Origin of the sequence: Achromobacter sp. ACM03, from assembly GCF_014851665.1 — a bacterium.
GTDB lineage: Bacteria > Pseudomonadota > Gammaproteobacteria > Burkholderiales > Burkholderiaceae_B > Achromobacter > Achromobacter aegrifaciens.
Genome location: NZ_JACVAD010000001.1, coordinates 228,783 through 285,373 on the forward strand (window position 1 = coordinate 228,783; position 56,591 = coordinate 285,373).

Below are 56,591 nucleotides of genomic sequence, written 5' to 3' on the forward strand. Positions count from 1 at the left end.
CGTCCCTGGTGCTGTCTACGGCCATCGCCGCGTATCTGATGCGCCATACCCGTTCGGCCATGCTGGAAGCCTTGTCGGCCGATTATGTGCGTACCGCCCGCGCCAAGGGCGTATCTCCGCGCAGCGTGGTGCTGCGCCATGCCTTGCGCAATGCGCTGATGCCTATTGTCACGCTGGTGACGCTGCTGTTCGGGGAACTGTTGGCGGGCGCCGTGCTGACCGAGCAGGTCTTCACGATCCCGGGCTTCGGCAAGCTGGTGGTCGACGCGGTCTTCACGCGCGACTACGCGGTGGTGCAGGGCGTGGTGCTCTGCGTGGCGGTGGGTTTCATCATCATGAACCTGCTGGCCGACATCCTGTACATCCTGGTCAATCCCCGCCTGAGGCACTCATGAGCGCAATTCCTGCAACGGCCGCAGCCGTCACGCCGCCCCGCAGCCGCAACCGCGCCTGGGGCAAATTCAAGCGCAACCACATCGCCATGCTGGGCCTGGGGATCGTGCTGTTCTTTGTCGTGATCGCCATCCTGGCGCCGCTGATCGCCAGCCACGATCCCTTCCAGACCAGCTTCACCACCATCCGCAAGGCGCCTTCGGCGTCCTACTGGCTGGGCACGGATGAATTGGGCCGCGATATCTTCAGCCGCATGGTCTATGGCGCCCGCGCCTCGCTGATGGCGGGCCTAGTGTCGGTCCTGATCGCGCTGGCGGTGGGCGTGCCCTTCGGTCTTGCCGCCGGCTATTTCGGCGGCTGGACCGACAGCATCATTTCCCGCGCCACCGAGGCGCTGCTGGCCATTCCCTTCCTGATCCTGGCCATCGCGCTGGCCGCCTTTCTCGGCCCCAGCCTGACCAACGCCATGATCGCAATCGGCGTCTCGGCCGCGCCCAAGTTCATCCGCCTCACGCGCGGACAGGTGCTCGCAGTCAAGAACGAGGATTACGTGCAGAGCGCGCGCGCCCTGGGCGCGTCCGACCTGCGCATCATCGGCCGGCACGTGTTCCCCAACGTGATGCCGCCGCTGATCGTGCAGGCCACCATCACCATCGCCACGGCCATCATCGCCGAGGCCAGCCTGTCGTTCCTGGGCCTGGGCCTGCAGCCGCCGAACCCGTCCTGGGGCTCGATGCTGAACACCGCCAAGAACTTCATGACCCAGGCGCCCTGGATGTCCATCTTCCCCGGATCGGCCATTTTCCTGGTGGTGCTGGGCTTCAATCTGCTGGGCGACGGCCTGCGCGACGCGCTCGATCCGCGTCAGGAAAAGTAATCACCATGGCAACAACAATGGACCCCAAGCGCGTCGTCCAGGTCAACGACCTGACCGTGCGCTTCAAGACCCCCGAGCGCACCGTGGAAGCGGTGCGCAAAGTCTCCTTCCACGTCGACCGCGGCGAAACCCTGGCCATCGTGGGCGAATCCGGCTCGGGCAAGTCGGTGACCTCGCTGGCGCTGATGCGCCTGGTCGAGTATGGCGGTGGCCGGATCGTCAATGGCGGCATGTTGCTGCGCCGGCGCAGCGGCGAAGTGCTGGATCTGCTCAACGCGCCCGACAGCACGCTGCAGCGCGTGCGCGGCGCGGACGTGGCGATGATCTTCCAGGAACCCATGACGTCCCTGAACCCCAGTTTCACGGCCGGCAACCAGATTGCCGAAGCCCTGCAGCTGCACCAGGGACTGGACGCCGCCGCGGCCCGCGCCGAGACGCTGCGCATGCTGGAGCGGGTGCGCATCCCCGAAGCCCGCGCCATCCTGGACCGCTATCCGCACCAGTTGTCGGGCGGCATGCGCCAGCGCGTCATGATCGCCATGGCCCTGTCGTGCAAGCCCCAGTTGCTGATCGCCGACGAGCCGACCACGGCCCTGGACGTGACCATCCAGGCCCAGATCCTGCAGCTGATCCGCCAGTTGCAGGAAGAAATGGACATGGGCGTGATCTTCATCACGCACGACATGGGCGTGGTGGCGGAAGTCGCCGACCGCGTGCTGGTCATGTACCGCGGCGACAAGGTCGAAGAGGGCAGCTCGGACGAGGTCTTCGCCCGCCCGCAGCACGCCTATACGCGCGCGCTGCTGTCGGCGGTGCCGCGGCTGGGCGCCATGCAGGGCACGGATGAACCCGCGCCGTTCCCGCTGCTGCGCGTGGACGACCCCACGGCGCGACCGCAAGCCGCCGCCGCGCCCGTCGCGGCCGCGTCCACCGTGCGCCGCGAGAACGGCCCGGTGCTGAAGGTGCGCGACCTGACCACCAGCTTCGACATCACCGGCGGCATCCTGGGACGGGTGCAGAAGCGCGTGCACGCCGTGGAGAAGGTCAGCTTCGACCTGTATCCGGGCGAGACGCTGTCGCTGGTGGGCGAGTCCGGCTGCGGCAAGACCACCACCGGCCGTTCGCTGCTGCAGCTAGTCAAGAGCAAGGCCGGCAGCATCGAATTCGACGGCAAGAACATCGGCGCGCTGCGCGGCAGTGCTATGCAGACCCTGCGTCAGCACATCCAGTTCATCTTCCAGGATCCGTTCGCCTCGCTGGATCCGCGCATGACGGTGGGCTATTCCATCATGGAACCGCTGCTGATCCACGGCGTGGCGCGCGGCAAGGCGGCCCAGGACCGGGTGCGCTGGCTGATGGACAAGTGCGGCCTGCTGCCGGAAATGATCGACCGCTATCCGCACGAGTTCTCGGGCGGCCAGCGCCAGCGCATCTGCATCGCGCGCGCGCTGGCGCTGAACCCCAAGGTGGTGATCGCCGACGAATCCGTGTCGGCGCTGGACGTGTCGATCCAGGCGCAGATCGTCAACTTGTTGCTGGACCTGCAGCGCGAGCTGGGCGTGTCGTTCCTGTTCATCTCGCACGACATGGCGGTGGTCGAGCGCGTCAGCCACCGGGTGGCGGTGATGTACCTGGGCCAGATCGTCGAGATCGGCCCGCGCCGGGCCATCTTCGAGAACCCGCAGCATCCCTACACCAAGAAGTTGATGGCGGCGGTGCCCATCGCCGACCCGCAGCGTCGCCACCGCGAGCGCTCGCTGCTGGTCGACGAGATCCCCAGCCCGATGCGCAAGCTGGGAGATGATCCGCTGGTCGAGCCGCTGGTCGCCGTGGGCGAGGGCCATTTCGTGGCCCGCCATTCGATCGGGGTCTATTGAGGCAGGTGGCCGCCCGCTGGCAGCCGGTGGCCGCTTGCATCCCCCCGCTGCGCGCGGGGGGCCGAAACTAGCGCTTTTCCAGCGCCAGCTTCAGCCCGAAGGCGATGAAGACCGCGCCCGTCATGCGGTCCAGGCCGCGCATCACGGCCGGCCGCGACAGCCAGCGCGCCAGCGGGCGCGTCGCTGCCACCAGCACGCCAAACCACAGTATCCCCAGCATCGCGTGGATGCCTGCCAGCAGCAGGCTGAAGCGCAGCACGTCCGCGCCCGCGGGAATGAACTGCGGCAGGAAGGTGATGTAGAAGATCCCGATCTTGGGATTGAGGGCATTGGTCAGGCAGCCGCGCATGAACCAGCCGCCAGCGCTGGCTGCCGCGGCGGGGGCGGGCGGCGCGGAATCGGGTGCGGCCTGCTTGCCTGGCCGGGCGCCCCACAGCAGTTTCACGCCCAGATAAAACAGATACAGGGCCGCGCAGATGCGCAGCGTGTCGTAGGCCAGGGTCGATACCAGCAGCAGCGATCCCAGGCCGAATGCCGCCACCACGCCCCACGCCAGGCATCCGGCGGCGACACCCAGGCCAGCCATGAGCGCGCGGCGGCCGCCCTCGACGGCGGCGGTGCGCAGCACCAGGGCGGTATCCATGCCGGGCGTGACGGTCAGGATGGCGGCGGCCAGGGTAAAGGCGAGCAGGGCGGCGGTGGCGGTCATGGGCGGGGTCCGGTGGCGGGCGCGGCGAAGCGGAGCCGTTCAGTGTAGCGCCGCCGGGCCGGCGCCTGCAGCCGTCTGTGGACGTGCCGCAGCGCCGCAGGCGTTATCATGGCGGCCTTCAGCAATTCGCTACATTCACCGGATTTACGCCATGGCCCTGCGCGCCACCATCTACAAGGCCGAGCTCAACGTCGCCGACACCGACCGCCACTACTACGGCAGCCACGCGCTGACGGTCGCCCGCCATCCCTCGGAAACCGACGAGCGCATGATGGTGCGGCTGGTCGCCTACGCCCTGCACGCGCAGGAAGAGCTGGCCTTCACCAAAGGCCTGAGCGACACCGACGAACCCGACCTGTGGGTCAAGGACCTGACCGGCGCGGTCAAGCTCTGGATCGAAGTCGGTCAGCCCGAAGAACGCCGCATCCTGCGCGCCTGTGGCCGCGCCGACGAAGTCATCGTCTATTGCTACGGTGGTTCCGCCAGCAAGATCTGGTGGGACGGCGTGAAGAACAAGCTGGAACGCACGCGCAACCTCAAGATCGTGAACCTGCCCTCGGAACAGACCCGTGCGCTGGCCCAGCTGGCCGAGCGCACCATGCGCCTGAATGCCAATATTTCGGACGGCGTGGTGTATTTTTCGGCCGACAAGGGCGAGGTCAGCGTCGAACCGGAAGCCTGGCGCTAGGCTCCCGGCCGCCTCAGTCGCAGGCGTCGGCGGCCTGATTCGCGGGATCGGCGCAGGCGCGCCAGCGGGCCTCGTCCATCGCAGGCAGCAGCAGCACCCGGCTCATCAAGTCCGAGTACCAGAAGATCCTGCCAGGCTTGTCGCGCATGGCCTGCCAGACGCGCGCCTGCGCGTCCGCCGCAAGCAGCGCGCGGCCTTGCGCATCGGTCACGCCCTGGGCCAGGATGGTCTGCGTGTCCGGATTCCAGGACTGCATGTCCGTGTCGTCCAGCGGCACGTCGTCGGCGATGCTGACGATGCGCCAGTCATTGCCTGGCACCTCGGTGGACAGCTGGTTCAACTCTTCCCGGTGCACCGGATAAGGGCGGGAGTCAGGGGAGGCGTGCGCGACATGGGCGTAGGACCTGGCGCCATCCCCGGGGGAATGGCGGCGCACATAACGTTGTTCCGGCTTGCCCTGGGCATCATAGGTCTGGACCTGGAACGCGCCGCCTTGCGCGGCGATATCGATGGCGCGCAGCAGGCGGCCCGCGGCGTCGCGCGCATAGAACCGGCCGGCGGCCGGTTGTTGCTTGTCTTCGCAAGCCTCATTGGTGAAGGCGGTCAGCGCGCCCCGGGCATCGCGTTTCAGGCAGGCCTGGCCGCTTGCCTCGTAGGTGGCGGGCCGGCGGACCGCGGTCTGTTCGTACTCGACCACCCGCGTCAGGGCGCCGGCGCCGTCGTACTCCAGGGTGTAACCGCCCGACAGAAAGGGTGGGCCGTCGCCGCGCCGGGGAAGTTCATAGGATTCCGCGCGGCACAGCCGGCCATCGCCGTCGAAATACAGCCTGGCGGGCGCCCGAGACACGTTGTCCAGCCGGTAAGCGGACCAGTCGACCTTGTCCATCCAGGTCCGGGGCAGCGGATCGCCGGTTTCGTCGACCCATACCGGTTGGTTGCGGGCGGCAATGCGTTCGCCCTGTCGGCCCAGCAGGACACGGTCGCCGCCCAGGCCGACCGAGACGGGAACCGCCTTCAGCGGCACGGGCGCGGTGAAATCGACGGCGGCCGGGCCGCAGGCCGCGAGGGCTGGGCCGGCGTGCGCGATGGCCGCCAGCAGCAGGACCAGTCGCCTAGGCATATTGCAGCGTATCCATGAACCTCACCAGCTCCCAGAATTCCTTGGACACGCCGCCCAGCCGCAGCTTGCCGTCATGTTCTTCGAACAGCAGGAAGGGGTAGGCGTCGCGCTCCAGGGTGCCGGGCGCGGGCAGGCGGTAGGGTTTGAAGTGCTCGGGGTCGTTGAAAAAGGATTCCAGACGGCCGCCGCCATCCACGTGCATGTAACGCACGCGCAATACTTGTTTCTGATACTTGGCCTGCGTTTCCGGGTAGTCTCCGCCGTCGCCCGCCACCACGGCGTCGGCCAGGGCGGCCAGGAAGACACGTTGCAAGCCTGCGTAGTGGATCTCGCCGCTGGTGGAGTCGCCCGGCGCCTGCGCCAGCGTCCTGACCAGCTGGGTGCCGCGGGAACCCGGCACGATGGTCTTCGCGAACAGGCTGTCGATGTCGGCCTTTGCCGAATCGGGCGATTGCCGCAGACGCTGGAGGTCGGCGCGGAAGTCTTCCAGCCATTGCCGGTAACGGGCGTTCTCCGCCTGGCGATCGAACGCCTGGGCGTGGGCCAGGCCGCCGTGAAGGGTGATCAGCAAGGCCAGCAGCAGTAGCCAGGCGCGTTGCAGCACGCGGGTAGGGTGTTCCATAGGCCGGTGATCATATCGTTCAAAATGATGCTATTTTGGTGCAGAGCGTGACAAAATGTCAGACATGGCCACCGGCATGGCCATGTTTATGAATCTCGTGTTGAGTCAGGTCCAGACATGCCAGCAACAGGTGACGTTCCTCCTGCAAGCGCGCCGGCCGGCGGCGCGGAAAATGTGCAAGCCGGGCTCGACGGCCCCCTGGACCGGCTCGTCCGCTTGGCCAGGCGGCAGTTCGGCGTGGACATGGCGCTGGTCGCCTGCAGCGACGCCGATGGCGTCTGGCAGGCCCAGGCGGGCGCCTTGCCCGCAACCGCGGCCGGTACGCTCCCTTTCTCCGTGGATTGCCCGCTGCGCGCCAGCGATGGCCGCCGGCTGGGCACGTTCCGGCTGCTGCATGCCCAGCCGCGGGATTTCGGCGACGAAGACCTGGATGCCTTGCACGATTTCGCCGAGCTGGCCGTCGCGGCCGTCGAGAAGCGCGAGGCCCTGGCGGCGGAGCGGGCGGCGGAAGACGGCTGGCGTACCGAGGCGCGCAACCTCTCCATGGCCATCGCAGGCAGCGGCACGGGGATCTGGGATCGCAACGTCGTAACCGGCGAAATCACCTATTCGCCGGGCTGGAAGGCCCTGCTGGGCTACGCTGAATCCGAAGTCACCAACCGCATCGAAGACTCCTACAAGCGCCTGCACCCAGACGATGCCGACTATGTGCGCGCCGCCATGCAGGCGCATTTCGAGGGCAAGACCGAGAGCTACGAGGTCGAGCACCGCATCCTCTGCAAGGACGGCAGCTACAAGTGGATCTGCAGCCGCGGCAAGGTCGTCAGCCGCGACGCGCAGGGGCGGGCCTTGCGCATGATGGGCACCACCACTGACATCAGCGCCATGCGCGCGATGTCGGAGCGCCTGCGGCGCACGGCGGACCTGCTGGTCAACCTGACCGACGCCGTGCCGGGCATGGTATTCCAGTGCGGCCAGCGGCCCGGAGGCGGGTCGCGCTTCCTGTACGTCAGCGCGGGCATCTGGGACATGTTCGAACTCACGCCTTACGAGGTGCGCACCAGCCCCGCGGCGATCGAGCAGCGCGTCCATCCCGAGGACCTGGCGACCTACCACGCCTCGCTGCAGGCCGCGGCCGCGGCGCAGACGCCCTGGCACCTGGAGTTCCGGGTGTGCCTGCCGCAGCAGGGCCTGCGCTGGCGCCAGGGCGACGCCAGTCCGCGCAAGGCGGCCGACGGCACCGTGGTCTGGCACGGCTTCGTGACCGACATCACCGACCGCAAGCGCGCTGATTTCGAACTGCGTGAACTCGCCGCGACCGACGCCCTGACCACGCTGCCGAACCGCCGCCACTTCATGTCGCGCATCGCCGCGGAACTGGCCCGGATCAAGCGCCAGGGCAGCGATTGCGCCGCCGTGCTGATGTGTGACCTGGACCATTTCAAGCGCATCAACGACACCTGGGGCCACGCCATTGGCGACGGCGTGCTGCAGCACTTCGCCAACACGCTGCGGGCCCAGCTGCGGGCGATCGACCTGGTGGGGCGCATCGGCGGCGAGGAATTCGCCGTGGTGCTGCCGGATACCGACATCGAGCGCGCGCACGCCTTCGCCACGCGGGTGCAGCAGCGCATCGCGGCGGCGCCGTTTTCGCTGGGCGACGACCGTCATATTCCGCTGACGGTCAGCATCGGCATCTCGACCATGCACACCATGGACGCGGACGCCGAACTGGCGCTCAGCCGCAGCGACCGCGCCCTGTATTACGCCAAGCAGCGCGGGCGTAACCGGATCGAATCCGCGCCCTCAGTGTTTTCCCGATAGAACAACCCTCAAAGCCATTTGTTCCATTGACGGTACATTAGGACACTCCTAGAGTTCCCGTCATGGGAACCTCATTACCTCTGCCGAAGTACCACCAGATCTACCTCGTCCTGCGCGAACAGGTGCAGGAAGGGCGCTTCGATCAGGACGGCGTGCCAGGCGAGCACGCGCTGGCCGACCAGTTCGACGTGGCCCGCATCACCATCCGCAAGGCCATGGAGATGCTGGTGGCCGACGGGCTGGTGTCGCGCCGGCCCGGCCTGGGCACCTGGCCGCTGCGCGCGCCGGCGACTCCGGCCAGCGCGCCCAAGGCCAATCCGCCGCAGAAGGCCCATCTGACCGGCCTGCTGGAAAACATCGTCAACATGGGCCTGCGCACCTCGGTGCAGGTGCTGGACAGCGCCCTGGTGTCGGCGCCGCCCGTGGTGGCCGAAGCGTTGGACCTCGCGCCCGGCGCGCCCGTGCACAAGAGCCTGCGGGTGCGCAGCACCGAAGCCGGGCCGCTGTCCCACATCACGACCTACGTGCCGCAGGCCGTGGCCGATTTCACGCGCGAAGACCTGGAGCGCGAACCCCTGCTGATGTTGCTGGAAGCGGCCGGCGTGGAGTTCGGCGGCGCTACCCAGACCATTTCGGCGCGGCTGGCCGATGCGCAGGTGGCGCGCCATCTGGACGTGGCCGTGGGCTCCGCGCTGCTGGCCGTGACGCGCATCGTGCGCGACGTGAACGAGCGGCCCGTGCAGCTGCTGCAAGGCCTGTATCGCCCCGATCGCTATCAGTACCAGTTGCAGCTGTCACGCGTCGGCAGCATCGACGCCAAGGTATGGGTCAGCGAAGAGCTGTCCGCCCAATTCCATTGAACTCTCGGAGATCGCCCATGAATTCGCGCCGCACTTTCCTCTATCAATCCGCCGCCGCAGCTGCCCTGGTGTCGGCGCCATGGGTGGTACGCGCCCAGGGCGCCAAACCCGTCAAGGTCGGCATCCTGCATCCGGTGACGGGGGCGCTGGCCTATTCGGGCCAGCAATGCCGCCTGGGCGCGCTGCTGGCGATCGAGGACATCAACAAGGCCGGCGGCATCAAGTCGCTGGGCGGCGCGCCGCTGGAAGCCATGCTGGGCGACGCGCAGTCGCGCCCCGAGGCGGGGTCGGCCGAGGTCGAGAAAATGAACGAGGCGGGCGTGTCGGCCATTGTCGGGGCCTATGCGTCGGCGATCTGCCTGGCCACCACGCAGACCGCCGCCAAGTACAACCTGCCGCACGTGGTGGACGTGGGCGTGGCCGACCAGATCGTCGAGCGCGGCCTGAAGAACACTTTCCGTTTCGGCCCGGGCTATCGCGCCTGTAGCGAACGCGCCATCACCGACCTGGCCGCGCTCAACGACGCGGCAGGCAAGCCCGCCAAGACCGTGATGATCGTGCACGAGGATTCGCTGTTCGGCACCGGCACCGCGGCGCTGCTGTCCAAGGCGCTGCCGCAGCATGGCTTCGAGGTCAAGGACGTGGTCAAGCACCCGAACCCCACCCGCGACTTCAACAACATCGTGCTGCGCATGAAGTCCCTCAATCCGGACATCGTGATCCCGGCCAACTACTACAACGAATATGCCTTGCTGCTGCGCGCCATGAAGCAGCAGAAGGTGCAGCCCAAGGCGATCTACTCGGTGCTGGGCGGCGCGGCCTCCAGCTACAAGTTCCTGAAGGAATTCCCCGACATCGCCAATGGCATCCTCGACTGCAACCACTGGTTCAACCCCAAGGATGCGCGCGTGGCCCCGTTGAAGGCGCGCGTCGAAGAGAAGGGCGCCTACTTCAGCTACGAGGTCTTCATGACCTACACCTCGGTGCTGCTGCTGGCCGACGCGCTGGAACGCGCCAAGTCGGCCGACCGCGCCGCCATCATCGACGCGCTGGCTTCCAGCACCTTCTCGGACCACATCATGCCCTACGGCCCGACCAAGTTCGTGAACGGCCAGAACACCGGCGCGCAGCCCCTGCTGACGCAGGTCATCGGCGGCGACATCAAGGTCGTCATCCCGGCCGACTACCGCCAGGCCGACGCCATCTTTCCGCTGAAGGCCTGAGCGTGCTCGATCCCGCCATCCTCTTTTCGTCGGTGCTCAACGGCCTGACCACGGGCGCGGTGTACGCGCTGATCGCCTTGGGCCTGACCTTGATCTACGGCGTGCTGCACATCATCAACTTCGCCCATGGCGCGGCGCTGATGGTGGCGCTGTACGCGGTGTATCTGCTGAAGGACCGCCTGGGCATCGACCCGTACGCCGCCTTGCCGCTGGTGGTGGCGGGCATGTTCGCGCTGGGCTACGCCTTGCAGCGTTACGTGATCAACCGCGCCAGCCACGGCAAGGACGAGAACATCCTGCTGGTGACGCTGGGCCTGGCCATCGTGCTGGAGAACCTGGCGCTGGTGTGGTTCAAGTCGGATACGCGCACCATCGACACGGCCTACACGCTGTCCACCGTGGAGATCGGGCCGGCCATGATCGCCTTGCCCAAGGTCATCGCCTTCTGTGGCGCGCTGGCGGTGGCGGCGGTGCTGTTCTGGATCATCCGCAGCACCGACCTGGGCCGGGCGATCCGCGCGGTGGCCAAGGAAAAGCAAGGCGCCAAGCTCATGGGCATAGACGTGGAAAAGGTCTATGCATTGTCGTTCGGCATCGGCATGGCCTGCCTGGGCGCGGCGGCTTGCTTCCTGCTGCCGGCCTACTACGTCAATCCGCAGGTCGGCGGCGGCTTCGTGCTGGTGGCCTTCACCATCGTGGTGCTCGGCGGCATGGGCAGCTTCGTGGGCGCGCTGGTCGGCGGCCTGCTGATCGGGGTGGTGGAGTCCATCGGGGGCCTGTTCCTGGGCGACTCGCTGGGCCAGATGGGCATATTCGCGATCTTCATCGCGGTGCTGCTGTTTCGCCCGCAGGGGCTGTTCGGGGCGAGGGGCTGAGCATGGGCAAGGATCTTTTGACTATCGCGCTGTTCGGCGCGGCGCTGGCGGCCGCCGCCACGCTGACCGAATCGGGCGTGGCGCTGACGTTCGTCATGATGTCGCTGTACGCGGCCCTGTTGTCGCAGGCCTGGAACATCCTGGGCGGCTATGGCGGCCAGCTGTCGTTCGGCCATGCGCTGTTCTTCGGCGTGGGCGCCTATGCCCAGGCGCTGGGGCAGCTGAACCTGGGCATCAATCCCTGGCTGGCGCTGCCGATGGCCATCGCGCTGGGCGCGCTGGTCGGGCTGGCGGTGGGCGGGCTGACGTTTCGCTATGGCCTGAAGGGCTCTTACTTCGCGCTGGTGACGCTGGCGTTTGCGGAAGTGTTCCGCATCCTGGCGTTGTCGGTGTCGTTCACCGGGGGCGGCGTGGGCCTGATGGTGCCGTTGCAGGAGGGCGTGGCGAACATGCAGTTCGGTTCGCGCCGCGGCTACATCTACCTGCTGCTGGGCTTCGTGCTGCTGGCGCTGGTGGTCACGGCATGGTTGCGCCATTCGCGCTTCGGCGCCTACCTGCAAGCCGTGCGCGACAACGAGGACGCGGCGCGCGCCATCGGCGTGAATCCGCTGCGGGTCAAGCTCGGCGGCATCGCGCTGTCTGCGGCCTTCATGAGCGCCGCGGGCGCCTTCTACGTGCAGGTGTTCCAGTACATCGATCCGGGCATCGCCTTCGGCTCGGCCGTGTCGGTGGAGGCCCTGGTCGGCGCCATCGTCGGCGGCCTGGGCACCTTGTGGGGGCCGGTGCTGGGAGCGGTCACGCTGCATGCGCTGAGCGACCTGACGCGCAACCTGTTTGGCGAACTGCCGGGCATCAGCATGGTCATCTACGGCGTGGTGCTCATCGTGATCGTGATGTTCCTGCCCCGCGGCATCACCGGCAGCGGCCAGGCTTTGGGCCGGCTGTTCAGTGCCAAGGAGCGCGCCCGTGTCTGAGATCCTGCTGCAAGCGCGCAATCTTTCCATCACTTTCGGCGGCCTGAAGGCGGTCCAGGATGTGAGCCTGGATGTGCGCCAGGGTTCGCTGACGGCCCTGGTCGGTCCCAACGGCGCGGGCAAGACCACGCTGTTCGGCCTGCTGTCGGGCTTTCTCAAACCCGGTTCCGGCTCGGTGCATTTCGCGGGCGCCGACATCACCGGCCGTCCGCCGCACGAATCGGCGCGGCTCGGGCTGACCCGCACCTTCCAGATCGTGCAGCCCTTCGGCGCGCAGACGGTGCGCCAGAACATCGCCGTGGGCGCGCACTTGCGCCTGGGCAATCGCCGCGAGGCGCTGCAAGCGGCCGAAGAGGTTGCGGCGCGGGTCAATCTGGGGGCCTTGCTGGACCGGCCGGCGGCGGATCTGACGGTGGCCGGCCGCAAGCGCCTGGAGCTGGCGCGTGCGCTGGCCACGCGGCCGCGCCTGCTGCTGCTGGACGAAGTGTTGGCGGGGCTCAACCCCAGCGAGATCGACGAGATGATACCGGTGGTGAAGAAGCTGGCCGAAGACGGCGTGACCGTGCTGATGATCGAACACGTGATGCGCGCGGTGATGAGCCTGGCCGAACATGTATGGGTGCTGGCGCAGGGCCGCCTTATCGCCTCGGGCACGCCGGGCGAGGTCACGCGCGATCCGGCGGTGGTCGAGGCCTATCTGGGCCAGGGCGCGGCGGCCAGGCTGGCCGCGCAGGGAGCGCCGGCATGAGCGCGCTGCTGGAAGTCCAGGGATTGCGCGCCGGTTACGGCCGCATGGAAGTACTGCGCGGCGTCGACCTGCGGGTCGACCAGGGCGAGATCGTGGTGCTGCTGGGCAGCAACGGCGCGGGCAAGTCCACGCTGAACAACACGGTCTGCGGTCTGTGCCGGCCCTGGGGCGGCACGGTCCGCTTCGAGGGCCAGGACCTGACCGGCCGCCATTACCGCGACGTGGTCAAGGCCGGGCTGATCCAGGTGCCGGAAGGCCGGCGCGTGTTCCCCAACCTGAGCGTGCGCGAAAACCTTGAACTCGGGTCATTCACCCGGGCGCGCGAGCGCCGCGCCGCCAATCTGGAGAAGGTGCTGCACATCTTCCCGCGCCTGCGCGAACGCCTGGCGCAACTGGCTGGCACCATGTCCGGCGGTGAACAGCAGATGCTGGCCATCGGCCGCGGCCTGATGGCCGAGCCGCGCCTTCTGATCCTGGACGAGCCGTCGCTGGGCCTGTCGCCGCTGATGGTCGAAGAGCTGTTCGGCCTGATCGCGCGTCTCCATGGCGAGGGACTGGCGATCCTGCTGGTGGAGCAGAACGTGGGGCAGTCCCTGGAGACGGGACAGCGCGCCTATGTGCTGGAAAACGGGGCGGTGCGCTATAGCGGCGCCTGTCCGGAACTGATGGCCAGCGACGACGTGCGCCGGGCCTATCTCGGGATGTAGCCATGGCCGAGCCTCAAACGCTGGCGCAGAAGCTGATCGCGGCGGCCTGTGGCCGTGCTTCCGTTGCCGAGGGCGAAATCGTCACCTGTGCGGTCGACCTGGCCATGTTCCATGATTCCAGCGGTCCGCGCCGCCTGCAGCCCATGTTGCAGGAACTGGGCGCCACGCTGTGGGATCCATCCAGGATCGTGCTGGTCATAGACCACTACGTGCCCGAATCCGATGACGAGTCGCGCCGCATCGTGCGCATCGCGCGCGATTGGGCGGCCGAACAGCGCTTGCCCAACGTCTATGACTCGCTCGGCATCTGCCACGTGGTGGTGCCGCAGCATGGGCATATCCGCCCCGGCATGTTCTGCGTGGGCGGGGACTCGCATTCGCCTACCGGCGGGGCATTCGGCGCCTACATGTTCGGCATTGGCAGCACCGAGATGCTGGGCGTGGCCGTCACCGGGCAGATCTGGGTGAAGGTGCCGCAGACCCTGATGATGCGCTGGAGCGGCCGGCTGGCGCCGGGCGTGACCGCCAAGGACATGATGCTGCACATGATAGGCCGCTACGGCATGAACGGCGGCCGCTACCAGGCGGTGGAATTCTGCGGCGAAGCGGTGCGCGCCTTGTCGATGCAGGAACGCATGACCCTGTCCAACATGAGCGCGGAGCTGGGCTCGCAGGTCGGCCTGATTGCGCCGGATGCCACCACCGTTGCCTACCTGCGCGAGGCAGGCGTCACGGACGAGATCGATCTGGCGCGCTGGCGCAGCGACGAAGGGGCGCAGGCCGAATGGCACGATTTCGATGCCGCGGCGCTGGCGCCGCAGGTCGCCGCGCCGCACAGCCCGGCCAATGCGCGCGACGTGGACCAGTATGGCGACGTGCCGCTGCAAGTGGCCTATATCGGCGCCTGCACCGGCGCCAAGCTGGAGGACCTGCGCGCCGCGGCCAGCGTGTTGCGCGGCCACCGGCTGGCCGCCGGCATGCGCCTGATGGTGGCGCCGGCCAGCCGGCAGGACCAGCGCCAGGCCGAGGCGGAAGGGGTGATGCAGGCGCTGCGCGATGCCGGCGCGGACGTGCTGGCCACATCCTGCGGAGCCTGCGCGGGCTACGGCGGGTCCATCCCCGACGGCGCCAGCGTCATCGCCACCACGGCGCGCAATTTCAAGGGGCGGATGGGCTCGGAGACGGCCCAGGTCTATCTGGCTTCACCCTATACGGTGGCGGCATCGGCGATAGCCGGCCGCATCGCCGATCCGCGGGAGTTCATGGCATGACCGAGCAGTCCGTGACGCACCGCGTCTGGCGCGTGGGCGCAGATATCGACACCGACGCGCTGGCGCCGGGCGCGTATATGAAATTCGGCATCGACGAGATCGCGCGCCACTGCCTGCAGCGCGTTCGGCCCGAGTTCGCCGCCGGCGCGCGGCCGGGCGACGTGCTGGTGGCCGGTCCCAACTTCGGCATCGGCTCCTCGCGCGAACAGGCTGCCGCGGCGCTGGTGCGCCTGGGCATCGCCGCGGTGGTCGCGCCGTCCTTCAACGGCCTGTATTTCCGCAACGCCTTCAACGTGGGCCTGCTGCTGTTGACCTGCCCACAGGCCGAAACCCTGCAAGAGGGCGAGCGCATCGCCCTGGATCCCGCCGCCGGCCGCATCCGCCGCGCCGCGGGAGAACCTGCGGAACTGCATTGCGACACCGTGCCCGCCTTCCTGCTGGAAATGGTGCAGGCCGGCGGACTGCTGAATTTGCTGAAACAGCGCAAGACTCATTAGGAACCACATCATGCTTGACCCCGTCACACTCGCGGTCCTGAAAGGCCGCCTGGAACAGATCGCCGACGAGATGGACGCCACGCTGTACCGCAGCGCGTTCAACCCCATCATCGCCGAGGCCCACGACGCCTGCCACGGCATGTACGACGCTGCCACCGGCGCCACGCTGGTGCAGGGCAAGTCCGGCCTGCCGGTATTCGTGGGCGCGATGGCATTCGCCGTCAAGGCCGCGGCCAAGGCGGCCGCCGAGCGGGGCGGCATGGTCGACGGCGACGTCTGGCTGTTCAACGATCCCTACGAAGGCGGCACCCACGCCAACGACTTCAAGCTGGTGCGTCCGGTGTTCCGCGGCGGCAAGCTGTTCTGCTTCCTGGCCTCGGCGGCCCACTGGCATGACGTCGGCGGCGCGGTGCCGGGCAACTACAACCCCGCCGCCACTGAATGCTGGCAGGAAGCCGTGCAGATTCCGCCGGTGCGCATCGTGCGCGCGGGCGTGCTCGACCTGGACGTGCTGGCCATCCTGAAGGCCAATACGCGCCTGCCGGACAGCCTGTGGGGCGACCTGAACGGTCAGTTGGCGGCGCTGGAACTGGGCGCGGGCCGGCTGGATGGCCTGCTCGACGAATACGGCGACGCCACCGTGCTGGAATCGCTGGACACGCTGCGCGAACGGGCGCGCCGCCTGATGCGCGACCATATCTCGCGCCTGCCCGACGGCGAGTACGCCTTCGAAGACATGCTGGACAACGACGGCGTGCGCGACCAGCCGTTGCGCATCGCGCTCAATCTCATAGTCCAGGGCGAGCGTCTGACGCTGGATTTCACCGGTACCTCGCCGGCCTGCGCCGGGCCGGTGAACATCTCCCGCGCCACGGCGATCGCGGCCTGCTACGTGGCCCTGAAGCACCTGTTCCCGGACGTGCCGGCCAACGCCGGAGTGCTGGACGCGGTGGACGTGGTGCTGCCGGACGGCCTGGTGATCTCGGCGGACCGCCCGCGTCCGGTCGGCGGCTATACCGAAACCATCCTGCGCATGATCGACGTGATCTTCTGCGCCATGGCCCAGGCCGAGCCGGCGCGCGCGCTGGCGCAGGCCTACGGCACCATCAATGCCTTGTCGATCGCCGGCTACCGCAGCGACCCCGCCCGGCGCGGCCAGCGCTGGGTGATGTTCAGCTTCTTCGGCGGCGGCCACGGCGGCCATTCGGACGGCGACGGGCTCAGCCACGGCAATGCGCCCATCTCTACGGCCACCATTCCGCCGCTGGAGATCCTGGAGGCGGCCTATCCCGTGCGTTTCACGCAATGGGCGCTGCGGCCCGATTCGGCGGGCGACGGCCAGCACCGCGGCGGGCTGGGCGCCATCTATGAAATCGAACTGCTGGAAGACAGCGCCGAAGCCTTCATCTTCGGCGAGCGCGGCAAGAGCGCGCCCAAGGGCATCGCAGGCGGCAGGGAAGCGGCGCTGAACGTTTTCCGCTATCAGCAGGACGGTGGCTGGCAGACCCCGCCCATGCGTTCGAAGATGCTGGGCATCCAGCTCCAGCGCGGCGACCGGGTTCGGCTGGAAACGCCCGGGGGAGGCGGCTATGGCGAGCCTGCCGCGCGTACGCAGGCGGCGCGCGAGCATGACCGCAAGATGGGCTATGTAAGTGGAAATCTGAAGGAGCAGTCGGCATGAGCGCGGCACAAGGCTTGGTCGTAGGCGTGGACGTGGGCGGCACGTTCACCGATATATTCGTGCTGGACGAGGCGGGCGGTAGCGCCCGCGTGGTGAAGGTGCCTTCCACCCGCGGCGAGGAAGCGCGCGGCTTCATGAACGGCATTGCCCGCGTGGCCGATGGCGCGGACGCCATCGCCACCATCGTGCACGGCACCACGGTAGGCACCAACGCGCTGCTGGAGCGCAAGGTGGCGCGCACCGGCATCATCACCACGGCAGGTTTTCGCGACGTGCTGGAAATGCGCCGTCGCGACCGACCCCAGACCTGGGGCCTGCGCGGCAACTATGAGCCGGTGGTTCCGCGCGACCTGCGCCTGGAAGTCGAGGAGCGCGTGCTGGCCGACGGCACCATCGACACGCCGGTAAACCTGGCCCAGGTCGAGGCCGCGGCCCGCCAACTGCTGGAGCAAGGCTGCGAGGCGGTCTGCCTCTTCTTCGTCAATGCCTATGCCAATCCGGCCAATGAGGCGCAGGCCGCGGCCTGCGTGCGTGCGCTCTGGCCCAACGGCAACGTCACCGCCGCGACCGAGGTGCTGCCCGAGATCCGCGAATTCGAGCGCTGTTCCACGGCCGTGCTCAACGCCTCGCTGCAGCCGGTGGTCGGCGGCTATCTGACCCGGCTGGAAGCGGATCTGAAGGACAACGGCTTCGGCGGCGAACTGTTGGTGGTGCAGAGCAACGGCGGCGTGATGTCGCGCCAGACCGCTTGCGACGTGCCGGTGCGCACCGCGCTGTCGGGCCCGGCCGCGGGTGTCATCGCCTGCGCTGCGATCGCGCGCGCCGCAGGCTTTCCCAACGTGGTCAGCGGCGACATGGGCGGCACTTCCTTCGACGTGTCGCTGGTGGCGGACGGCGAGGCCTCGCTGTCGGCGCAGACCGCCATCGACTTCGGCATGGTGGTGCGCGCGCCCATGATCCAGATCGAAACCATAGGCGCGGGCGGCGGCTCGATTGCCAGCGTGGACGCGGGCGGCCTGCTGCAGGTGGGTCCCGAATCCGCCGGCAGCGTGCCGGGGCCGGCCTGCTATGGCCGGGGCAACACCCGTCCCACCGTGACCGACGCCAACGTGCTGCTGGGCCGCATCGCGGCCGAGCGCCCGCTGGGCGGTGGCCTGCTTGCCACCATGGACGTGGCGCTGGCGCGCGCCGCCATCGAGGAACACGTGGCCAAGCCGCTTGGCCTGGACGTGCATGCCGCGGCCGAGGCCATCCTGACCGTGGCCAATGCCAAGATGGCGGGCGCGATCCGCGTGGTGTCCATCGAGCGCGGCCACGACCCGCGCAAGTTCGCCTACATGCCGTTTGGCGGCGGCGGCGCGCTGCACGTCTGCGCCATGATGAACGAAGTGGACGCGGCACGCGGCATCGTGCCGCGCTACCCCGGCGTGACCTCGGCCCTGGGCTGCGTCATGGCCGACATGCGGCATGACGGCGTGCAGACCCTGAACGTGGCGCTCGCCGCCCTGGACGCCGACGACCTGCTGGCCCGCATCGACGGCCTGGCCTTGGCCTGCCAGGAGCGGCTCGATTCCGCCGGCGTGGGCTTTCAGGGCATACGCGAGAGCATCGAACTGGACATGCTGTACGTGGGTCAGAGCCATACGGTGCGAGTGGAAGTCGGCCGGGATGAACTGAACCGCGCCGGCATCGGCGCCGCCTTCGAGCGCGCTTACCGCGCTGCCTTCGGCCGCAGCCTGGACGGCATCGCGGTGCGCATCCTGAACCTGCGCTATGCGCGCATCGGCCAGCGCCCCAAGTTCGATCTGGCGCTGCTGGCGCCGACCAGCACCGCGATGCCGGACGCGCTGGGCACGCAGCCCGTCTTCCATGGCGGGCAATGGCATGACGCCGTGCGCTATGCGCGGCTGGACCTGCCGGTGGGCGCAGAGGTGGCGGGACCCGCCATCCTGGAGCAGCCCGACACCACGATCTGGATCGAGCCCGGCTTTGCCGGCCAGGTCGATTCCCTGGGCAATCTGCTGATCGCCCGCCAGGCTTCCTAGGAGCAGAGCCCATGTCAGCCTTCGATCCCCGCAGCACAGCGCTGGTCGTCATCGATCTGCAGAACGATTTCCTCGCGCCCGGCGGCGCCTACGACCGCGGCGGCGCTGTCAGTCCGCAGGCGCGGGCCTTGCCCGCCCGGGTCGCGCCCGTGGCCCGCAAGCTCAAGGAGCGAGGCGGCTTTGTGGCGGCCAGCCAGTTCACGCTATGGCCGGACGCGCACGGCGAACCCATGATCTCGCCGCATCTGCGGCAGTTGCGCCCGTTCCTGCGCAAGGGCGATTTCGTCGCCGGCTCCAAGGGGCAGGCCAACGTCGCCGAACTGGACGGACTGGTGGACGTGTCGGTCTGGAAGGTGGCGTATTCCGCCTTCTTCAATACCCAGCTGGACTGGGTGCTGCGGCGCGCGGGCATCTCCAACGTGGTGATCGCCGGCATCGTCACCAATGGCGGCGTGGCCAGCACCGCGCGCGACGCCCACATGCGGGATTATCACGTGGCGGTGCTGGCCGATGGCTGCGCCGCGCCCACGCCGGCCATGCATGATGCCGCGCTGGCGGATTTGCGCACCGTGGCCGATGTGCTGTCCTGCCAGGAATTCCTGGACAGGCTGGCCTCGTGAGCGCGCCGCAAGTCCTGCGGGGTGCAGCGCCTGGCGCGGACGCGATGCACGTGCCGGTGGCCATCATCGGCGCGGGCGCTTGCGGCCTGACCGCCGCGCTGCGCCTGGCCGATGCCGGCATCGAGACCGTGCTGATCGAGCGCGACGCCGCGCCCAGCGGCTCCACCGCCTTGTCGTCCGGCTTCATCCCGGCAGCGGGATCGGCGGCGCAGCGGGCCGCCGGCATCGAGGACGACGCGCAGCGCTTTGCCGCGGATATCCAGGCCAAGACCGGCGGCACGGCCGCGCCGCAGCTGGTCGATGCCTACACGGGCGCGGCAGCCGCCGCGATCGACAACCTTGCGCGCCACGGCCTGGATTTCCAGGTGCTGGACGGCTTCCTGTACCCGGGCCACAGCGCCCGCCGCATGCACACTTTGCCCGAGCGCACGGGCGCGGCCCTGGTGGCCGCGCTGGAGCGCGCCGCCACCGCAGCCGGAGCCTATCTGCTGACCCGCGCCCTGGCGCGGCAGATCTGGACGGACGAAGCCGGCCGCATCACGGCGGTGGGCTGCGAGCGGCCGGACGGCTCCATCGACGTGATCGGTTGCGACGTGCTGATCCTGGCCTGCAACGGCTTTGGCGGCAACGCGGCGATGGTGGGCAAACATCTGCCGGCCATGCGCGAGGCCGTCTACGGCGGCCACGTCGGCAACGACGGCAGCGCGATCGAATGGGGAGTCCAGCTGGGCGCGCGCCTGGCCGACCTGGGCGGCTACCAGGGGCATGGCTCCTGGGCCACGCCGCAGGGCGCACTGATCTCCTGGGCGGTGATGATGGACGGCGGCGTGCAGATCAATGGCGCGGGGCGGCGCTTTCATGACGAGACGCACGGCTATTCCGAGGCCGCGGTGCATGTGCTGGAGCAACCGGGCGGCGTGGCCTGGAACGTATTCGACGACCGCACGCTGGCGCTGGCGCGCGGCTTTCCGGACTTCGTCCAGGCAGAGGCGGGTCAGGCGCTGAAGACCTGCGCCGACGTTGCTGCGCTGGCGGGGGTGATCGGCTGCGACGAAGCGACGCTGCGCGCGACGCTCGCAAGCGTGGCCCCCGACGCCGCCGATCCGTACGGCCGGCGCTTCGAGCGGACGCTGCAGGCGCCATATCACGCCGTCAAGGTGACAGGCGCGCTGTTCCATACGCAAGGTGGCCTGGACATCGACGCGGATTGCCGCGTGCTGGACCAGATGGGCCATGCCTTGCCCAATCTGCTGGCCGCAGGCGGCGCGGCGCGCGGCGTGTCGGGCAACGACGTGTCCGGCTACCTGTCCGGCAATGGCCTGCTCAGCGCAGTGGCGGGCGGCCATATCGCCGCGGCGACCGCCGCATCCCTGCTGGGCCGCGAGCTTTCCTAGGATTTTCCAGACCATGCAAATACAGAATCTGCAAGCACAGCTGGCCGACGGCGCCGTGCTGGCTCCCGGCGTCTACGATGCCTTGTCCGCGCTGATCGCCGAACAGGCGGGCTTCGGCGCGCTATACCTGTCGGGCGCGTCCATCGCATACACGCGGCTGGGCCGCTCGGATATCGGCCTTACCACGTACAGCGAGGTCGAGGACACGCTGGCCCGCATCACCGAGCGGGTGGCCACGCCCGTTATCGTCGACGCCGACACCGGCTTCGGCAATGCCCTGAATACGCAGCGCACCGTGCGCGGCCTGGAGCGCGCCGGCGCCGCCATGATCCAGCTGGAAGACCAGACCTTTCCCAAGCGCTGCGGCCATCTGGACGGCAAGGCCGTGATTCCGGCCGCCGAGATGCGCGGCAAGCTGCGGGCCGCGGTGGATGCCCGCGCGCATGCGTCCACCTTGATCCTGGCACGTACCGACGCACTGGCAGTGGAGGGACTGGAAGCGGCTCTGGACCGTGCGGAATCGTATCTGGAAGCGGGCGCGGACGCGCTGTTCATCGAGGCGTTGCGCACGCCGGAGCAGATGCAGGCGGCGTGCAGCCGCTTTGCGCACCGCGCGCCGCTGCTGGCCAACATGGTCGAAGGCGGCAAGACCCCGGTGCAAAGCGCCGATGCCCTGACCGCGTTGGGATTCCGCATCGTCATCTTCCCGGGCGGCACGGCGCGCGCGGTGGCGCACACGCTGCAGGGCTACTACGCCAGCCTGCGCCAGCATGGCACGACCGCGCCGTGGCGTGAGGGCATGCTGGATTTCGACGGCTTGAACGCTGTGATCGGCACGCCCGAACTGCTGGAGCGCGGGCGCCGCTACGAAGGCTGAGGCCGGGGTGTCAGCGCGGCGTGCGCTGATGCGGCACCAGCGGCGGCACCGGCTGATCGGCGACCAGCTCCCAGAACGCCGGCAGGAAGCACTCGGCCACCAGCAGCGGCTGGCCCTGGCGCCAGAACACCGAGCGGCGCGCCCAGATGCGTCCGCCATCGCGGTCGCGCTGGCCGGCCGGCAACACGCCCAGCGCGGTGGCATGGAACGGTACCGGCGAGGCCAGCCGGCGGCAGGCAAACGGCGAACGCTCGACCGTGCTGTCGTGGTAAAGCATGTCCGCCAATGGCCGGGTCAGGAGGCGGCGCATGCCTTGCCAGGCGCCGTGAGAGGCGCGCAGCGGCGTCAGGCTGCGGGCAGGCACGCTGTCCACGCCATTGACCGACATCAGCACCTCGCGAATCCACACCGGCGTGCCGGGCGCGAGGCCCATCGCCCGCGCTTCGTCCGGCGGCGCGCCATCCGCGTATTCGGCCAGCACGCGCAGGCGCACCTGGCCAACCTGGCGCAAACCGGCGGTCAGCGCGCCGGGGCGGAACAGCCAGTGGCGCGGGGCAGGAGGCAGGATGGGAGGCGCGCTGGCCAGCCAGCCTGCGGCAAGGGGAGGGTGGTGTGCTGCGGGTTTGCTCATGGCTGCGTATTATGCCAAGCCGGGCGGGACGACCCAATGCGTCGCAATGACGCAGTGCCGGACTCCCGCCGGAATATCGTCCGGGAAAGCACTTATTGTCCCAGGAACCCGCGTCTCCCTATCATTCGCACACGGTCAACATTGACCTGAATGGCTTGCAGTACCCCGCAGCAATGATTGCTGCCTGAACATACAGTCTTGGCTATAGAAGCCCCCGACTTGCACGCAATGCGTGGTCGGGGGCTTTTTCGTTTTCAATTTCTGAATATGGAGCTCGCATGCAAGCGTCGGAACCGCAACGTTCTCCCGCCGCCGTGACCTGGGTGGCCAGCGTGCAGATGGAGCCCGCGATCGGCGAAACCGCCGCCAACATCGCGCGTTCCATCGAACTGGTGGAGCAGGCCGCGGCCCAGGGCGCGCGGCTGGTGGTGCTGCCTGAACTGGCCAACACGGGATATATGTTCGAGAGCCGCGAGGAGGCCTACGCCCTGGCTGAACCAGTGCCGGAAGGCCCCAGCTCGCAGGCGTGGATCGCGTCGGCGCAGCGCCTGGGCATCTATCTGGTGGCGGGCATCGCGGAGCGCGCCGGAGGGCGTCTCTACAACTCCGCACTGGTCGCGGGTCCGGATGGCTATCTGGGGACCTATCGCAAGCTGCATCTGTGGGGCGACGAGAACCTGTATTTCGAGGCGGGCGACCTGGGATTGCCGGTGTTCGACACCGAGCTGGGCCGCATCGGCGTGGCCATCTGCTACGACGGCTGGTTTCCCGAGGTCTACCGGCTGCTGGCGGTGCGCGGCGCGGACATCGTGGCGGTGCCGACCAATTGGGTGCCGATGCCGGGGCAGACCCGCGACGGACCGGTCATGGCCCATGCGCTGACCATGAGCGGCGCCCACAGCAACGGCTTGACAGTGGTGTGCGCGGACCGCGTCGGCACCGAACGCGGCCAGCCCTTCGTGGGCCGCAGCCTGATCGTGGGGTCCCAGGGCTGGACGGCGGCGGGACCCGCCAGCATCGACCAGGAGGAGGTGCTGCTGGCGCCCATAGACCTGAAGGCGTCGCGCCGTGCGCGCCAGTTGAACGATTTCAACCATGTGCTGCGCGACAGGCGCCGCGACATCTATGACGAGCAGTTGGGCGCCGCCGCAGGCCCGCGGCAACGCTGAATGACGGTCCACGGCCGTACCCCCCCAAGGAGAAAACCCATGAAGAGCCTATTGAATAGCTGCCGGATCCGACTGTCGTTTGTCGCACTGCTGGCTGGCGCCGCCAGCGCGCACGCGGCCGAACCGCTGCGCATCGGCGTGCCCGTCGGCCTGTCCGGCGCCAACAGCGTGGTCGCGCCGGGCGTGGTGCAGGCCTCGCAACTGGCGGCCGACGAGATCAATGCGGCCGGCGGCATCCTCGGCCGCCAGATCGTGCTGGAGATCGCCGACGATGCCTCGGGCGCGGTCGGGGCGCAGAAGGCCTACGACACCCTGGTGTTCCAGAAGAAGGTCGATGCCATCATCGCCATGGAAACCAGCGCGGCGCGCAACGCCGCGCTGCCCATCGTGTCGCGCGGCAAGGTGCCCTATATCTACACGTCATTCTATGAAGGGCGGTCGTGCAACCGCTGGCTGCACGTGAACGGCTGGGTGCCGGAACAGCAGGTCGCGCCGGTGGTGGACCACTTCATGCAGGACCGCAAGGCCAAGACCTTCTTCCTGGTGGGCAGCGACTACGCCTTCGGCCGCGGCATGCTCAAGTTCACGCGGGAATACATCGAAAAGCAGGGCGGACGCGTGGTGGGAGAAGAGTACCTGCCGATCGACGGTTCCGACTGGACGCCGGTGGTCTCCAAGATACGCTCGGCCAACCCGGACGCGCTGATCAGCTCGACGGCGGGCGGCGGGCCCAACGTCAGCCTGGCCAAGCAGGTCAAGGCTGCTGGCCTGGCCATGCCCTACGGCAATCTGGCGATCGACGAAGGCACGGCCAGGACCATGGGCGACACGGCAGTGGGCATGTACATGTCGGCCTCGTACCTGACCAGCATCGACACGCCGCAGAACCGCAAATTCCTGGACGCCCTGAAGGCGAAGTTCGGCAACGACGCCAAGACCGCCAACGAATTCTCCGCGCCGCAGTATGAAGCCTTCTACCTGTACAAGGCGGCCGTCGAAAAGGCTGGCGGCACCGATGCGCCCAAGGTGGTGCAGGCGTTGAGCGCGGTCACGTTCGATGGCCCGCGCGGCCCGGTGACCATGGACCGCCAGCGCCACGCGGCGCTGACCATGCGCCTGGGGCTGGTGCAGCAGGACGGTTCCATCAAGATCCTGCAAACCTTCGACAAGGTCGACCCGGGCGCGCAGTGTCCGGACCTGAAGTGACGGCCATGCCATGACAAGCGCCGCCGGTCCTGCCGGCGGCGCCGGAGAGCGATATGGGTTTGCTGCTGGACATCCTGAGCACGGCCGCCATGCTGTTCATCGTGACGGCCGGGCTGATGATCATCTTCGGCGTGATGAAGATCGTCAACTTCGCGCACGGCGCGATTCTTACGCTGGGCAGCTACGCCAGCCTGGTGGTGACGCAACTGGGGCTGAATCCCTGGCTGGCGCTGCCGTTCGCGTTGGCGGTCGGCGTGCTGGTGGGCATGGGCGTGGAACGGCTGATCGTGCAGCCGCTGTACAAGCGGCCGCTGGACGCCATCCTGGCCACCTGGGGACTGGGCATCGTGATCGGCCAGCTCATCACCATGGCCTTCGGGCGCGAAGTGAAGTTCGCCGATTCGCCCATCCACGGCGCCGTGTCCTTTCTTGGGACGGAGTATTCGGCATACCGCCTGTTCCTGGTGCCGGCGGCATTGCTGATGTATGCCGCGATGACCCTGCTGCTCAGCGGCACGCGCTTTGGCGTGCGGACCCGGGCGGTCATCATGAACGAGGATCTGGCGCGCGGCCTGGGCATCAACGCCGAGCGCATCCGCTTCACCACATTCGGCCTGGGCGCGGGGCTGGGCGCGCTGGCCGGCGCGCTGATCACGCCCCTGTCCAGCGTCGACCCGAACATGGGGCTGCCGTGGCTGGTCAGCGCCTTCATGCTGGTCATGGTGTCGGGCCATTCGATCACCGCGCTGCTGCTGACCTGCCTGCTCTATGGCGCCTGCCAGGTGCTGGTGAGCGTCTACGTCAGCCCGATCCTGGGCGGCGTCACCATCGCCGTCCTGGCCGCGCTGACGCTGCGTCTGCGTCCTCAAGGATTCGCCCATGACTGACCGCGCATTGATCCCTCAAACGCTGGCTGGCGCCGCTGACGACGCCTCGGCGCAAAAGACCGCGCGCAGCCGCAGCCTGCTGGGCCTGGCCGGGCTTTGCCTGGTCCTGACCGCGGCGGGTCCCTGGCTGTTCGACACCTATTTGCTGAACGTGCTGATCAAGGCGCTGTTCTTCGCCGTGGCGGCGGTCACCGTGGACGTGCTGTGGGGCTACACCGGCTACCTGACTTTCGGCCAGTCCGCCTTTTTCGGGGTGGGCGCGTACGCCGCGGGCCTGGCCTTCACGCACTACGGATTCTCGCCCGCGATCGCCGCGCTGGCTGCCTTGGCCGCGGTGGGCGCCGCGGCGCTGCTGGCGCTGGTGACGGGCTGGCTGTCGTTCTACCGTGGGGCCTCGCCATTCTTCGCCACGGTGATTTCGCTGGTGCTGCCCATCGTGCTGATGCAGCTGGTGCTGTCCGGCGGCACCTACACCGGCTCTTCATCCGGCCTGACGGGCTACGAAACCTTCGACCTGTCGCTGGAGGCCTGGTACGTGATCGCGGCAGGCGGCCTGTCGGCGGTGGCGCTGCTGGCCTGGGTGGTGGTGCGCAGCGACGGCGGCCGCGTCCTGGTGGCGCTGCGCGACAACGAGGCGCGGTGCAGCTACCTCGGGTTGAACACCGCCCATTGGCGCATCGCGTTGCTGGTGGCCTGCGGCGCGGTGGCAGGCCTGGCGGGCTTCGGCTATGGCGCGTTCAGCGGCGTGGTGGCGCCGGAGCTGACGGGCTTCGTCTTCGGCACGGAACTGATCATCTGGGTCGCGCTGGGTGGGCGCGGCACCATCTGGGGGCCGGTGCTGGGAGCCATCCTCATCAACGTCGCGGGCTCCTATCTCAGCGGCAACATGCCGTTCGTCTGGCAACTGCTGCTGGGCGTGACCTTTGTGCTGGTGATCCTGCTGCTGCCGCGCGGGCTGCTTCCCCTGCTGACCGCGCCCTGGCGCGCAAGGGCAGGGCGCGCGGCCATGCCCGCGCTGGGCGAGCGCGTCGTCCCTGCGCGGCAGGCCGGCGGCGCGGCCCAGGCCTTGAGCCTGGCGGGCGTGTCCAAGCACTTCGGGAGCCTGAAGGTGCTGGAAGGCATAGACCTGCAAGCCCGCGGCGGCGAACTGCTGGGGCTGATCGGCCCCAACGGCGCCGGCAAGACTACGCTGATGCGCTGTATCGCGGACGGCGCCGAACGTTCCCAGGGCAGGCTGGAACTCTATGGCCACGAAGTGCTGCGGCGCGATGGTCCTGAACAATGCGTGCGCCACGGACTGGGCCGCAAGTTCCAGAACGCCAACGTGTTCGACACGCTGACGGTGGCCGAAAGCCTGCGCATCGCGACCACGCTGCGCGAACGGCCGTCTTGGTGGCGCCGATCTTCCACGCTGGATCTGCCGCCCTATGCGCTTGAAACGTTGCGCGTGACCGGCCTGGACCAGTGCCTGGACCGTGTGGCGCGCGACCTGTCGCACGGACAGCAGCAGGCGCTGGAACTGGCGATGGTGCTGGCGCTGGAACCGGGCATCGTGCTGCTGGACGAGCCGACGGCCGGGCTGAGCAAGGCCGAACGCCTGCAGATCGGCCACGTGCTGTCGTCCCTGGCGCACCGTTATGGCCTGTGCTGCCTGCTGGTGGAACATGACCTGGATTTCGTCAAGGAGATCGCAACGCGCATCGTGGTCCTGCACCAGGGCCGAATCGTCATGGACGGAGGATTTCGCGAGGTCGTGGAATCCGAACTGGTGCGCACCATTTACGCCGGCAGCGCGCCGGCCGCGCAAGGAGCAGGGCAATGACGAGCATCGCAGCGCCGGCGTTGCGCATGGAAGCGGTATCCAGCGGCTACAAGAGGGCCATGGTGCTGCATGACGTGTCGCTCACGGTCGAGCGCGGCGCCTGCGTCGCGCTGCTGGGCAAGAATGGCATGGGCAAGAGCACCTTGCTCAAGACCGTCATGGGCTATCTGCCCAAGCAGCGCGGGCGGGTCAGCGTGGGCGGAGTCGACGCCACCCGGCTGCGGCCGCACGAAGTGGCGCGTTGCGGCGTGGCCTACGCCGCCCAGGAACAGCCGCTGTTTCCTGACCTGAGCATCCGCGACAACCTGCGCCTGGGGCTGCCGCGCGACCAACTCTTCGACGAACGCTTCGCCGAGATCGCGGAGCTGTTTCCGGTGTTCACGAGCCGCCTGCGCCAGCACGCCGGCACCCTGTCGGGCGGAGAGCAGAAAATGCTGCTGGTGGCGCGCGGCCTGATGCAGCGGCCCGCGCTGCTGCTGTTGGACGAGATTACGGAAGGGCTGCAGCCCTCGGTGATCGAGCGCCTGGGCCGCGCGCTGAACTGGGAACGCGAGCGGCATGGCACGACGATGTTCATCGTGGAGCAGAACGTGGCGTTCGCGCTGGACGTGGCCGATCGCTACCTGGTGCTCAAGCAGGGCAGCATCGTCGATGAAGGCGAGGCTGGCGCGCCAGAGGCGGCGGGCAATATCATTGCTCATCTGAAAGTATGAAGGCCACGCGGCCCGGATTCGCCATGACGCACACGCGCACTACCCGTTCAAGGATTCCCTCATGAGTACGCCCCAGGACAAGCACGCAGAGCGGCCGGGCTGGCGCATCGGCGTGCTTTATTCGCGCAGCGGCGTCACCGGAACCACGGAATCGCAGCACTTCTTCGGCACGGTACTGGCGGTGGAAGAGATCAACGAACTGGGCGGCGTTCTGGGGCGGCCGCTGGCGCCGGTGGTGTACGACCCGCGCAGCGACGCCGAAGAGTACCGTCGGCTGGCGGCCAGGCTGCTGCTGGACGACGAGGTCAGCGTCATCTTTGGCGGCTGCACCTCGCACTGCCGCAAGGCCATGCTGCCGGTGGTGGAGCGCAGCAATTCCCTGCTGTGGTACGGCTCGGTCTACGAAGGCTTCGAGTATTCGCCCAACGTCATCTACACCGGCGCGGCGCCGAACCAGGGCAGCATGCAGCTGGCTGCATACCTGATCCAGAACTGCGGTTCGCGCATCTTCCTGGTGGGCGCGGACTATATCTACCCGCGCGAGACCAACCGCATCATGCGCGAGACGGTCGAGGAGCATGGCGGCGAGATCCTGGATGAAACCTATCTGCCGCTGGGCTGCGACGACAGCGAGATCAACGACGTGGTGGCGGACATCCGCCGCATCCAGCCCGACGTGGTGTTTTCCACCTTGATCGGCTCCGATGCGCAGCGCTTCTACCAGCGCTACCACGAGGCCTGCCAGGCCGAGGGCGCAGCCACCGCGCACATCCCCATCGCCAGCCTGACCATGGCGGAGTCGGAGGTGGCGGAGATCGGACCGCGGCGCTGCGTGGGCCACATCACCGCTGCGACCTATTTCAATACCGTGGATACGCCCGCCAACGCGCATTTCCTGGAACGCTGGCGCGCCCGCTTCGGCGACCATCCCGCCAGCGTCTATGCCGAGACCTGCTATAGCCAGATGCACCTGTTCGCACGTGCCTTGCAGCGCGTGGGCAGCATGGACACCCGCAAGCTGGTGCAGGCGGTGCATCAGGTGCAGTTCGACGCGCCGGACGGGCAGATGTCCGTGCTGGCGGAAAACAACCATAGCGTGCTGACGCCGCGCATAGGCGTGTGCCGCGAGGACGGGCGCTTCGACATCGTCTGGGAAAGCGACGAACCCGTGAAGCCGGACCCGTACCTCACCGCGTTCGGCCTGGACGAGTTCTGGTTGAAATAGCCATGGACCATAGCCTACGCCGCCTCTACGAGGACCTGCGCAGCGTGGCCGTCGCCGTGGTGTATCCGCCCGGCGAGGATCGCGACCTGCTGGTCGAACAGCTCAAGCGCATCGGTTGCCGCATCCATCTGCACTGGCCGTTTCCGGATGGCCCGCCCGCAGGGGTGGACGTCATCTTCTTCCAGGTATCGCAATGCGGCCGCAACAGCGCCGCCTGGACGGCCAGCGAGGTCGAGGCCACCCTGATCGCCTTGTCCGAGTACGAAACCCCGACCACGTTGAAGCAATTGCTAAAGACCAATGCGCACGGCGTGCTGACGCGGCCGTTCCGCTCGGCGGGCGTGCTCAGCACGCTGGTGCTGGCGCGTTCGGCCAAGCAGTTCCAGAGCCGCCAGCAGTCCAAGATCAACAAGCTGGAAAGCACGATCAAGGCGCGGCGCGTCATCGAGAAGGCCATCCGCGTGCTGATGGACCACCAGCGCCTGGACGAGCGCGCCGCCTATGAGCACATGCGGACCCGGGCGACGGGCCTGCGCGTAAGCGTCGCGGAAGTGGCCGCGATGATCGTCGAGGCCAGCGAGGCCATGGAAAAGCTTGGCCTGGGGGCCTTGCGCCCGGGGCCGTCCCAGAACAACTGAACACACGGAATGCGCATGCCGAGGAGCCGGACAATGAAGGTCATGATCGCCCGCCTGAACCACGAGACCAACACGTTCTCGCCGGTGCCCACGCCGCTGTCCGCGTTCGGCAATGACGGTCCCGCATTCGGCGCCCAGGCTTATGCCGAGAACAAGGGCAAGCGCACGGCCATGTCGGCCTTCATCGACATTGCCGAGGCCAACGGCGCGACCGTGGTCACGCCGGTTTCCGCGACTGCCTACCCCAGCGGCCCGGTGTCGGCGGATGCCTACAGCCGACTGTGCGACGCGATCGTGGCCGGCGCGCAGGGCTGTGGCGCCATCCTGCTCGATCTGCATGGCGCGATGGTGGCCGAGACCACCGACGATGGCGAGGGCGACTTGTTGGAGCGCCTGCGGCGGCGCACGCCGGACGTGCCCATCGCCGTGGCGCTGGATCTGCACGGCAATGTCACGCCCAAGATGATGGCCAACGCCGACGTGGTCGTCAGCTTCAAGACCTACCCGCATGTGGACATGTACGAGACCGGGGAGCACGCGGGCCGTATCCTGTATGACTGGCTCAACGGCGGTCCGCGCCCGGTCATGGCTTGGCGCCGCCTGCCGCTGATGACGCACACCCTGCGCAGCGCCACGGCCCAGGGCGCCATGCTCCGCGCGGTGCAGGCGGCGCGGGGCGCGGAAAAGGGCGGCATCCTGGGCGTCTCCGTGCTGGCGGGCTTCGCCCTGGCTGACATCCCCAACCCATGCCTGAGCGTGGTCGTGGTGGGCTCCGGGCCGCAGGAGCAGGCGGAACGGGTCGCAAGCGAAATGGCGCAGGCCATCTGGGCCGAGCGCGACGGTTACTTCTACGACAGCGAACCCCTGGGCGAGTCGCTGGCCCGCGCGGCGCAACTGGCCCGTGGCGCGGACAAGCCCGTGCTCCTGCTGGATCATGGCGACAACTGCATGTCCGGCGGCACCTGCGACACCATGGAGGTGCTGACAGCCGCGGTCGACGCCGGCCTGACGGGCATCATTGCGGGCCTGTACTGTGACCCCGAGGCCGTCGCCGCGCTGGCCGCGGCGGGCGAGGGCGCGCAGGTGGAGCTGGCGGTGGGCAACAAACGGCCGATTCCGGCCATCGGCCGCCCGGCGGCGCCCGTGTTGCTGCGCGGGGTGGTCCGCGCCGTGACCGGCGGCGAATATGTCATTACCGGTCCGACGTACACGGGGCAGACGGCATGCATGGGCCGCAGCGCGGTGCTGGACATAGGCGCTGCGCAATTGGTGATCACCGAGAGAACGCACGAGCCCTGGGACCTGGGCGTGTTCGAGAGCATGGGGCTGGACCCGCGCCGGGCACGCTTCGTGCTGGTGAAGTCGCGCATGTATTGCCGCCCTGTGTTCGAACCTATCTCCCAGGCGCTGGTGGAATGCGCCAGCGCGGGCGTCACGAGCTCGGACTTCGCGCTGTTTCCCTATCAGCGGCGCAGCCGGCCGCTCCATCCGCTGGATCCGATGGCGCCGTCGGACTACGACCCCGCGGCATGAAGAGTGTGGCGCATGGCGTCCGCATACAATACCGGCCATGGAAAAAGTACGTATCTCCAAGCTCATGTCCGAGCGTGGGCTGTGTTCGCGCCGCGAGGCCGACACCTATATCGAGCGCGGCTGGGTCCGCGTGGACGGCGCCGTGGTGTCCGAACTGGGCGCGCGGGCCTACCCTGACCAGGTCATCACCCTGGAACGCGCCGCGCAGGCGCGCCAGACCTCGCGCGTCACCATCCTGATCAACAAACCCGTGGGCTACGTCTCGGGCCAGGCGGAAAAGGGCTACACGCCCGCCGTGGCCCTGATCGACTCCCGCTCCCGCTTTGCGGGCGACCGCGCGCCGCAGCGTTTCGAGCGTTCGCACCTGGACGGGCTGGCCGTTGCCGGCCGCCTGGACATCGATTCCCAAGGCCTGCTGGTGCTGACCCAGGACGGCCGCATCGCCAAGCACCTGATCGGCGAAGATTCCAGCGTGGACAAGGAATACCTGGTGCGGGTGCAGGGCAACCTGTCCGACAACGGGCTGGCGCTGCTGAACCATGGTCTGTCCCTGGACGGCAAGGCGCTCAAGCCGGCGCAGGTGCGTTGGCAGAACAGCGACCAGCTGCGTTTCGTGCTGCGGGAAGGCAAAAAACGGCAGATCCGGCGCATGTGCGAACTGGTCGGCCTGAAGGTAATCGGCCTGAAACGCGTGCGCATCGGACGCGTGTCGCTAGGCGACCTGCCGCTGGGCCAATGGCGCTACCTGCGTGAAGACGAGCGCTTCTGATTGGTCGAATTGACCGACAGGTGTTGTCGGCCAGTCCTAAATTTTTCAGTCTGTTTCCGGCTTCCGTTTATTTCATGAAAGCGGGAGTATTCTTCGCTTGCCCGACGTCGCCCAGGCGCTCCATCAGGAATTCGATGAAGATCCGGGTCTTGGCGGGCAGCAGCCGTGTCTCCGTCACCGCGTAGACCGGGAACGGACCCAGTTGCCAGTCGGGCAGCACTCGCTGCAAGTGGCCGGACTGCTGTTCGGCCAACTGGTCGCCCAACAGCACCACGATGCCCGCGCCCAGCAGGGCCAGGCGCCGGGCCATGGCGACGCCGTTGACGGAAAAGCGGTTGCCGGGCGTGAATTCGATGTGCTGCTGGCCGTCGGTCAGGGGCCAGCGGGTCACCTGCCCGGCGCCCTTGGCGCGGAACTCTATGCACTCGTGGCGGGTCAAGTCGCTGGGATGCCGCGGTTCGCCGTGCTTCTCCAGGTATTCGCGCGAGGCGTACAACTGGGCCGGCAGCATGCCCAAGAGCCTCGCAATCTGTGACGAATCGGGCAGTTCGCCGATTTCGATCGAAACATCGCAGGTCTGGAACACGCGCTGCGCGTGGTCCGGGTTGGCCAGGTCCAGGAAAAACGTGACGTCGGGGTAGCGGCGGGAAAACTCCATGAACGATTCAGCCAGGAAGTCCGTGCCGAAATCCGCGGGCATGTTCACCCGCAGCGGCCCGGCCGGCGTATCGACCAGCTTCTGCAGTTCCTCATGGGCGATCTGCGCCTCGGCCACGATGCGCTGGCAGCGGTCGAAGTACAGCCGGCCCGCGTCGGTCAGTTCGACCTTGCGGGTGGTGCGGCTGAGCAGCCGCAAGCCGACGGAGCGCTCCAGCTCGGCCACCTGGCGGGACAGTGTCGATTTCGGCACGCCGAGCATCGCCGCCGCGCGGCTGAAGCTGCGTGTTTTGGCGACTTCGACGAATAGTTCCATGCCTTGCAAGCGTTTCATGGCGGAATTTTGTCATATTCAACGGTAAAGCCATTGTCCCATAAATGGAATGATGTTTTCTCAACATGCCTCTTTGTTTCTGGGGCGGGATAACGCAGAATGCGAGTTCTGCAATGCAGCAATGCGACAAAGCCCAGCCTGCGTGTTCGAGGCAAATCCACCCAATCGATGCGCACGGAACGCTCATTACGCGATCCGGGGCGGGCTTTTTTTTTGTTGAAATCGGGAATGCAATCTATGGATAAGAAAAGCGCTATGTGGCGCAGCGCGGCAGTCGTCACGCTGACGGCATCGGCCCTCACGCTGGCCGCTTGCGGCAAGAAGCAAGACGCTCCCCAGGCGGGCAAGCCCCAGGTAACGGTCGTGACGCTTGCCACGCAGCCGGTTTCGCTGACCACCGAACTGCCTGGCCGCACCTCGCCGTTCCGCGTGGCCGAAGTGCGTCCCCAGGTCAATGGCATCGTCCAGAAGCGCCTCTTTACCGAAGGCGGCGAGGTCAAGGCGGGCCAGCAGCTCTACCAGATCGATCCCGCCCTCTACCAGGCCAGCCTGGACAGCCAGAAGGCCGCCTTGGCGCGCGCCCAGGCGCAGCAGAAGACGGCCGCGTTGCTGGCCGAACGTTACAAGCCGCTGGTCGCCACTCGCGCCGTCAGCCAGCAGACCTACGACAACGCCGTCGCCTCGCGCGATCAGGCCGCCGCCGACGTGCTGTCGGCCAAGGCGGCGCTGGACACGGCCCGCATCAACCTGGTCTACACCAAGGTGCTGTCGCCTATCGACGGCATCATCGGCCGTTCGGCGGTGACCGAAGGCGCGCTGGTCACGGCCAACCAGACCACGGCCCTGGCCGCGGTGCAGCAGATCGATCCCATCTACGTCGACGTGACCCAATCCAGCGTCCAGCTGCTGCGCCTGCAGAACGCGCTGGCCAGCGGCCTGCTGAAAAAGGCCGATGGCGAGCAGGCCGCGCTGGTGACGCTGACCCTGGAAGACGGCTCGCAGTACAGCCAGCCGGGCAAGCTGCAGTTCTCCGAAGTCACGGTGGACCAGGGCACCGGTTCGGTCACCTTGCGCGCGGTGTTCCCCAATCCGGAACGCCGCCTGCTGCCGGGCATGTTCGTGCGCGCCCGCCTGGCCGACGGCGTCGCCGCCGACGGCCTGCTGGTGCCGCAGCGCGGCGTGACGCGCAACCAGCGCGGCATCCCGACGGCGCTGGTGGTCAACGCCAAGAACCAGGTCGAATTGCGCGAACTGAAGACCGACCGCGCTATCGGCGACAAGTGGCTGGTCACCGACGGCCTGGCCGCCGGCGACAAGGTCATCGTGGAAGGTCTGCAGATGGTGCGTCCGGGGGCTGAAGTCGTCGCCACCGAAGCCAGCGCCGCGCAACCGGCGCAGCAGCCGCAAGCAGCCGCCGCGGCGGCCAAGCAGTAGTAGTCAGGAGCCTTGCATGGCAAAGTTTTTTATCGATAGACCGGTCTTCGCATGGGTGATCGCGATCGTGCTGATGATGGCCGGCGCGCTGTCCATCCTGAAACTGCCGGTTTCCCAATACCCCAACATCGCGCCGCCAGCCATCGGCATCGCGGTGACCTACCCGGGCGCGTCCGCGCAGACCGTGCAGGACACCGTGGTGCAGGTGATCGAGCAGCAGATGAACGGCCTGGACGGCCTGCAGTACATCTCCTCGGAAAGCAACTCCGACGGCAGCATGTCCATCACCCTGACCTTCACGCAGGGCACCAACCCTGATACCGCGCAGGTCCAGGTGCAGAACAAGCTGTCGCTGGCGCAGCCGCTCCTGCCGCAGGAAGTGCAGCAGCAGGGCATCCGCGTCACCAAGGCCACCAAGAACTTCCTGATCGTGGCGGGCTTCGTGTCCACCGACGGCTCGATGACCAAGGACGACCTGGCCGACTACGTCGCCTCGTATGTCCAGGATCCCATCAGCCGCACGCAGGGCGTGGGCGACTTCCAGCTGTTCGGCTCGCAGTACGCGATGCGCATCTGGCTGGATCCCGCCAAGCTCGTCAACTACGGCTTGACCACGGTCGACGTCGTGGCGGCGATCAAGGAACAGAACGTGCAGGTGTCGTCCGGCCAGCTGGGCGGCCTGCCGTCCGTGCGCGGCCAGCAACTGAACGCGACCATCATCGGGCCTTCGCGCCTGGAAAAGGCGGAAGACTTCGGCCGCATCCTGCTCAAGGTCAACGCCGACGGTTCGCAAGTGCGCCTGGGCGACGTGTCCAGCATCGAGCTGGGCGGCCAGACCTACGCCATCGACAGCTTCTACAACGGCAAGCCGGCCTCGGGCCTGGCGGTCAAGCTGGCGCCGGGCGCCAACGCGCTGGATACGGCCCAGGCGGTGCGCGACACCATCAACAACCTGAAGCCTTACTTCCCGCCGGGCATGGACGTCGTCTATCCGTACGACACCACGCCGTTCGTCAGCCTGTCGATCCATGAGGTGTTCAAGACGCTGATCGAGGCCATCATCCTGGTCTTCCTGGTGATGTACCTGTTCCTGCAGAACTTCCGCGCCACCATCATCCCGACGCTGGCAGTGCCGGTGGTGCTGCTGGGCACGTTCGGCGTGCTGGCGGCGTTCGGCTACTCCATCAACACGCTGACCATGTTCGGCATGGTGCTGGCCATCGGCCTCTTGGTGGACGATGCCATCGTGGTGGTGGAAAACGTCGAGCGCGTGATGGCCGAAGAGGGCTTGTCGCCCAAGCAGGCCACCCGCAAGTCCATGTCGCAGATCACCGGCGCCCTGATCGGCATCGCCATGGTGCTGGCGGCCGTGTTCATTCCCATGGCCTTCTTCGGCGGGTCCACGGGCGTGATCTACCGCCAGTTCTCCATCACCATCGTGTCCTCCATGGTGCTGTCGGTGATCGTGGCCATCGTGTTCACGCCGGCCTTGTGCGCAACCTTGCTCAAGCCCATCCCCAAGGGCCATCATGGCTCGAAGAAGGGCTTTTTCGGCTGGTTCAACCGCACGTTCGAGCGCAGCAGCAACGGCTACGCCAATACCGTCGCGCGCGGCTTGAACCGCAGCAAGCGTCTGATGGTGATCTACCTGGCGCTGGTCCTCGCCATGGGCTGGATGTTCACGCGCATTCCGACCGCGTTCCTGCCGGATGAGGACCAGGGCATTCTGTTCGCCCAGATCCAGACGCCTGCTGGCGCCACGGCGGAAGCCACCAAGGCCGTCATCGACGACGCCACCAAGTACTTGCTGAACGAGGAAAAGGACGCCGTCACCTCGGTGTTCGCGGTCAATGGCTTCAACTTCGGCGGCCGCGGCCAGAACGCGTCCATCCTGTTCATCAAGCTGCGCGACTGGGAAGAACGCGGCGACGCCCGCCTGAAGGCCGGCGCCGTGGCGGCACGGGCCAACGCGCACTTCCGCAAGACCGAGCGCCGCGGGCAGTTGTTCGTGGTGCCGCCGCCGTCCGTGATGGAACTGGGCAACGTCACCGGTTTCGACTTCCAGTTGATGGACCGCGCAGGCGTGGGCCACGAGAAGCTGCTTGCCGCGCGCAACCAGTTGCTGGGCGAAGCCGCCAAGAGTCCGGTCCTGCAGGGCGTGCGCCCCAACGGCATCGAAGACGCGCCGCAGTACCAGCTGGACATCGACCGCGAGAAGGCGCGCGCCCTGGGCGTGGCGGTCTCGGACATCAACAGCACGCTGGCCACGGCCTGGGGTTCGTCGTACGTCAACGACTTCATCGACCGCGGCCGCGTGAAGAAGGTGTTCGCGCAGGGCGAGGCGTCGTCGCGCATGCTGCCGGAAGACCTGGACAAATGGTACGTGCGCAACAAGGCGGGCGACATGGTGCCGTTCTCGGCGTTCGCCAAGGCCACCTGGAGCTACGGTCCGCAAAAGCTGAACCGCTACAACGGCGTGCCGTCGTACAACATCCAGGGCCAGGCGGCGCCGGGCTACAGCTCGGGCGCGGCGATGGAAGAAATGGAACGCCTGGCGGGCAAGCTGCCGGTGGGCGTGGGCTTTGAATGGACCGGCCTGTCGTTCGAAGAACGCCTGTCCGGCGCCCAGGCGCCCGCGCTATACGCGATTTCGTTGATCGTGGTGTTCCTGTGCCTGGCGGCGCTGTACGAAAGCTGGACCATCCCGTCGGCGGTGATGCTGGTGGTGCCGTTGGGCATCATCGGGGCCTTGCTCGCCACCATGCTGCGGGGCCTGTCCAACGACGTGTACTTCCAGGTGGGCTTGCTCACAACCATCGGCCTGGCGGCCAAGAACGCGATCCTGATCGTGGAGTTCGCCAAAGAGCACTACGAGCAGGGCGCCAGCCTGACGGAATCGGCCATCCACGCCGCGCGGCAGCGCCTGCGTCCCATCCTGATGACGTCGCTGGCGTTCATCCTGGGCGTGACGCCGCTGGCGATCTCGTCGGGGGCGGGTTCGGGCAGCCAGAACGCCATCGGCACGGGCGTGATCGGCGGCATGCTGACCGGCACCTTCCTGGCCATCTTCTTTGTTCCGGCCTTCTTCGTGATCATGCTGCGCGTCTTCAAGGTCAAGCGCATGAGCGAAAACGTCGACGAGCACGACACCAGCGCCAATGGCACGCAGGGCGTCTCGACGGAGGGCCAACCGCAATGACATTCCCGATGAGAACCTTGCTGTCTGTTTCCCTGGCGGCGGCCCTGGCGGGCTGCTCGCTGGCCCCCACCTACGAACGGCCGGACGCGCCGGTCGACGCGGCCTATCCCACGGGTCCGTCCTACCAGGCGGCCCAGCCGGCCGACGCGGGCGGCCTGATGACGGCCGACATCGGCTGGCGCGATTTCTTCGGCTCGGACCCGCTGCTGCAACAGCTGATCGAGCAGTCGCTGGCCAACAACCGCGACCTGCGCGTGGCGGCCCTGAACGTCGAGGCGGCGCGCGCCCAGTACCGCATCCAGCGCGCCGACCTGATGCCCAGCATCGGCATCGCCGGCCAGGAAACGGCCCAGCGTTCGCCGGCCGATCTGTCGCCCAGCGGCCGCGCCACCACCAGCCACAGCTACCAGGTCGGCGCCGCCATGTCGGCCTGGGAGCTGGATCTGTTCGGCCGCATCCGCAGCCTGAGCGACAAAGCGCTGGAATCCTATCTGGCGCTGGACGAAACCCGCACGGCGACCCAGCTGACGCTGATCGCCGAAGTGGCCAACGCCTACCTGACCCTGCGCGCCGACCAGGAACTCGTCGGCCTGACGCGCGACACGCTCAAGAGCCAGCAGGATTCCTTCAAGCTCACGCAGCAGAGCTACGACCAGGGCTTGTCCACGGCGCTGGACCTGAGCCAGGCGGAAGTGTCGCTGCGCACCGCCGAGCGCAACCTGTCGCAATACACGCGCCAGGCCGCGCAGGACCGCAATGCGCTGGTCCTGCTGGTGGGCCAGCCGCTGTCGTCCGAGCTGACGGCGGCGCTGGAGAACGCGGTCAAGCTAGACGATGCCATGCTGCCGACCACCTTGCCCGCCGGCCTGCCGTCGGACCTGCTGGCCCGCCGCCCGGACATCCGCGCGGCCGAGCACCAATTGAAGGGCGCCAACGCCAATATCGGCGCGGCGCGCGCCGCCTTCTTCCCGACCATCAGCCTGACGGGCTCGGCCGGTACCGCCAGCGCCAGCCTGGGCGGGCTGTTCGAAGGCGGCTCGGGCGCCTGGAGCTTCGTGCCCCAGATCACCGTGCCGATCTTCGCGGGCGGCTCGCTGCTTGCCGGCCTGGATCTGGCCAAGGTGCAGAAGAACATCCAGGTCGCGCAGTACGAGAAGTCGATCCAGACGGGTTTCCGCGAAGTGGCGGACGCCCTGGCCGGGCGCGGGACCCTGGACGAACAGATCCAGGCGCAGCGGCTCCTGGTGGCCGCCAACCAGCGCGCCTACGACGCCTCGGATCAGCGTTTCCGCCAAGGCATCGACGACTACCTGAGCGTGCTGGATTCGCAGCGCTCCCTGTACAGCGCGCAGCAGGCCCTGGTGGACACGCGCCGAGCCAGGCTGTCCAACCTGGTCACGCTGTACAAGGTGCTGGGCGGCGGCTGGACCGAACGCACGGTGACCGCGCAGGCCCAGCAGCAATAAGGGCAGGCCGAAAAAAAACGGGCCGATCGAAAGATCGGCCCGTTTTCATTTCAGGTCCAGCAGAACGTCAGGCGCGTTTCTTGGCGATCAGGCCCACCACGAACAGCACGACGATCGCGCCGACGACCGATCCGATCCACCCGGCGGGTTCGCCCGGCGCGTACCAGCCCAGCGATTGGCCCAGGAATCCGGCGACGACCGAACCGACGATACCCAGGATGGTGGTCATGATGATCCCCATGTTCTGGTCTCCGGGCATGATGGCGCGGGCGATCAGGCCCACGACGAACCCGACGATGATCATGATGATTATGCTCATGCGCGTACTCCTTGCTGGAAGTAAAAGGGGGCAGTGTGGCTAGATGATACTCACGCCCCGCGCGTAGCGGCTGTAACAACTGGTGTATGGGGCGCACGGGCAACATTGCGCCCCGCCGGCGCTCAGGAAGTCAGGTCGATCAACTGGCGCACGTCCTTGGTCATGGCCTCGATGCTGTCCGTGTCCGATGCCAGCAAGCGGGCCTTGCCGTCCTTGTCGAATATATACACGCCGCGGCTGTGCGTGACCTCGTACATATTGGCGTCGTCGCCCGGGCGCGGCTTCTCTATCTGGTAGGCCACGCGATAGCGGCGCGCCAGGTCGGCAATCTGCTTTTCATCGCCGGTCACGCCGATGGCGTTGTTGTTGAAGGCATTGACGTAGGCCTGCAGGATGTCCGGCGTGTCGCGGTGCGGGTCCACGCTGACGAACAGGATCCGTACATCGCGGGCCTTGTCGCCCAGGTTCTGCAGCACGGCCGTCAACTGCGCCATGGTGGTCGGGCAGATGTCGGGGCAACTGGCATAGCCGAAGAACAGCAGCACCGTCTTGCCTTTCAGGTCGTCGCTGCTGACCATCTTGCCGCCTGCGCCGGGCAGCGAGAACTTCAGGTCGGGCAGGTGTCCCTTCACGTTGTACAGGGTCCAATCGACGTTCCTGTCGCCGCAGGCAGCGAGAAACACGCACAGGGTCAGCAGCAGGCTGCGCAGGGCGCGGCCGGAAATGAGGTGTCGCATGAGTCCAAGGGCCGGTAGAGGGTAAACCTTTTGATTCTACCCGCAAGGCGCGGGCAGGGCAGGGTGCGGGGGCGGGCGGACCTGGGGCCGGCTTGTCCTGGCGCAAGCCGCGGGGCCGGGACCGGCCGTCCGACTTGTAAAGCTTTGTCTGGTTATTGTTTGGAAGTGGCGAATTCGCCAGACCGGATGCCATGGCTGCCGCTACATTCAGGACCGTGTCAGATTTCAGAATCCAGAGGCGCCACATATGGACATGCCGGTCAGGAATTCCCTGGGCTACCCCTACTATCCCTACTACCCCGTCGTGCTCGACATCCTGCGCAGCCGCCTGGCGGATTCGGTGCTGGACGCGCCCTGCGGCACGGGCTGGCTGGGCGACATGCTGCCCGCCGCCAGCGGCCGGCAGGTCGATATCGACGGCGTGGGCCTGTGGGAGTTTCCGCAGGCCGGCGGCTACCGCCGCGTGACGGAGCACGACCTGGAAACGCCGTTGACGGTTGCCGAACCCTATGACGCCGTGGTCTGCTGCGAGGCGATCCATCTGCTGACCAACCCCGGCGTGCTGATGCAGAGCCTTTACCGCGCGCTGCGCCCGGGCGGCACCCTGATCGTCACCACGCCCAACACCTGGTATTTCCGTTCGCGCCTGCAGTTCCTGCTGCGCGGCTTCCATTCGGGGTTCCGGCCCATGGTGGGACGGCAGCGCGGCGAGGATTACGTCACGTACTTCCCCTGGAGCTTTCCGCAGCTGCACCTGCTGTTCCAGCACTACGGTTTCAGGGACATCAGCTTGCACGATGTGGACGAGATCAAGCCCAAGCGCATGGTGGAGCATGTACTGGCCGTGCCGTCGCGCCTGTATTACGGCCGCCGGCTCAAACAGGCGCAGGACGAGGAAAGCCGCCGCTATTGGAAGCAGGCCGGCTCCGACCAGTCCGTGCATGGACGCTGGCTGGTGATGTCGGCGCGCCGGCCAGTCGACGACGCCGCCGCAACATAGCAAACGGCCCGCCAGGGCGGGCCGTCGGGTAGCGACCGGGAAGCGGACGCTCAGGCAGGCGTCATGCCGCTATGGCGCAGCAGGGCGTCGATGCGAGGCGCACGTCCGCGGAAGGCGGCGAAGGACTCGGCCGCCGGGCGCGAACCGCCTACTGCTAGCACTTCGCGCCGGAAGCGTGCGCCCGTTTCGGGATCCAGCGTGCCCAGCGCGTTGCCGGCCTGGCGTGTAGCCGCCTCTTCGAAGGCTTCGTAGGCGTCGGCCGACAGCACCTCTGCCCACTTGTAGCTGTAATAGCCCGCGCCGTAGCCGCCCGCGAACAGGTGCGAGAAGGCATGCGGCAGGCGGTGCCAGGCCGGCGGGAACAGCACGGCCACTTCCTGGCGCACTTCCTGCAGCAGTGCCAGCACTTCGGCAATCGACGCGCCCTGGGCGCGGTCATGCATCAGCATGTCGAACAGCGCGAACTCGATCTGGCGCACGGTCTGCATGCCGCTCTGGTAGTTGCGGGCGGCGACCAGGCGGTCGTAGAGCGCGCGCGGCAGGGGCTCGCCCGTGTCCACATGGGCGGACAGCTTCTGCACCACCGCCCATTCCCAGCAGAAGTTCTCCATGAACTGCGAGGGCAGCTCGATGGCGTCCCATTCCACGCTGGCGAAGGCCGCCGCGCCGGGCTCGTCCACTTCGGACAGCAGGGCATGCAGCGCATGGCCGGTTTCATGGAACAGCGTGATGACGTCGTCGTGCGTCAGGACGGCGGGCTTGTCGCCGTTGGGGCGCGAGAAATTGCAGGTCAGGTAGGCGATGGGCGTCTGCACCTTGCCAGCCACGACGCGGCGCGTGCGTTCGCTGTCGACCCAGGCGCCGCTTTGCTTGCCGGCGCGGGCGTACAGGTCCAGATACAGATAACCGATGAGTTCGCCCTTGGGGCTTTCCACGCGCACGCCGCGCACGTCGCCATGCCAGGACGAGACGGGCGTTTCAGCCAGGCGCACATCGAACAGGGTCTCGATGACCTCGAACAGGCCCGACAGCACGCGCGGCTCGGTGAAATACTGCTTCACCTCGTCTTCGGAGTAGGCGTAGCGCGATTCGCGCAGGCGCTCGGAAGCGTAGGCCACGTCCCAGGGCTGCAGGTCGTCCAGGCCCAGTTCGCCGGTGGCGTAGGCTTTCAGTTCAGCCAGGTCGCGCTGGGCGTAGGGCTTGGCGCGCGCGGCCAGATCGCGCAGGAACACGGTGACTTCCTGCGCGTCGCGGGCCATGCGGGTCTGCAGGCGCAGCGCGGCGAAGGTGCCCAGGCCGAGCAGGCCGGCTTCCTCGGCGCGCAAGGACAGCAGCTCTTCGATGAGCGGCGAATTGTCGAATTTGCCGTCGCCGTGTTCCGACGCCACGGTGCCGTAGCCGCGGTACAGCGCCTCGCGCAGCGTACGGTCCTGGGAGTACTGCATCACCGGCAGGTAGCACGGCATCTTCAGCGTCAGCTTCCAGCCCGGCTTGCCGTCTTCCTCGGCCGCGGCGCGGGCCGCGGCCTGTACGTCGGCCGGAATGCCGGCCAGGCGGGCTTCGTCCTCGACCAGCAGCGCCCAGGCGTCGATCGAGTCCAGCACGTTTTCAGAGAACTTCTGCGAGGCCTGGGCCTCGCGGTCGGAAATGGCGGCGTAGCGTTCGCGGTCTGCGCCTTGCAGCTCCACGCCGCTCAGGCGGAAGTCGCGCAGGGCCATTTCCACGATGCGGCGGCGCACTGGCGTCCAGGACGCGAAATCGGGGGCGGCGGCCAGGCGCTGGTACTGCTTGTACAGGCCTTCGTGCAGGCCGACCCAGGTGGAGAATTCGGTCACGAGGGGCAGGGCGGCGTTGTAGGCTTCGCGCAGTTCCGGGGTGTTGACCACGGCGTTCAGGTGGCCGGCGACCGACCAGGCGCGCCACAGGCGCTCCGAGGCCGTGTCCAGCGGCTCAACCACGGCTTCCCAGGTGGGCGCCAGCGCGGGATCGGCGGCGCGGTCCACGGCCTGGCGGGCGATGCCCAGCAGTTCCTCGACCGCGGGCACGATGTGTCCGGGCTTGACGGCCGCGTAGTCGACGAGGTCGGAGACAGGGGCGAGCAGGGGGTTCTGGGTCATGGTGTTACAGGCTGGGAAGAGGTGAGCAGCGCCACGAGGGGCGCCGGCAAGGGCATGAGAATCAGGTGAGGGCGATCTGCCCGAACGCAAGGGCAGATCGCAATCCCCGTCCCGCGGCCTGGCCGGCCGCGGGTACGCCGGCCGTCAGGCTGCGGCGCGTTCGGCCGCTTCGATGGTGTTGACCAGCAGCATGGCGATGGTCATGGGGCCCACGCCGCCCGGAACGGGCGTGATGGCGCCGGCCACTTCCTTGGCCGAGGCGAAGTCCACGTCGCCGCACAGCTTGCCGTCGGCGCCGCGGTTGATGCCCACGTCGATGACGACCGCGCCGGGCTTGATCATCGAACCGTCGATCATGCCGGGCTTGCCGGTGGCGACCACCAGCACGTCGGCGCGGCGGGTCTGGGCCGCCAGGTCGCGCGTCTTGGAATTGCAGATGGTGATGGTGGCGCCGGCCTGCAGCAGCAGCATCGCCATGGGCTTGCCGACGATGTTGCTGGCGCCCACGATCACGGCCTCGGCGCCGCGCAGCGTCACGCCTTCCGATTCCAGCATCTTCATCACGCCATAGGGCGTGCAGGGGCGGAACAGCGGCTGGCCGGTCATGAGCAGGCCGGCGTTGCTGATATGGAAGCCGTCCACGTCCTTCTCGGCCGCGATGGCCTCGATGACCTTGTGCGAGTCCATGTGCTTGGGCAGCGGCAACTGCACCAGGATGCCGTGGATGGTCGGGTCCTGGTTCAGGATGGCGATGCGGGCCAGCAGTTCGGCCTCGGTCATGTCCGCGGGGTACTGCTCCTTGACGGAATGCAGGCCGGCCTTTTCGCAGGCGGCTACCTTGTTGCGGACGTACACCTGGGAAGCGGGGTCTTCACCCACCAGCACCACGGCCAGGCCGGGGCGCGTGCCCTTGGCGGCCAGGGCCGCAACGCGTTGGGCAGCTTCTTCGCGAATGCGCGCCGACAGGGCCGCGCCGTCGATAATCCTTGCCGTCATGCCGTCGCCTCGGGTTTGGCCAAGGCCACTTTCATCAAATCAGCTACGGTGGTCACTTCAAGTTTTTCCATGATGTTGGCGCGGTGCGCCTCTACGGTCTTGATGCTGATGCCCAGGTCGTCGGCAATCTGCTTGTTCAAGCGGCCGGCGACGATGCGCTCCAGCACCTGCTGCTCGCGCGCGGTCAGGCGCGCCAGCATGGCTTCGTGGTCTTTCTGGGCCTGGTGCTTGCTCACGCGCTGCGTGGCCTGCTCCAGCATGCGCGCCACGATCTCGCGCAAATCGGATTCATTGAACGGCTTTTCCAGGAAGTCGACCGCGCCTTTCTTCATGGTGGACACGGCCATCGGTACGTCGCCGTGGCCGGTGATGAACACGATGGGCAGCGGCGCATTGCGGGCGATCAGCTGCTCCTGCAGTTCCAGGCCGCTCATGCCGGGCATGCGCACGTCGGCGATCAGCACGCCGATCTGGCTGGCGTCGTAGTCTTCCAGGAAGGACTCGCCGCTGGCGTAGGCGCGAACGCGATAGCCATTGGCCTCCAATAGCCAGCGCAGCGAATCGCGGACCGCTTCGTCGTCGTCAACAATGAAAACCGTGCTCGACAGGTGGGGCGTGTTCATGCGTGCAACTCCTCGGACTGATCGTTCTGGGCCTGCGACTGGGGTGCAGCGCAGGGCAGGGTAAAGCGGAAAATGGTGCCACCGGCGGGATTGGGATCCGCCCACAAGCGGCCGTGGTGCGATTCAATAATGGTACGGCAGATGTTCAGCCCCATGCCCAGGCCCTGGGTCTTGGTGCTGAAGAAGGGTTCGAACAGGCGTTCGGGTTCGGCCAGGCCGTGGCCGCGATCGACTACCGCGACCTCGATGTGCTGTTCATGCAGGATCACGGCGACCTTGAGTTCGTCGGATTCGCTTTTTTCCATGGCCTCCAGCCCGTTCTTCAGCAGGTTCAACAGCACCTGCTCGATCAGGATGGGGTCGGCCAGCACGTCCGGCGCGTTGGACGGCACGAAGCGGTCGATGCGGATACGGCGCTTGCGGGCGTCGATCTCGGCGAAACCGATGGCATTGTCCACGATCCGGCTGATGGCCACGCGCTGGCGGCGGGGCTCGCTGCGCTTCACGAATTCGCGGATGCGGCTGATGATCTTGCCGGCGCGCTCGGCTTGCGAGGCGGCCTTTTCCAGGGCCGGCAGCAGCATGTTGGGGCTGGTGTGGCCGGCCTTGACCAGGGCGACGGCGCCCATGCTGTAGTTGGCGATGGCGGTCAGCGGCTGGTTCAGTTCATGCGCCAGCGAAGACGCCATTTCGCCCATGGTGGTCAGGCGGCTGGTGAGCTGGATCTTTTCCTGCTGCACGCGCGAGGCTTCCTCGTGCACGCGGCGCTCGGTGATGTCGCGCGCCACCTGCATGCGCACGCGGCGGCCGTCGGTCCAGGCCAGCATGCGGTGGTGCACTTCGAACCAGCGCTGCACCGAGGGCGCGAAGACTTCCACGGATTCGTCGGTGAAGCGGCCGCGGCGGCCGGCCAGCAGCTCGTCGTGGCCGCCGGTCTGGGCGCCGAACACGCGGCGGTAGGTGCGGTTGGCGAACAGCAGTTCCAGGCCGTCGTGGGTGTCGGCGGTGACCGAGATGGCGTCGTCCAGGCCTTCCAGCACCGTCATGAAGCGCTCGTGCGCCGCGGTCAGGGCCTCGCGGATGCGCTTGGGCTCGGTGATGTCGGTCATGGAGGTCATCCAGCCGATCTGGTTGCCGTTGGGGTCCAGCAGTGGGGACACGTACATGCGCGCCGTGAAGCGCGAGCCGTCGCGGCGCTGCGCCTCGACCTCCAGGCCGCTGCTGGGCGTCTTGCCGGACATCAGCACGTCCAGGGTGTGCTGGTGCTGTTCATGGCGGCCCGGCACCCAATAAGGGAAGGGCGGGCTGCGGCCGATCAGGTCGGCCTCGTTCCAGCCGATCATGCGGCAGAAGGCCGGATTCACATAGGCGATGCGGCCTTCCATGTCCAGCACGCGCATGCCGGTGGACATGGAGTTCTCCATGGCGCGGCGGAATCCGGTTTCGGCGATCAGGGCGGCTTCGGCCGCCGAACGGAAACGGGTATAGCGCCACAGCATCAGCAGGCTGATGACGATCACACAGGACAGGGCCAGCACTACCCAGATCAGGCGCTGCTGGCGCATTTCCTGGTCGATGGTGACAAACATGACACTGTCGTCATGGATGCGCTGCAGCCAGAAAAACACCGCCATCACACAGATATAGAGGATCAGCACCATTGCTGGCGTGACCCAGTACACCCCGCGTCGGCGAGTGCGGGCGTGATCGTGGAACGGCGTAGGAATATTGGACTTGGGCGCGCTGGACATGGAATTCGGGCCGGATAGACCGCGCATTTTAGTGCGTGTTGGCAGGGATTTGCCGGGAATCGACTCGTCCTTTTGGAGTACCTAAGTAAAAGTATGACGCCAAAGCGTTCAGCTGGCTTTAAATTTTCCGCATTATGAAATGCCGTACCGCAACATGAAATTTTTCTTGCGACCGGTTAATCTTCTTTCTTAGAATGCCGGCTGATAGGGAACCGACCCAGTAGCAGGTCTCTAGAACAACCCGACCCCATGCCTTGCATGGTAGCCCGGATGATCCCGGCTACCATGCAATGTCCGCGAGTAGATAAGTAAGCGGGTGCGGTCACGAACATTCCAACAGGAGACACACGATGTCCTCTTACGCCCAGGCTGGCGCCGTACAGGCTGCCAACGACGAAGACACCCTTGAAACCCAGGAGTGGCTCGAAGCCCTGGCGGCTGTCCTTGATCGTGAAGGACCGCAGCGCGCCCACTATCTGCTCGAACGCCTGATCGACGAAGCCCGCCGTTCCGGCGCGCATATCCCGTTCTCGCCCAACACCGCCTACGTCAACACGATTCCCCCCGGCCTGGAGCCGGCGCACCCGGGCAACCTGGAGCTGGAATCGCGCATCCGTTCGTACGTGCGCTGGAACGCCATGGCCATGGTGGTCAAGGCCAACAAGCACAATCCGCCGGACGGCGGCGACCTGGGCGGCCACATCGCCTCCTTCGCCTCGCTAGCCACCATGATCGGCTGCGGCCAGAACCATTTCTGGCACGCCGAAGACGAAAACCACGGCGGCGACCTGGTCTACTTCCAGGGCCACACCTCCCCCGGCATGTACGGCCGCGCCTACCTCGAAGGCCGCCTGACCGAAGACCAGCTGAACCACTTCCGCCAGGAAGTGGACGGCAAGGGCCTGTCCTCGTACCCGCATCCCAAGCTGATGCCGGACTTCTGGCAGTTCCCGACGGTGTCGATGGGCCTGGGCCCGCTGATGGCCATCTACCAGGCCCGCTTCCTGAAGTACCTGCACGCCCGCGGCATCGCCGACACCAGCAAGCGCAAGGTCTGGGTGTTCTGCGGCGACGGCGAAATGGACGAACCCGAATCCCTGGGCGCCATCGCCTTGGCTGCCCGCGAAAAGCTGGACAACCTGATCTTCGTCATCAACTGCAACCTGCAGCGCCTGGACGGTCCGGTGCGCGGCAACGGCAAGATCATCCAGGAACTCGAAGGCGACTTCCGCGGTTCGGGCTGGAACGTGATCAAGCTGATCTGGGGTGGCTACTGGGATCCGCTGCTGGCGCACGACAAGGAAGGCATCCTGCGCAAGATCATGGAAGACACCGTCGACGGCGAGTACCAGGCGTACAAGGCCAACGACGGCAAGTTCGTGCGCGAACACTTCTTCGGCAAGCATCCGAAGCTGCTGGAAGCCGTGTCGCGCATGAGCGACGAAGACATCTGGCGCCTGAACCGCGGCGGCCATGACCCGCACAAGGTGTACGCCGCGTTCAACGCCGCCGCCACCCACGAGGGCCAGCCCACCGTCATCCTGGCCAAGACCATCAAGGGCTACGGCATGGGCCACGTCGGCCAGGCCAAGAACCCGACCCACCAGCAGAAGAAGCTGGAGCTGGACTCGATCCGCGAATTCCGCGACCGTTTCGGCATCCCGATCCCGGACGACCAACTGGCCGACCTGCCTTACTTCAAGCCGGCCGAAGACTCGCCCGAAATGAAGTACCTGCACGAGCGCCGCGCCGCGCTGGGCGGTTACCTGCCGCGCCGCCGCGCCAAGGCCGACGAGCAACTCAAGGCCCCGGCGCTGGAAGCCTTCAAGGCCGTGCTGGAACCCACCGCCGAAGGCCGTGAAATCTCCACCACCCAAGCCTTCGTGCGCATCCTGAACCAGGTGCTGCGCGACAAGGAACTGGGTCCGCGCGTCGTGCCGATCCTGGCCGACGAATCGCGCACCTTCGGCATGGAAGGCCTGTTCCGCCAGATCGGCATCTACGCGCCGGAAGGCCAGAAGTACACCCCGGTCGACAAGGACCAGGTCATGTACTACAAGGAAGCGGCCGACGGCCAGCTCCTGCAGGAAGGCATCAACGAAGCGGGCGCGATGAGCTCGTGGATTGCGGCGGCCACGTCGTACTCCTCGAACAACCGCATCATGATCCCGTTCTTCATCTACTACTCGATGTTCGGGTTCCAGCGCATCGGCGACCTGGCCTGGGCAGCCGGCGACATGCAGGCGCGCGGCTTCCTCCTGGGCGGCACCGCCGGGCGCACCACGCTCAACGGCGAAGGCCTGCAGCACGAAGACGGCCACAGCCACATCCTGGCGTCCACCATCCCGAACTGCGTCTCGTACGACCCGACCTTCGGCCACGAATTGGCCGTGATCATCCAGCATGGCTTGAAGCGCATGGTGGAAGACCAGGAAAACGTCTACTACTACCTGACGGTGATGAACGAAAACTACCCGCAGCCCGGTCTGACCCAGGGCGACGAGGAAGGCATCATCAAGGGCATGTACAAGCTCAAGTCGCACGGCAAGGGCAAGAACCGCGTGCAGCTGATGGGCTCGGGCACCATCCTGCGCGAAGTCATGGCCGCGCAAGAACTGCTGGAAGCCGACTGGGGCGTGGCTTCGGACCTCTGGAGCGTCACCAGCTTCACGGAACTGCGCCGCAACGGCCTGGACGCCGAACGCCACAACATGCTGCACCCCGACGAAAAGAAGCCGCAGGTGGCTTACGTCACGGAACAGCTGGCCAAGACGGAAGGCCCGATCATCGCGTCGACCGACTACATGAAGCTCTTCGCCGACCAGATCCGCCCGTTCGTGCCCAAGGGCCGCGAATACAAGGTGCTGGGCACCGACGGTTTCGGCCGCTCGGATTTCCGCTCGAAGCTGCGCGAGCACTTCGAAGTGGACCGCCACTTCGTCGTGGTCGCCGCGCTGCGCGCGCTGGCCGACGAAGGCAAGGTGCCGGTTGCCAAGGTGGCTGAAGCCATCAAGAAGTACGGCATCAATCCGAACAAAGCCAACCCGCAATACGCCTGAGGGTAAAGAGACATGAGCAACATCGTGCAAATCAAGGTTCCCGACATCGGCGACTTCAAGGAAGTGGAAGTCATCGAAGTGCTGGTGGCGGTGGGCGACACGATCAAGGCCGAACAAAGCCTGATCACCGTCGAATCCGACAAGGCCTCGATGGAGATCCCCGCGTCGCAAGGCGGCGTGGTGAAGTCGATCAGCGTGAAGGTTGGCGACAAGGTTGCCGAAGGCACGGTCGTGCTGGAAGTGGAAGCGTCGGGCGCGGGCGAGGCTGCGGCCCCCGCGGCTGCGCCGGCCAAGGAAGAGGCTCCCAAGGCCGAAGCCAAGGCTGCCGCGCAGCCGGCCGCTGCTGCCGCTGCCGCCGCACCGGCCGCCTCCAGCGGTCCGGTGAACATCGAAGTGCCCGACATCGGCGACTTCAAGGAAGTCGAAGTCATCGAAGTCATGGTCGCGGTGGGCGACACCATCAAGGCCGAGCAAAGCCTGATCACCGTCGAGTCCGACAAGGCCTCGATGGAAATCCCCGCCTCGCAAGGCGGCGTGGTCAAGGAAGTGAAGGTCAAGGTCGGCGACAAGGTTGCCAAGGGCTCGGTCGTGGTCGTGGTGGAGGGCGCCGCGCCCGCCGCCGCTGCCGCCGCAGCCCCGGCTCCGGCCGCCAAGGCAGAGGCCGCTGCCGCGCCCGCCGCCAAGGCCGAAGCGCCTGCGCCTGCCGCGCAGCGTCCGGCTCCGGCCGCCGCGCTCGAAGACGCCAACCTCAAGCCCGGCCAGCTGCCGCACGCGTCCCCCTCGGTGCGCAAGTTCGCGCGCGAACTGGGCGTCAACCTGAGCAAGGTCAAGGGCTCCGGTCCCAAGGACCGCATCACCGCCGACGACGTGCGCGGCTTCGTCAAGCAGGCGCTCGCAGCTGGTCCGGTGGCCGCTGCCGGCGGTTCGGCCGATGGCGCCGCGCTGGGCCTGTTGCCGTGGCCGAAGGTCGATTTCACCAAGTTCGGCCCGATCGAAGCCAAGCCGCTGTCGCGCATCAAGAAGATCTCCGGCGCGAACCTGCATCGCAATTGGGTCATGATCCCGCACGTCACCAACAACGACGAAGCGGACATCACCGACCTGGAAGCGCTGCGCGTCACGCTGAACAAGGAAAACGAGAAGTCGGGCATCAAGGTCACGATGCTGGCCTTCCTGATCAAGGCCGTGGTCGCGGCCCTGAAGAAGTTCCCCGAGTTCAACGCCTCGCTGGACGGCGACAACCTGGTGCTCAAGCAGTACTACCACATCGGCTTCGCCGCCGACACGCCCAACGGGCTGGTGGTGCCGGTGATCCGCGATGCCGACAAGAAGGGCATTCTGCAGATCGCCCAGGAAATGACCGACCTGTCCAAGAAGGCGCGTGACGGCAAGATCTCGCCCGCCGAAATGCAGGGCGGCTGCTTCTCGATCTCGTCCCTGGGCGGCATCGGCGGCACCTCGTTCACGCCCATCATCAACGCCCCTGAAGTGGCGATCCTGGGTGTGTCGCGCTCCTCGCACAAGCCCGTGTGGGACGGCAAGCAGTTCGTGCCGCGCCTGATCGTGCCGCTGTCGCTGTCGTACGACCACCGCGTCATCGACGGCGCCGCGGCCGCGCGCTTCAACGCCTATCTGGGCGCCTTGCTGGCCGACTTCCGCCGCATCGCGCTGTAAACGGGGAGCCCCATGAGCAATACCGTTCAAATCAAAGTGCCGGACATCGGCGACTTCAAGGAAGTGGAAGTCATCGAAGTGCTGGTGGCGGTGGGCGACACGATCAAGGCTGAACAAAGCCTGATCACCGTCGAGTCCGACAAGGCCTCGATGGAAATCCCCGCGTCGCAAGGCGGCGTGGTGAAGTCCATCAACGTCAAGGTCGGCGACAAGGTTGCCGAAGGCACGGTCGTGCTGGAAGTGGAAGCCGCCGCCTCGGGCGCTGCCGCCGCGCCGGCCGCCAAGGAAGCTCCCAAGGCTGCCGAGGCGCCCAAGCAGGCAGCCGCTCCCGCTGCGGCGCCTGCCGCCGCGCCCGCCGCGGCCAGCTTCAAGGGCGCGGCCGACGGCGAGTACGACATGCTGGTGCTGGGCGCCGGCCCCGGCGGCTACTCCGCCGCCTTCCGCGCCGCCGACCTGGGCCTGTCCGTGGTCCTGGTGGAGCGCTATGACACCCTGGGCGGCGTCTGCCTGAACGTGGGCTGCATTCCGTCCAAGGCGCTGCTGCACAACGCCGCCGTCATCGACGAAGCCCGCGAACTGGCCGCCCACGGCATCAGCTTCGGCGAGCCCAAGATCGACCTGGACAAGCTGCGCGGCTACAAGGACAGCGTGGTCGCCAAGCTGACCGGTGGCCTGGCCGGCATGGCCAAGGCTCGCAAGGTCACCGTGGTGCACGGCGTGGGCGAGTTCGCCGACCCCAACCACCTGACCGTCAAGGCCGCCGACGGCAAGACCCAGACCCTGCGCTTCAAGCAAGCCATCATCGCCGCCGGCAGCCAGTCGGTGAAGCTGCCGTTCCTGCCCCAGGACGACCGCATCGTCGACTCCACCGGCGCCTTGTTGCTGCGTGAAGTCCCCAAGAAGATGCTGATCATCGGCGGCGGCATCATCGGCCTGGAAATGGGCACGGTGTACTCCACGCTGGGCGCGCGCCTGGACGTGGTGGAAATGCTGGACGGCCTGATGCAGGGCGCCGACCGCGACCTGGTCAAGGTGTGGCAGAAGAAGAACGCCTACCGCTTCGACAACATCATGTTGAAGACCAAGACCGTGGGCGCGGAAGCCAAGAAGGACGGCATCTACGTCAGCTTCGAAGGCGAGGGCGCGCCCAAGGAGCCGCAACGCTACGACCTGGTGCTGCAAGCCGTGGGCCGCAGCCCCAACGGCAAGAAGATCGGCGCTGACAAGGCTGGCATCGCCGTGACCGACCGCGGCTTCATCGAAGTCGATCGCCAGATGCGCACCAACGTGCCGCACATCTACGCTATCGGCGACATCGTCGGCCAGCCCATGCTGGCGCACAAGGCCGTGCATGAAGGCCACGTCGCCGCCGAAGCCGCCGCAGGCCAGAAGTCCTTCTTCGACGCCCGCGTCATTCCGTCGGTGGCCTACACCGATCCGGAAGTGGCCTGGGTCGGCCTGACCGAAGACGAAGCCAAGAAACAGGGCATCAAGATCGAGAAGGGCGTGTTCCCCTGGGCCGCCTCCGGCCGCGCCATCGCCAACGGCCGCGACGAAGGCTTCACCAAGCTCATCTTCGACGCGGAAACGCATCGCATTCTGGGCGGCAGCATCGTCGGCACCCATGCGGGTGACCTGATCAGCGAACTGGCCCTGGCCGTGGAAATGGGCGCCGACGTCGTCGATATCGCCAAGACCATCCACCCGCACCCGACCCTGGGTGAATCAGTGGGCATGGCCGCCGAAGTCGCTGAAGGCGTCTGCACCGACTTGCCGCCGATGAAGAAGAAGTAATGCGTGGGCCGCCCCTCTGCGGGCGGCTTTCCATCTGCGCAATAAAAAGCGCCGGCCCTGTGTGGGAGCCGGCGCTTTTTATTGCTTGTTCACCGCCTATGCAACAGCCGTCGTTATCTGGACGGCAAATCGCGTAAAGAGAGCGAAAGAAAGGAGCGAAAAAACCAGTCTTGCTGCGCGTGCGCTTCAGGCGTGCGTATTGATGCGCGAGCCCAGCGTGGCGTCTACGGCCAGCACCGGCAGCGACTGCATCAACGTCAAGGCGGTATCCGCTTGCGCATTGAGCGCCTTCTTCAGCACGCGGACCTGCACTTCCTGCATGACATTCGCGTCCTGCAAGGCCAGGGCGGTATTGACGGTACTGCTGATGGATGCGTCCATGCTCGGGTGTCCTAGTTAGTGGAAGGCGGTTCAAACCGACACCGGATTATCGCGTGGACTGCGCCGCAATGCACGAGATTCGTGACCGCAAACGCTGGCACTCAAGCAGCGACGGTAATCCCCGGCGCGTGCGCCCGCCGCGCCGGCTCGACCACGATTTCCACATGCTGATCCAGCGACACCAAGGCCCGCATCAAACGCTCTAGCGAGATATTCTGCAGCTTGTAGCGTCGAATCTGCGAAACCTTGGGCTGGGTCATGCCCGTAAGCGCTGCGGCTTCGATCTGGCTGAGCCCCCGCTGATCGATCAACTCATTGAGCTTGAGCGCCAACGCCGCCTTGGCCGACAGTTCCGCGGCATCTTCGAAACCCAGGTCGAGCAAGACGTTGTCAGTGCCTGGGGAATGTTCTTTACGTGTCATTGCTTGTTCCCGCCCGATTCGTACCGGGCCAGTACCGCCTTCAAGCGCTTCTGGATAAGCGCGATATCCGGCTGGGGCGTCGCGATGCCGGACTTGGATTTCTTCTGGAAAGCATGCCGCACATGGACGGCGTCATCCACTCGCACGGTGTAAACAGCCCGAAACGTATCGCCGAGATAGTCATCTACCAACTCATACACCCGCGGCCCTAATCCTTTCCAAGGCTTGGCCGCGACGGGCATGCCGCCCAGTTGGACGACGAACAGCGCCACGCCCAGGTCTTTCTGGACTTCGATGGGAAATTTCTTGAAGTTCTTCTTGCTGACGCCCTCCCAGTACAGCATCTTTCTGTCCATTATTATATCCGCTAAGGTATAAAAAACTAGTCCCCCACTATCCGCCAAATAATCGAATGCCAGGCCGAGCGATCTGGTGAGAAGAGATGGATGCAGGACAGGTGTGCAGGCGAGCCTTGCCATGACTGCGGAGTAACAACAGTGCAGCAGGCAGGATAGGCGTTGGTAGTCCGACGTTGTGGCGGACAGGGACGGTTTCAGCACTAACCGCAGGAGGGGCGGGCTGTAGTCTGTTGCGATTGGTTGGGATCCCGGCCGGCGCAGGCCGAGCCAGGCTCAGACGTGGTTCAGCCTATGCAAAGGCTCCGGCGCTGCGGGGGCGGAGCATGCTGGCGTCCTGAATGAATGCCCGCGCCTTCACGGCCGGTTCGGGCATTCCTTGATGGTGCCCCACGCGCGATTGGCCTCGCAGAACTGCGTGCGCGCGGCCCAGGCGCAATCGGGGCGGTCAAAAAAACCCAACGTTGCACAACGCGCCAACTCGTTCTTCAGCTCGCCTATCCAGGCCGTGGGATCCTCGGCAGGGATCTCGGTCACGCGCAGGGTGGACCGGGGTGCGGCGCTCGCCGCGTCCGCCGTGTTCGCCGCCGCGCGCGGCGCTGCCGCGTGCTCATGCTGTGCAGGCGAGGCAGGTTGTGGTTCGGCAGGCGCCGGCTCTGGCCCAGAGTCTGGTGAGGCGTTGAGCTCAGGTTGGGTTTGCGCTGGGCCCGGACTCGAATCTGAACCAGGGCCCGGAAACGGCAGTGGCACTGGCACCGCCACCGATGTCAGTTCGGGCTGACTGAGCACAGGTTCCGCGTGTGGGAGCGGTGCGGGCGTCAGAGGCACCCGTACCGGGCCGGCAGCCGTGGCGCCGGAAACCGCCGTATTCGGCGAACTCCAAGACACCACCAGCAGCACCAGCGCACCGTAGATCGCCAGCGTATACAGCACGGTCAACGTGGCGTAACCCACACGCTTGCTCGTGATCGGCCGGGCATTCTCGCGCCCCACCAGCGTGCGCCAGCCTACTAGCGCAGCGCCAGGCGCCGAAATCAACCACCAGAACATCCGCCGTAGCGGACCGGGTTCCTGGGGCGCGGGTGTAGCCTGCGCCTGCGCCACCAGCAATTCGCGCAACGCGCGGTTTTCTTCGCGCAGACGCAGCGTCTGCTCATCCATCGGCGCCTGGGTATCTGGATCCGGGGTGCTGCCGTGCTGCGTAGCGAGTGGATCGGGAGGCGTCGCGGTCATGTTGTGAAAACTATCGATACAAAATCGTGCAGTCGCGAGTATGAGGCAATCGGGGCAAGTGAAAAAGGGGAATAGTCTGAAAAAATGGGTCTTGATTGGGATTGGGGTACATGCCCGTTAGCGGTGTGCTCGAACTGTCACCAGACTGATTCGTTCTCATGCCTGCGGTGAGCAAATTGCGCCGGCGTGGAATGCGAACGACAAGTCCGGCAAAAAAAACAAGCCGGCGGATGCCGGCTTGTTTGTCTCGACGAGGGCGTGAGGACTCTCGGTCGGTGTTGGGAGAGCAAGGCCTGAAGGCCCCGCGTCTACCCGACCGTCAGGCGTTGCGGTGTGATTAACGCAGCAGCGACAGAACGGATTGCGGCACTTGGTTGGCTTGCGCCAGAACCGAGGTGCCAGCTTGTTGCAGGATCTGCGCCTTGGTCATGTTCGACACTTCCGTGGCGTAGTCGGCATCTTCGATGCGCGAACGAGCGGCGGACAGATTGTTCACCGTGTTGTTCAGGTTGGCGATGGTCGACTCGAAGCGGTTTTGCACGGCGCCCAGTTGGCTGCGCAGTG

The 56,591-nt window shown here is 66.9% G+C and carries 50 protein-coding genes (2 of these 50 cut by a window edge); 34 read left to right on the forward strand and 16 right to left on the reverse strand.

Going from position 1 to position 56,591, the window contains the following annotated elements; genetic code table 11:
- The 3 genes in view from IB257_RS00980 to IB257_RS00990 are tightly spaced (at most 17 nt apart) and all read left to right on the forward strand, a layout consistent with a single transcriptional unit that may run on beyond the window.
- Positions 1–395, forward strand: partial view of an ABC transporter permease gene (locus IB257_RS00980; RefSeq protein ID WP_054456607.1) — the end only. It extends 550 nt beyond the left edge of the window; only the last 395 of its 945 coding nucleotides appear in the window; its start codon lies off the left edge, out of view; its stop codon occupies positions 393–395.
- A complete protein-coding gene (locus IB257_RS00985; RefSeq protein WP_054456608.1) occupies positions 392–1,270 on the forward strand; it encodes an ABC transporter permease in 879 nt (292 codons plus the stop codon). Before IB257_RS00980 ends, IB257_RS00985 begins: the two co-directional genes overlap by 4 nt.
- 17 nt (positions 1,271–1,287) lie before the next feature.
- Complete coding sequence (locus IB257_RS00990; RefSeq protein ID WP_119449505.1) at positions 1,288–3,147, forward strand: dipeptide ABC transporter ATP-binding protein; 1,860 nt, start codon at positions 1,288–1,290, stop codon at positions 3,145–3,147.
- A gap of 67 nt (positions 3,148–3,214) precedes the next feature.
- Here IB257_RS00990 and IB257_RS00995 read toward each other — a convergent pair whose 3' ends face one another.
- Positions 3,215–3,856: a LysE family translocator gene (locus IB257_RS00995; RefSeq protein ID WP_119449506.1), complete on the reverse strand. Its 642-nt coding sequence runs from the start codon at positions 3,854–3,856 to the stop codon at positions 3,215–3,217.
- 151 nt (positions 3,857–4,007) lie between these two features.
- Between IB257_RS00995 and IB257_RS01000 the strand changes: the two genes are divergently transcribed.
- Positions 4,008–4,544 (forward strand): YaeQ family protein, encoded by a 537-nt coding sequence (locus tag IB257_RS01000; RefSeq protein WP_119449507.1) that lies wholly within the window; start codon positions 4,008–4,010, stop codon positions 4,542–4,544.
- Positions 4,545–4,557: 13 nt separating this feature from the next.
- On the opposite strand, the gene IB257_RS01005 is transcribed toward IB257_RS01000, so the two are convergent.
- Together IB257_RS01005 and IB257_RS01010 are read right to left on the reverse strand one after the other, a co-directional pair.
- Complete coding sequence (locus IB257_RS01005; RefSeq protein WP_192491734.1) at positions 4,558–5,664, reverse strand: hypothetical protein; 1,107 nt, start codon at positions 5,662–5,664, stop codon at positions 4,558–4,560.
- Positions 5,657–6,286 (reverse strand): hypothetical protein, encoded by a 630-nt coding sequence (locus IB257_RS01010; RefSeq protein ID WP_175182117.1) that lies wholly within the window; start codon positions 6,284–6,286, stop codon positions 5,657–5,659. Before IB257_RS01010 ends, IB257_RS01005 begins: the two co-directional genes overlap by 8 nt.
- A 117-nt stretch (positions 6,287–6,403) precedes the next feature.
- Between IB257_RS01010 and IB257_RS01015 the strand changes: the two genes are divergently transcribed.
- The 14 genes from IB257_RS01015 (at position 6,404) to IB257_RS01080 (ending at position 21,882) form a co-directional block, all read left to right on the forward strand.
- A complete protein-coding gene (locus tag IB257_RS01015; RefSeq protein ID WP_192491735.1) occupies positions 6,404–8,110 on the forward strand; it encodes a sensor domain-containing diguanylate cyclase in 1,707 nt (568 codons plus the stop codon).
- A gap of 62 nt (positions 8,111–8,172) precedes the next feature.
- Positions 8,173–8,970, forward strand: a complete 798-nt coding sequence (locus tag IB257_RS01020; protein ID WP_054456615.1) for a GntR family transcriptional regulator — start codon at positions 8,173–8,175, stop codon at positions 8,968–8,970.
- Positions 8,971–8,987: 17 nt separating this feature from the next.
- Positions 8,988–10,193, forward strand: a complete 1,206-nt coding sequence (locus IB257_RS01025; RefSeq protein WP_119449510.1) for an ABC transporter substrate-binding protein — start codon at positions 8,988–8,990, stop codon at positions 10,191–10,193.
- 2 nt (positions 10,194–10,195) lie between these two features.
- Complete coding sequence (locus IB257_RS01030) at positions 10,196–11,068, forward strand: branched-chain amino acid ABC transporter permease (protein ID WP_013393327.1); 873 nt, start codon at positions 10,196–10,198, stop codon at positions 11,066–11,068.
- Between the two features lie 2 nt (positions 11,069–11,070).
- Positions 11,071–12,042, forward strand: coding sequence for a branched-chain amino acid ABC transporter permease (locus tag IB257_RS01035; RefSeq protein ID WP_119449511.1), 972 nt, complete (start codon positions 11,071–11,073; stop codon positions 12,040–12,042).
- Complete coding sequence (locus IB257_RS01040) at positions 12,035–12,790, forward strand: ABC transporter ATP-binding protein (protein ID WP_119449512.1); 756 nt, start codon at positions 12,035–12,037, stop codon at positions 12,788–12,790. The genes IB257_RS01035 and IB257_RS01040 overlap by 8 nt, the downstream gene beginning before the upstream one ends.
- The gene (locus tag IB257_RS01045; protein WP_119449513.1) at positions 12,787–13,497 is read left to right on the forward strand and encodes an ABC transporter ATP-binding protein; all 711 of its coding nucleotides are present in this window, start codon (positions 12,787–12,789) and stop codon (positions 13,495–13,497) included. The genes IB257_RS01040 and IB257_RS01045 overlap by 4 nt, the downstream gene beginning before the upstream one ends.
- A gap of 2 nt (positions 13,498–13,499) precedes the next feature.
- Positions 13,500–14,768, forward strand: coding sequence for a 3-isopropylmalate dehydratase large subunit (locus IB257_RS01050; RefSeq protein ID WP_175182118.1), 1,269 nt, complete (start codon positions 13,500–13,502; stop codon positions 14,766–14,768).
- Positions 14,765–15,265, forward strand: a complete 501-nt coding sequence (locus tag IB257_RS01055; protein WP_054456621.1) for a 3-isopropylmalate dehydratase — start codon at positions 14,765–14,767, stop codon at positions 15,263–15,265. The genes IB257_RS01050 and IB257_RS01055 overlap by 4 nt, the downstream gene beginning before the upstream one ends.
- A 10-nt stretch (positions 15,266–15,275) precedes the next feature.
- Positions 15,276–16,946 (forward strand): hydantoinase B/oxoprolinase family protein, encoded by a 1,671-nt coding sequence (locus tag IB257_RS01060; RefSeq protein WP_054456622.1) that lies wholly within the window; start codon positions 15,276–15,278, stop codon positions 16,944–16,946.
- On the forward strand, positions 16,943–18,991 hold the full coding sequence (locus IB257_RS01065) for a hydantoinase/oxoprolinase family protein (RefSeq protein ID WP_192354166.1): 2,049 nt from the start codon (positions 16,943–16,945) through the stop codon (positions 18,989–18,991). Before IB257_RS01060 ends, IB257_RS01065 begins: the two co-directional genes overlap by 4 nt.
- An 11-nt stretch (positions 18,992–19,002) precedes the next feature.
- Positions 19,003–19,611 (forward strand): cysteine hydrolase family protein, encoded by a 609-nt coding sequence (locus tag IB257_RS01070; protein WP_054456624.1) that lies wholly within the window; start codon positions 19,003–19,005, stop codon positions 19,609–19,611.
- Positions 19,608–21,005: an FAD-dependent oxidoreductase gene (locus IB257_RS01075; protein ID WP_119449515.1), complete on the forward strand. Its 1,398-nt coding sequence runs from the start codon at positions 19,608–19,610 to the stop codon at positions 21,003–21,005. The genes IB257_RS01070 and IB257_RS01075 overlap by 4 nt, the downstream gene beginning before the upstream one ends.
- Positions 21,006–21,018: 13 nt before the next feature.
- Positions 21,019–21,882 carry an oxaloacetate decarboxylase gene (locus IB257_RS01080; protein WP_192491736.1) on the forward strand — a complete coding sequence of 288 codons (864 nt, stop codon included), beginning with the start codon at positions 21,019–21,021 and terminating at the stop codon, positions 21,880–21,882.
- 10 nt (positions 21,883–21,892) lie between these two features.
- On the opposite strand, the gene IB257_RS01085 is transcribed toward IB257_RS01080, so the two are convergent.
- On the reverse strand, positions 21,893–22,513 hold the full coding sequence (locus IB257_RS01085; RefSeq protein ID WP_119449517.1) for a chorismate lyase: 621 nt from the start codon (positions 22,511–22,513) through the stop codon (positions 21,893–21,895).
- A 278-nt stretch (positions 22,514–22,791) separates the two neighbouring features.
- On the opposite strand from IB257_RS01085, the gene IB257_RS01090 reads away from it, so the two are divergent.
- The 9 genes from IB257_RS01090 to IB257_RS01130 all read left to right on the forward strand — a co-directional run bounded on the left by IB257_RS01090 (position 22,792) and on the right by IB257_RS01130 (position 32,475).
- A complete protein-coding gene (locus IB257_RS01090) occupies positions 22,792–23,682 on the forward strand; it encodes a nitrilase family protein (RefSeq protein WP_192491737.1) in 891 nt (296 codons plus the stop codon).
- Positions 23,683–23,721: 39 nt separating this feature from the next.
- Positions 23,722–24,888 (forward strand): substrate-binding protein, encoded by a 1,167-nt coding sequence (locus IB257_RS01095; protein WP_192491738.1) that lies wholly within the window; start codon positions 23,722–23,724, stop codon positions 24,886–24,888.
- A 53-nt stretch (positions 24,889–24,941) separates the two neighbouring features.
- Positions 24,942–25,775, forward strand: coding sequence for a branched-chain amino acid ABC transporter permease (locus IB257_RS01100; protein ID WP_054456630.1), 834 nt, complete (start codon positions 24,942–24,944; stop codon positions 25,773–25,775).
- Positions 25,768–27,597, forward strand: coding sequence for an ATP-binding cassette domain-containing protein (locus IB257_RS01105; RefSeq protein WP_192327404.1), 1,830 nt, complete (start codon positions 25,768–25,770; stop codon positions 27,595–27,597). The genes IB257_RS01100 and IB257_RS01105 overlap by 8 nt, the downstream gene beginning before the upstream one ends.
- Complete coding sequence (locus tag IB257_RS01110; RefSeq protein WP_082401195.1) at positions 27,594–28,310, forward strand: ABC transporter ATP-binding protein; 717 nt, start codon at positions 27,594–27,596, stop codon at positions 28,308–28,310. Before IB257_RS01105 ends, IB257_RS01110 begins: the two co-directional genes overlap by 4 nt.
- A gap of 61 nt (positions 28,311–28,371) precedes the next feature.
- Positions 28,372–29,535, forward strand: coding sequence for a transporter substrate-binding domain-containing protein (locus IB257_RS01115; protein WP_054456632.1), 1,164 nt, complete (start codon positions 28,372–28,374; stop codon positions 29,533–29,535).
- 2 nt (positions 29,536–29,537) lie between these two features.
- Positions 29,538–30,173: an ANTAR domain-containing response regulator gene (locus tag IB257_RS01120; RefSeq protein ID WP_054456633.1), complete on the forward strand. Its 636-nt coding sequence runs from the start codon at positions 29,538–29,540 to the stop codon at positions 30,171–30,173.
- A 33-nt stretch (positions 30,174–30,206) separates the two neighbouring features.
- On the forward strand, positions 30,207–31,706 hold the full coding sequence (locus IB257_RS01125; RefSeq protein WP_192491739.1) for a M81 family metallopeptidase: 1,500 nt from the start codon (positions 30,207–30,209) through the stop codon (positions 31,704–31,706).
- Positions 31,707–31,743: 37 nt separating this feature from the next.
- Positions 31,744–32,475, forward strand: coding sequence for a pseudouridine synthase (locus IB257_RS01130; protein ID WP_054456635.1), 732 nt, complete (start codon positions 31,744–31,746; stop codon positions 32,473–32,475).
- 67 nt (positions 32,476–32,542) lie between these two features.
- Here the strand turns inward: IB257_RS01130 and IB257_RS01135 are convergent, their stop codons facing one another.
- A complete protein-coding gene (locus IB257_RS01135) occupies positions 32,543–33,448 on the reverse strand; it encodes a LysR family transcriptional regulator (protein ID WP_192492138.1) in 906 nt (301 codons plus the stop codon).
- Between the two features lie 255 nt (positions 33,449–33,703).
- Between IB257_RS01135 and IB257_RS01140 the strand changes: the two genes are divergently transcribed.
- Genes IB257_RS01140 through adeC form a run of 3 tightly spaced genes read left to right on the forward strand, consistent with a single transcriptional unit; the run spans position 33,704 to position 39,565 of the window.
- Positions 33,704–34,900 (forward strand): efflux RND transporter periplasmic adaptor subunit, encoded by a 1,197-nt coding sequence (locus tag IB257_RS01140; protein ID WP_054456636.1) that lies wholly within the window; start codon positions 33,704–33,706, stop codon positions 34,898–34,900.
- A 16-nt stretch (positions 34,901–34,916) separates the two neighbouring features.
- The gene (locus IB257_RS01145) at positions 34,917–38,099 is read left to right on the forward strand and encodes an efflux RND transporter permease subunit (RefSeq protein ID WP_054456637.1); all 3,183 of its coding nucleotides are present in this window, start codon (positions 34,917–34,919) and stop codon (positions 38,097–38,099) included.
- Positions 38,096–39,565 carry an AdeC/AdeK/OprM family multidrug efflux complex outer membrane factor gene (gene adeC / locus IB257_RS01150; protein ID WP_304503452.1) on the forward strand — a complete coding sequence of 490 codons (1,470 nt, stop codon included), beginning with the start codon at positions 38,096–38,098 and terminating at the stop codon, positions 39,563–39,565. The genes IB257_RS01145 and adeC overlap by 4 nt, the downstream gene beginning before the upstream one ends.
- Positions 39,566–39,632: 67 nt before the next feature.
- On the opposite strand, the gene IB257_RS01155 is transcribed toward adeC, so the two are convergent.
- Both IB257_RS01155 and IB257_RS01160 read right to left on the reverse strand, forming a co-directional pair.
- Positions 39,633–39,884 carry a GlsB/YeaQ/YmgE family stress response membrane protein gene (locus tag IB257_RS01155; protein ID WP_013393352.1) on the reverse strand — a complete coding sequence of 84 codons (252 nt, stop codon included), beginning with the start codon at positions 39,882–39,884 and terminating at the stop codon, positions 39,633–39,635.
- Positions 39,885–40,006: 122 nt separating this feature from the next.
- On the reverse strand, positions 40,007–40,621 hold the full coding sequence (locus tag IB257_RS01160) for an SCO family protein (protein WP_119449524.1): 615 nt from the start codon (positions 40,619–40,621) through the stop codon (positions 40,007–40,009).
- A gap of 247 nt (positions 40,622–40,868) precedes the next feature.
- On the opposite strand from IB257_RS01160, the gene IB257_RS01165 reads away from it, so the two are divergent.
- Positions 40,869–41,621, forward strand: coding sequence for a bifunctional 2-polyprenyl-6-hydroxyphenol methylase/3-demethylubiquinol 3-O-methyltransferase UbiG (locus IB257_RS01165; RefSeq protein WP_175213221.1), 753 nt, complete (start codon positions 40,869–40,871; stop codon positions 41,619–41,621).
- 50 nt (positions 41,622–41,671) lie between these two features.
- On the opposite strand, the gene IB257_RS01170 is transcribed toward IB257_RS01165, so the two are convergent.
- The 4 genes from IB257_RS01170 to IB257_RS01185 all read right to left on the reverse strand — a co-directional run bounded on the left by IB257_RS01170 (position 41,672) and on the right by IB257_RS01185 (position 47,108).
- A complete protein-coding gene (locus IB257_RS01170) occupies positions 41,672–43,738 on the reverse strand; it encodes a M3 family metallopeptidase (RefSeq protein WP_192491741.1) in 2,067 nt (688 codons plus the stop codon).
- A 144-nt stretch (positions 43,739–43,882) separates the two neighbouring features.
- Positions 43,883–44,734, reverse strand: coding sequence for a bifunctional methylenetetrahydrofolate dehydrogenase/methenyltetrahydrofolate cyclohydrolase FolD (gene folD, locus IB257_RS01175; protein WP_042793255.1), 852 nt, complete (start codon positions 44,732–44,734; stop codon positions 43,883–43,885).
- Complete coding sequence (locus tag IB257_RS01180) at positions 44,731–45,357, reverse strand: response regulator transcription factor (RefSeq protein WP_054456641.1); 627 nt, start codon at positions 45,355–45,357, stop codon at positions 44,731–44,733. Before IB257_RS01180 ends, folD begins: the two co-directional genes overlap by 4 nt.
- Positions 45,354–47,108, reverse strand: a complete 1,755-nt coding sequence (locus tag IB257_RS01185) for a PAS domain S-box protein (RefSeq protein ID WP_013393358.1) — start codon at positions 47,106–47,108, stop codon at positions 45,354–45,356. The genes IB257_RS01180 and IB257_RS01185 overlap by 4 nt, the downstream gene beginning before the upstream one ends.
- A 350-nt stretch (positions 47,109–47,458) precedes the next feature.
- Here IB257_RS01185 and aceE point away from each other — a divergent pair, with 350 nt between their 5' ends.
- From aceE to lpdA, 3 genes are read left to right on the forward strand one after another with little or no spacing between them, the layout of a single operon-like run.
- Complete coding sequence (gene aceE, locus IB257_RS01190; RefSeq protein ID WP_192491742.1) at positions 47,459–50,167, forward strand: pyruvate dehydrogenase (acetyl-transferring), homodimeric type; 2,709 nt, start codon at positions 47,459–47,461, stop codon at positions 50,165–50,167.
- A 12-nt stretch (positions 50,168–50,179) separates the two neighbouring features.
- Complete coding sequence (gene aceF / locus IB257_RS01195; protein ID WP_192327422.1) at positions 50,180–51,841, forward strand: dihydrolipoyllysine-residue acetyltransferase; 1,662 nt, start codon at positions 50,180–50,182, stop codon at positions 51,839–51,841.
- A gap of 12 nt (positions 51,842–51,853) precedes the next feature.
- On the forward strand, positions 51,854–53,635 hold the full coding sequence (lpdA, locus tag IB257_RS01200; protein ID WP_119451923.1) for a dihydrolipoyl dehydrogenase: 1,782 nt from the start codon (positions 51,854–51,856) through the stop codon (positions 53,633–53,635).
- Between the two features lie 186 nt (positions 53,636–53,821).
- On the opposite strand, the gene IB257_RS01205 is transcribed toward lpdA, so the two are convergent.
- From IB257_RS01205 to IB257_RS31800, 5 genes are all read right to left on the reverse strand, one after another.
- Positions 53,822–54,016 carry a YjfB family protein gene (locus IB257_RS01205; RefSeq protein ID WP_175163418.1) on the reverse strand — a complete coding sequence of 65 codons (195 nt, stop codon included), beginning with the start codon at positions 54,014–54,016 and terminating at the stop codon, positions 53,822–53,824.
- Between the two features lie 101 nt (positions 54,017–54,117).
- Positions 54,118–54,438 (reverse strand): helix-turn-helix domain-containing protein, encoded by a 321-nt coding sequence (locus tag IB257_RS01210; RefSeq protein WP_192491743.1) that lies wholly within the window; start codon positions 54,436–54,438, stop codon positions 54,118–54,120.
- Positions 54,435–54,794, reverse strand: coding sequence for a type II toxin-antitoxin system RelE/ParE family toxin (locus IB257_RS01215; protein ID WP_225588711.1), 360 nt, complete (start codon positions 54,792–54,794; stop codon positions 54,435–54,437). The genes IB257_RS01210 and IB257_RS01215 overlap by 4 nt, the downstream gene beginning before the upstream one ends.
- A 357-nt stretch (positions 54,795–55,151) precedes the next feature.
- The gene (locus tag IB257_RS01220; protein WP_192491744.1) at positions 55,152–56,027 is read right to left on the reverse strand and encodes a hypothetical protein; all 876 of its coding nucleotides are present in this window, start codon (positions 56,025–56,027) and stop codon (positions 55,152–55,154) included.
- Between the two features lie 337 nt (positions 56,028–56,364).
- Positions 56,365–56,591: the end of a flagellin gene (locus IB257_RS31800; RefSeq protein ID WP_192491745.1), read on the reverse strand. Its footprint extends 1,282 nt past the window's final position; the window shows 227 of its 1,509 coding nt (coding positions 1,283–1,509); its start codon lies beyond the right edge, outside the window; the stop codon is at positions 56,365–56,367.

Excerpts from the sequence above, each read along its gene's own strand:
- IB257_RS01005 (WP_192491734.1), bottom strand. The coding sequence starts at position 5,664 with ATGCCTAGGCGACTGGTCCTGCTGCTGGCGGCCATCGCGCACGCCGGC.
- lpdA (WP_119451923.1), top strand. The coding sequence starts at position 51,854 with ATGAGCAATACCGTTCAAATCAAAGTGCCGGACATCGGCGACTTCAAG.
- IB257_RS01160 (WP_119449524.1), bottom strand. The coding sequence starts at position 40,621 with ATGCGACACCTCATTTCCGGCCGCGCCCTGCGCAGCCTGCTGCTGACC.
- IB257_RS01110 (WP_082401195.1), top strand. The coding sequence starts at position 27,594 with ATGACGAGCATCGCAGCGCCGGCGTTGCGCATGGAAGCGGTATCCAGC.
- folD (WP_042793255.1), bottom strand. The coding sequence starts at position 44,734 with ATGACGGCAAGGATTATCGACGGCGCGGCCCTGTCGGCGCGCATTCGC.
- IB257_RS01090 (WP_192491737.1), top strand. The coding sequence starts at position 22,792 with ATGCAAGCGTCGGAACCGCAACGTTCTCCCGCCGCCGTGACCTGGGTG.
- IB257_RS01180 (WP_054456641.1), bottom strand. The coding sequence starts at position 45,357 with ATGAACACGCCCCACCTGTCGAGCACGGTTTTCATTGTTGACGACGAC.
- IB257_RS01105 (WP_192327404.1), top strand. The coding sequence starts at position 25,768 with ATGACTGACCGCGCATTGATCCCTCAAACGCTGGCTGGCGCCGCTGAC.
- IB257_RS01065 (WP_192354166.1), top strand. The coding sequence starts at position 16,943 with ATGAGCGCGGCACAAGGCTTGGTCGTAGGCGTGGACGTGGGCGGCACG.
- aceE (WP_192491742.1), top strand. The coding sequence starts at position 47,459 with ATGTCCTCTTACGCCCAGGCTGGCGCCGTACAGGCTGCCAACGACGAA.
- IB257_RS01025 (WP_119449510.1), top strand. The coding sequence starts at position 8,988 with ATGAATTCGCGCCGCACTTTCCTCTATCAATCCGCCGCCGCAGCTGCC.
- aceF (WP_192327422.1), top strand. The coding sequence starts at position 50,180 with ATGAGCAACATCGTGCAAATCAAGGTTCCCGACATCGGCGACTTCAAG.
- IB257_RS01045 (WP_119449513.1), top strand. The coding sequence starts at position 12,787 with ATGAGCGCGCTGCTGGAAGTCCAGGGATTGCGCGCCGGTTACGGCCGC.
- IB257_RS01205 (WP_175163418.1), bottom strand. The coding sequence starts at position 54,016 with ATGGACGCATCCATCAGCAGTACCGTCAATACCGCCCTGGCCTTGCAG.
- IB257_RS01000 (WP_119449507.1), top strand. The coding sequence starts at position 4,008 with ATGGCCCTGCGCGCCACCATCTACAAGGCCGAGCTCAACGTCGCCGAC.
- IB257_RS01125 (WP_192491739.1), top strand. The coding sequence starts at position 30,207 with ATGAAGGTCATGATCGCCCGCCTGAACCACGAGACCAACACGTTCTCG.
- IB257_RS01210 (WP_192491743.1), bottom strand. The coding sequence starts at position 54,438 with ATGACACGTAAAGAACATTCCCCAGGCACTGACAACGTCTTGCTCGAC.
- IB257_RS01010 (WP_175182117.1), bottom strand. The coding sequence starts at position 6,286 with ATGGAACACCCTACCCGCGTGCTGCAACGCGCCTGGCTACTGCTGCTG.
- IB257_RS01155 (WP_013393352.1), bottom strand. The coding sequence starts at position 39,884 with ATGAGCATAATCATCATGATCATCGTCGGGTTCGTCGTGGGCCTGATC.
- adeC (WP_304503452.1), top strand. The coding sequence starts at position 38,096 with ATGACATTCCCGATGAGAACCTTGCTGTCTGTTTCCCTGGCGGCGGCC.
- IB257_RS01120 (WP_054456633.1), top strand. The coding sequence starts at position 29,538 with ATGGACCATAGCCTACGCCGCCTCTACGAGGACCTGCGCAGCGTGGCC.
- IB257_RS01095 (WP_192491738.1), top strand. The coding sequence starts at position 23,722 with ATGAAGAGCCTATTGAATAGCTGCCGGATCCGACTGTCGTTTGTCGCA.
- IB257_RS00985 (WP_054456608.1), top strand. The coding sequence starts at position 392 with ATGAGCGCAATTCCTGCAACGGCCGCAGCCGTCACGCCGCCCCGCAGC.
- IB257_RS01145 (WP_054456637.1), top strand. The coding sequence starts at position 34,917 with ATGGCAAAGTTTTTTATCGATAGACCGGTCTTCGCATGGGTGATCGCG.
- IB257_RS01140 (WP_054456636.1), top strand. The coding sequence starts at position 33,704 with ATGGATAAGAAAAGCGCTATGTGGCGCAGCGCGGCAGTCGTCACGCTG.
- IB257_RS01130 (WP_054456635.1), top strand. The coding sequence starts at position 31,744 with ATGGAAAAAGTACGTATCTCCAAGCTCATGTCCGAGCGTGGGCTGTGT.
- IB257_RS00990 (WP_119449505.1), top strand. The coding sequence starts at position 1,288 with ATGGACCCCAAGCGCGTCGTCCAGGTCAACGACCTGACCGTGCGCTTC.
- IB257_RS01055 (WP_054456621.1), top strand. The coding sequence starts at position 14,765 with ATGACCGAGCAGTCCGTGACGCACCGCGTCTGGCGCGTGGGCGCAGAT.
- IB257_RS01115 (WP_054456632.1), top strand. The coding sequence starts at position 28,372 with ATGAGTACGCCCCAGGACAAGCACGCAGAGCGGCCGGGCTGGCGCATC.
- IB257_RS01165 (WP_175213221.1), top strand. The coding sequence starts at position 40,869 with ATGGACATGCCGGTCAGGAATTCCCTGGGCTACCCCTACTATCCCTAC.
- IB257_RS01035 (WP_119449511.1), top strand. The coding sequence starts at position 11,071 with ATGGGCAAGGATCTTTTGACTATCGCGCTGTTCGGCGCGGCGCTGGCG.
- IB257_RS01220 (WP_192491744.1), bottom strand. The coding sequence starts at position 56,027 with ATGACCGCGACGCCTCCCGATCCACTCGCTACGCAGCACGGCAGCACC.
- IB257_RS01080 (WP_192491736.1), top strand. The coding sequence starts at position 21,019 with ATGCAAATACAGAATCTGCAAGCACAGCTGGCCGACGGCGCCGTGCTG.
- IB257_RS01185 (WP_013393358.1), bottom strand. The coding sequence starts at position 47,108 with ATGTCCAGCGCGCCCAAGTCCAATATTCCTACGCCGTTCCACGATCAC.
- IB257_RS01050 (WP_175182118.1), top strand. The coding sequence starts at position 13,500 with ATGGCCGAGCCTCAAACGCTGGCGCAGAAGCTGATCGCGGCGGCCTGT.
- IB257_RS00995 (WP_119449506.1), bottom strand. The coding sequence starts at position 3,856 with ATGACCGCCACCGCCGCCCTGCTCGCCTTTACCCTGGCCGCCGCCATC.
- IB257_RS01015 (WP_192491735.1), top strand. The coding sequence starts at position 6,404 with ATGCCAGCAACAGGTGACGTTCCTCCTGCAAGCGCGCCGGCCGGCGGC.
- IB257_RS01060 (WP_054456622.1), top strand. The coding sequence starts at position 15,276 with ATGCTTGACCCCGTCACACTCGCGGTCCTGAAAGGCCGCCTGGAACAG.
- IB257_RS01020 (WP_054456615.1), top strand. The coding sequence starts at position 8,173 with ATGGGAACCTCATTACCTCTGCCGAAGTACCACCAGATCTACCTCGTC.
- IB257_RS01135 (WP_192492138.1), bottom strand. The coding sequence starts at position 33,448 with ATGGAACTATTCGTCGAAGTCGCCAAAACACGCAGCTTCAGCCGCGCG.
- IB257_RS01070 (WP_054456624.1), top strand. The coding sequence starts at position 19,003 with ATGTCAGCCTTCGATCCCCGCAGCACAGCGCTGGTCGTCATCGATCTG.
- IB257_RS01170 (WP_192491741.1), bottom strand. The coding sequence starts at position 43,738 with ATGACCCAGAACCCCCTGCTCGCCCCTGTCTCCGACCTCGTCGACTAC.
- IB257_RS01085 (WP_119449517.1), bottom strand. The coding sequence starts at position 22,513 with ATGAGCAAACCCGCAGCACACCACCCTCCCCTTGCCGCAGGCTGGCTG.
- IB257_RS01100 (WP_054456630.1), top strand. The coding sequence starts at position 24,942 with ATGGGTTTGCTGCTGGACATCCTGAGCACGGCCGCCATGCTGTTCATC.
- IB257_RS01215 (WP_225588711.1), bottom strand. The coding sequence starts at position 54,794 with ATGGACAGAAAGATGCTGTACTGGGAGGGCGTCAGCAAGAAGAACTTC.